The sequence below is a fragment of the Oryzomicrobium sp. genome, from assembly GCF_021287045.1.
GTDB lineage: Bacteria > Pseudomonadota > Gammaproteobacteria > Burkholderiales > Rhodocyclaceae > Oryzomicrobium.
Genome location: NZ_JAJTBG010000002.1, coordinates 1 through 54,858, shown reverse-complemented (window position 1 = coordinate 54,858; position 54,858 = coordinate 1). Strand labels below are relative to the sequence as shown.

Here is a 54,858-nt window from a genome sequence, read left to right as displayed (position 1 = left end):
GCCGGCGCTCTGGTGGCCTGGGGCGCGGGACCCCGTCCGCAACCCCAGGCCGGAGCACCGGAGGGCGCGGTGGCGTCGGTGGCGGCCCAGGACGACGGCTGGCGCGGCGTGCTGCGCGATCCGCGCATCCTGGCCTACTGCGGCGGCTACCTGGGCCACAACTGGGAACTGTTCGGCTTTCGCGCCTGGCTGGTCAGCTACCTGGGCTGGCTGCATGCCGCCGAGCCCTCGGCCCTCACCGCCATGCCCGGCGTGGCGGCGGCAGTGGCCACCTTCTGCGCCGTGCCGGCCAGCATCCTCGGCAACGAAGGGGCGCACCGCTGGGGGCGGCAGCGCTGGTTGGCCCGGGTGATGCCTCTTTCGGCCCTGGTGGCCTTGGTGGTGGCCGGCTTCGGTGGCGCGGGCCTTGGCGTGGGGAGCGGCGCCGGCATGGGCGGTACCCTGACCGTGGTGGTGCTGGTGGCCTACGCCGCCACCATGAGCCTGGATTCGGCGGCCCTGACCGCCGGGCTGATCACCGGCACCGACCCGGGGCGGCGCGGCAAGGCCCTGGCGCTCTATTCCTGCCTCGGCTTTCTCGGCGCCTTCATCGGCCCGGTGGCCTTCGGCATGGCCCTCGACGCCTTCGGCCGGGACCACCCGGCGGGCTGGGCCGGGGGCTTCGTCACCCTGGCCCTGGCGGTGCTGCTCGGCTGGGCCGCCCTGGTGCGCCGGCCCTTGGCCTGATTGGGGCCGTTGGCGGTTGCCCGCAGCGGGGACGCATTGGGTACGCGGTGCTCGGCTCGTACCAGGCCCGTACTAGGCACCCATCGGGTTAATCCCGGAGACATCCCGGGCAGGTCGGGGGAGCGCGTCGAGCGCTTGCTAGCGGCGATACATTAATAAAATTAATGTATCCGGCTGAATGAAAAGCGAAGGTCCGCGCCAGTCGCCGAGTTTGGCGGTGCGGCCAAAAAAATACATGAAGAAAATTAATGGATCGGCGGCGGCGCGTCAGCCCGCCAGCCCCGGCGGCAGGCCGTCCAGGTCGCGCAGCAGCTTGCGCAGGGGCGCCGGCAGGGCGGCCGCGGCGGTGTCGCGCCAGTCGATCCAGGTCGCCGCGGAATCTGCCGTCAGGGTGCCGCTGCGGCCGACTCGGCACAGCAGCGGGGTGATGTGCAGGCGGAAGTGGCTGAAGGTGTGGGGGAAGGGCGCCAGGGTCTGCTGCTTTTCCAGGCGGCAGCCGTAGCGGGCCAGGGTTTCCTCCAGCCGGGCGGCGTCGTCGATTTCCGGCAGGGCCAAGAGGCCGCCCCAGATGCCCGTGGGCGGGCGCCGTTCCACCAGCAGTTGCGGCCCGTCGCTGATCACCAGGCAGATGGTGTGGCGCTCGGGCAGCGTCTTGGCCGGCTTGGCCTCGGGCAACTCGTCCTGGCGCCCCTCGCGCCGGGCGACGCAGATGTCGTGCATCGGGCACAGGGCGCAGGTGGGGCGGCGACGGGCGCACAGGGAGGCGCCCAGGTCCATGACACCCTGGGTGTAGGCCTCGATCTCGCCAGGCTCATCGCAAGCCGGCAGCAGGGAATCGGCCAGCTGCCACAGGCCCTTTTCCACCTTGGGCGTGCCGGGAAAGCCGGTCACGCCGAAGCAGCGGGTCAGTACCCGCTTGACGTTGCCGTCCAGGATGGCGCCCCGGTGGCCGTAGGCGAAGGCGGCGATGGCCGCCGCCGTGGAACGGCCGATGCCGGGCAGCTCGGCGATCTGCGCCGGGTTCCGGGGAAAGGCGCCGCCGTGGTCGCGCACCACCGCCACGGCGCAAGCGTGCAGGTTGCGCGCCCGGGCGTAGTAGCCGAGGCCGGCCCACAGCTCCAGCACCCGCTCCAGGGGCGCCGCCGCCAGGTCGGCGATGGTCGGGAAGGCCTCCAGGAAGCGCCCGTAGTAGGGGATGACGGTGGCCACCTGGGTCTGCTGCAGCATGATCTCGGACAGCCAGATGCGGTAGGCGTCCCGGGTGTTCTGCCAGGGCAGATCGTGGCGGCCGTGGCGCCGCTGCCAGGCGATCAGGCGGTCGGAAAAGTCGGACATGGGTAGTAGTGCGCCGGCGGGGGAATGAATCGGGGCGGGATGGAAGGCGGGATTCTAGCGAGACTGGCCCTGCGTCGCTGGCCGGGGATTTGCCCGGGTTATGCGTTATCGCTAAACTCGCCAGCCTCCGATGCCCTTGGCATTGCTGCTGGTTCGCCCGCCATCGCTCTCCTGTCATGACTACCATCCAAACCCTGATCGACAACGTCGAGACGGTCATCGTCGGCAAGCGCCCGGTGATCGAACTGGCGGTGATTACCCTGCTGTGCCGCGGCCACCTGCTGATCGAGGACGTGCCCGGCACCGGCAAGACCATGCTCGCCCGGGCCCTGGCCAAGTCGGTGTCCCTCGACAGCAAGCGCCTGCAATGCACCCCGGACCTGCTGCCCTCCGACGTCACCGGGGTGCCGGTGTTCAACCAGAAAACCGCCGAGTTCGAGTTCCGCCCCGGGCCGGTGTTCACCAACATCCTGCTCGCCGACGAGATCAACCGGGCCACCCCCCGGGCCCAGTCGGCCCTGCTCGAATGCATGGCCGAGTTCCGCGTCAGCGTCGATGTGCATACCTACGACCTGCCGCCGATCTTCATGGTCATGGCCACCCAGAACCCGATCGAGATGGCCGGCACCTACGTCCTGCCCGAAGCCCAGCTCGACCGCTTCTTCATGCGCCTCAAGGTCGGCTACCCCTCGGTGGCCGAGGAAACCCGCATCCTGTTCGGCCAGGCCAGCGGCCATCCCATCGACACCCTGGCGGCGGTGGTGGACGCCGAGGCCATCCAGGCGGCCCGGCAGGCGGTGCAGGCGGTGCACCTGGAAGCCTCGGTGGGGGAATACATCGCCCGTCTCACCGCCGCCACCCGCCAGGACGGCGACCTGCGCCTCGGCGCCAGCCCCCGGGGTACCCTGGCCCTGGCCGCCGCGGCCCGGGGCCTGGCCCTGCTGCGTGGCCAGCCCTACGTCACCCCCGATCTGGTCAAGGCCATGGCCGCGCCGGTGCTCGAACACCGCCTGATCGTGCGTCCCCAGGCCGCCGCCCAGGGCATCACTGCCGGCGCCGTGCTTGCCGCCCTGCTCGACACCGTGCCCGCGCCGGTATGAGCCGGACGGCCACGGCGCGGGACTGGCTGCAGCGCCACCAGCGCGCCCTGGTGCTGGCGCTGGTGACGCTGATGGCCTACGTGGCGGCCATCAACCGGGGCAACACCCTGGCCTGGGGCGTGGCCGCCCTGCTGCTGTCCACCCTGATCACCGGCTTTGCCTGGCCCTACTGGCTGGTGCGCCGCCTCAGCGTCGTGCGCACCGGCCCGGAGCGGGCCAGCGAGGGGGAAACCCTGCTGTGGCGGATGCAGGTGCACAACCGGGGCTGGATGCCGCGCTTCATGGTCGAACTGACCGACCGCCTGCCCTTCGTCGGCGCCGCCGGTGGCAACCCCGCCCCCGGACCGGTGGTGCTCGGCCAACTGGCCTACCTGCCCGCCGGTGCCAGCCGCCAACTAGACTTCCAGTTGCCCTGCGAGAAGCGCGGCCGCTACCGGCTCGGCCCGGCCGGGTTGGCCGCCAGCTTTCCCCTCGGGTTGGCCGAGGCGCGCCATGAGGGCAGCGACGGCATCCAGACCCTGCTGGTCTATCCCCGGGTCTTTCCCATCGTCACCCTGCCGCTGCGCGGCTCCCCCAGCCTGATCAACCGCGGCGGACTGCCCTTGCCGGACGGCTCGGGCAGTGCCGACTTCGCCGGGTTGCGCGAATACCGGCGCGGCGATAACCCGCGCCACGTGCATTGGCCCACCAGCGCCCGCCTCAACGAGCTGATGATCCGCGAGTTCGAACCCTTGGCCTCCGCCGCCCTGTGCCTAGCCCTGGACCTGTCGCCCGGAGCCAACGTCGGCCTGGGGCGGGAGGCGAGCGGCGAGTACGCGATCCGCATCGCCGCCTCCATCGCACGCTATGCCTGTGAGCAGGCCATGCCGATCCGCCTGGAGGCTGCGGGGCGCGATGCGGCGGTTCTGAGCATTCCCGCCGGCAACGGCGAGCTGCATTATCGGGAGTTGCTCGAATTCCTGGCGGTGGCCGAACTGGCCTCGCCCTGCCCCTACGCCCGGGTGCTCGAACGGGTCGCCCAGCAGTGCCAGCCCGGCGAGACCGTGGTGGCCCTGCTCGCGCCGCCCCCGGCCGAGGCGGCGGACGTGCTGCGCGCCCTGGCGCTGGTGCGCAGCCAGGGCGCCCACCTGCTGGCGGTGCTGCTGGAGCGGCAGTCCTTCGCCGCCGGGGCCGAGCCGTTGTCCGAGGTGCTGACGGTCGGCCTGCTCGACCTGGGCGCCCAGGTGCTGACGGTGCGCCAGGGCGACGACCTGATCCAGGTGTTCAACCCATGAGCCAGCCGCAACCCCTGACCTACCTGCCCGCCTACCTGGGGCTGTTCGCTGCCCTGGTGCTGGCCTTGGCCAGCAACGCCTTTCTCGACCTCCACTACGGCACCTTCGCCTTCGAGACCGGGTTCTGGGCGATCCTGTTTGCCGTCACCCTAGGGGTGGGCTACCTGCAGCGAGGCGAAACCCAGGATTGGGGGCGGGCCTGGCAAAAGAGCGTGGCGGTGCTCACCGTGCTGCTTTTCGTCGTCGTCTTCATGCGCGTCTGGGGCATGCCCCGAGCGGCCGTCGGGCTTCTCGCCGGGCTGCAGGCGGCCAACAACTGCGTCGCCACCACCCGCCGCCAGCTGTACCTGGGCCTGCTCGGCGCCACCTCCCTGGTGGTCTTTGCCGCGGCCCATCACCGGGCCGACTGGACGCTGCTGTTCTACATCCTGCCCTTCGTCGTGGCGGTGGTGCTGACCCTGGTGGCGGAGCAGGTGAACCGCCGTGGCGAGGAATTGCAGCGCCAGTCCCTGGCCGGACGCACCCTGGGCGGGCAAGGCGTGGCCATCGTCGCCGCGTCGGCCCTGATCCTGGCGCTGGCCGGCGGGCTGTACCTGGTGACGCCCCAGGTCAGCCCTTTCGCCCTATCCTGGCGCCATGGCCTGCCCGCTCCGGTGGGAGAGCTAGGCGGCACGACGGGGATCGGCGGGCAGGGTGGTAGCGCTGATGGTGCCGGGGGCGGTGGGGGCGGCAGCGCTGGTTCGGCTGCGGCCGGGCAGGAGGAGGACACCGGCCCAAGCCGGGGCTGGCCGAGCCCGGGGGAGATGCGCGCCGCCGCCAACCGGCCCGGCATGCCCGAGTGGCAGGCCGGCGCCATGCGTGCCCTGGCTGACCTGAGCGAGTCGCTGCAACAGACCCTGCAGCCGGTGGCACGGATCGTCGCCGACTGGTGGGAGGCTCTCAAGGAATGGCTGAAGCAGCACCGCGCCCAGATCGTCGCCACCCTGATCCTGGCGGCGTTGCTGGCCATGCTGGTGGCGGCCTGGCGCCTGTGGCGCGAAACCCGGCCGTTGCTGTGGCTGCTCACCCGGTTCGACTACCTGCGTTATGTCGTGTTGGGTCGGCCGGCAACCGGGAGGCGTGGGGTGGTTCAGCTCTACCGGGCCGTCGAGCGCCTGTTCGCCGCCCGGGGCGAGCCCCGGGCACTGGGCGCGGCTCCCCGCGAGTACGGCCGCTGGCTGACCGCCCACTACCCCGATCTGCGCGCCGACCTGGAGGCGCTGATGCGGGCCTTCGAGCGGGTGCGCTACGGCGAGGCCGAGGTGCGGCCCGAGGATCTGGCAGCCATGCGCCTGACCTACCGGCGCCTGTTCCAGGGTGCCGCCCAGTACGGTTGACCGGTCGAGCGGCTGAGCGGGCCCTGGGCCGGGGTCAGGCCATTAAACCTTGACCGGCTTGACCCGGCTGGCGGCCAGCTTGGCCCGTTCCCGGGCCTGCTCGATGTCGCTGCCGGTGGCCACGGCCACGCCCATGCGGCGCTTCTTGAAGCTTTCCGGCTTGCCGAACAGGCGCAGGTCCGAGTCCGGCACTTGCAGGGCCTCGGCGACGCCTTCGAAGGCGATGCCTTTTTCTTCCATGCCGCCGTAGATCACCGCCGAGGCGCCGGGGGCGCACAGGCTGGCGTCCACCGGCAGTCCGAGGATGGCTCGGGCGTGCAGTTCGAATTCGGACAGGCGCTGGCTGGCCAGGGTGACCAGGCCGGTGTCGTGGGGGCGCGGGCTGACTTCGGAGAACCACACCTCGTCGCCGCGGATGAACAGCTCGACGCCGAAGATGCCGCGGCCGCCCAGGTTGCCGGTGACCTTCTCGGCGATCTCCCGGGAGCGGGCCTTGGCGGCGGCGCTCATCGGCTGGGGCTGCCAGGATTCGACGTAATCGCCGTCCACCTGGATGTGGCCGATGGGCTCGCAGAAGAAGGTTTCCACCTGGCCCGAGGCGCCCACGGCGCGCACGGTCAGCTGGGTGATCTCGTAGTCGAATTTGATGAAGCCCTCGACGATGATGCGCGCCTGCTTCACCCGGCCGCCGGCCTGGGCGTAGTCCCAGGCCTTGGCCACGTCGTCCGGGCCCTTCACCAGGGACTGGCCCTTGCCCGAGGAGGACATCACCGGCTTGATCACGCAGGGGTAGCCGATGCCCGGCTGGCCGTCCGTGCCGTCGATGGCGGCCTGCAATTCGGCCTGGGAGTCGGCGAAGCGGTAGGGGGAGGTGGGCAGGCCCAGTTCCTCGGCGGCCAGGCGGCGGATGCCTTCCCGGTTCATGGTCAGCTTGGCGGCTCGGGCGGTGGGGATCACCTCGGCCAGGCCCTCTGCCTCGATCTCCACCAGGGTGTCGGTGGCGATGGCCTCGATCTCGGGCACCACCAGGTGGGGCTTTTCCAGCTCGATCAGGCGGCGCAGGGCGGCGCCGTCGGTCATGGAGATGACGTGGGAGCGGTGCGCCACCTGCATGCCCGGGGCGTTTTCGTAGCGGTCCACGGCGATCACTTCGACCCCGAGACGCTGCAAGGCGATGATCACTTCCTTGCCCAGCTCGCCGGCGCCGAGCAGCATGACGCGCAGGGCGGAGGGGGACAGGGGGGTGCCGGGGCGCAGGGTCGAAGGGGCGGGCATGGCGGATCTCCGTGGCAGGGCAGAATGATGGGCGGCGCCGATGGTAGCACGGCCTTTTCCCCGTTTTTTCCGCTTCGCCGGGCCGCCCCGGGGCACCGGGTCCGGGCGTGGGCCGGTGCCGGCGGCGGACTGATGTAAAATCGCGCCTTTTGCCCGCGCCGTCATCATGACCCTCCGTTCCGCCGTCGACAGCCTGGCCGACGCTCCCCCGTTCGATTCGCGGGAACTCCGGGATACCCTGGGGCGTTTCGCCACCGGCGTCACCGTGGTGACCACCCTGGACCCCAACGGGGTGGCGATCGGCCTGACGGTCAGCTCGTTCAACTCGGTATCCCTGGAACCGCCGCTGGTCCTGTGGAGCCTGTCGGCCGATTCCCCCAGCCGGGAAGCCTTCGAATCCGCCCACTACTACGCGATCAACGTGCTGGCGGCGGACCAGGCCGGCGTGTCCAACCAGTTCGCCTCGCGCCTGGCCGACAAGTTCGACGGCGTGGACTGGCGTCCCGGCGCCGGCGGCGCACCCCTGCTCTCGGGCTGCTGCGCCTGGTTCGAGGTGAGGAACACCCAGCGCGTTCCCGGCGGCGACCACCTCATCTTCATCGGCGAAGTGGTCGGCATCGACCGGGACCCCTCCCGGGCGCCCCTGCTGTTCCACGACGGCCGCTACCGCCACCTCGGCGACGTCTCCCAATAAGACAAACAGGCGCGAAAATGCATTGACAGATCGTTTTCGCTTTTTTTATAATCTTGCGCTCACTTGGGGGTCGGTAGCTCAGTCGGTAGAGCAGCGGACTTTTAATCCGTTGGTCGAGAGTTCGAATCTCTCCCGACCCACCAATGACCGCTTGGTAGTTGCGGCAATGGCGAGTTAGACTTCGCAAGCGCAGTAAAAACTGGGTCGTTAGCTCAGCTGGTAGAGCAGCGGACTCTTAATCCGTAGGTCGAAAGTTCGAATCTTTCACGGCCCACCAGTTTTAGAAAACCCCAGCCTCCGGGCTGGGGTTTTTGCTTTTCGGCGTGGCGATTCATGCACTTTTGCCGGGATTGCCCACGTTCCATGAAAAACCCCGCCGAAGCGGGGTTTTTTTGCGATTGGCCCAGTGCGCTCAGTGGATCACCATGTGGGTGAAGGGCGGCACGTAGGCCTGGAGGGTGACCAGGATGCCGACCAGGCAGGCCAGAGCTATGGAGTGGAAGAACACGTAGCGCAGGATGTCGCCCTCGTGGTGGAACCAGCGGGTCGCCGTGGAGGCCACCACGATCGACTGGGCGTCGATCATCTTGCCCATCACGCCCCCCGAGCTGTTGGCCGCGCCCATCAGGTTGGGCGAGACGCCGATCTGGTCCGCCGCCACCTTCTGCATGCCGCCGAACAGCACGTTGGAGGCCGTGTCCGAGCCGGTCAGCGCCACCCCCAGCCAGCCCATCAGGGTGCCGAAGAAGGGATAGAGCACGCCGGTCTGGGCGAAGGCCAGGCCCAGGGTGGTGTCCAGCCCCGAGTAGCGGGTCAGGGTGCCCAGGGCCAGCATCAGCACGATGGTCAGCAGGGAGAACTTGACCAGCCACAGGGTCCGTCCGTAGCTGGCGATCAACTGGAACGGGTTGTACTTCATCACCAGCCCGCCGACCAGGGCCGCGACGAAGATGCCGGTGCCGGTGGCCGAGAGCAGGTTGAAGATGTAGACGGCCCCTTCCTTGGTCGGCTTGGTCACCACCGGCGGCATCTTCTCGATCAGCTGGTGCAGCCCGTCGATGGGGAACTTGGGCGCGTACAGGCCGTTGAGGAAGTCCTTCACCGGCGGCAGGCCCCAGATGAAGACGAACACGGTGAGGATCACCCAGGGGGTCCAGGCGCGCACCACGTCGGCGGTGGGATGCTTGACCGGCTTGCTGGCTTCCTGGCCCGGGTCGCTGTCCTCGTGGCCCCGGAGCGAGGTCTTGGTCCAGATTTGCTTGGGCTGCCAGACCTTGAGGAAGAGCACCAGGCAGGTCATCGACACCAGGGCGGCGATCACGTCCACCAGCTCGGGGCCGAAGAAGTTGGACACCAGGTACTGGGGAATGGCGAAGCTCACCCCGGTGACCAGGATCGCCGGCCAGATGCCCATCATGCCGCGCCGCCCGGCGAAGGCCCAGATCAGCCAGAACGGCACCATCAGCGAGAAGAACGGCAACTGGCGGCCGACCATGGCCGAGATGGCCATCACGTCGTAGTTGTGCACCTTGGCCAGGGTGATGATCGGCGTGCCCAGGGCGCCGTAGGCCACCGGTGCGGTGTTGGCGATCAGGGACAGGCCCGAGGCGGCCAGGGGCGAGAAGCCTAGGCCGATGAGGATCGCCGCGGTCACCGCCACCGGGGTGCCGAAGCCGGCCGCGCCCTCGAAGAAGGCGCCGAAGGCGAAGGCGATCAGCAGCAGTTGCAGGCGCCGGTCCTCGGTGATGCCGGCGATGGAGTCCTGGAGGATCTTGAACGAGCCGTTCTGCTCGGTCAGCTGGTGCAGGAAGATGATGTTGAGCACGATCCAGCCGATTGGCAGCAAACCGGTCAGACCGCCGAGCAGGGCCGCCTTGCCGGCCATCTCGGAGGGCATGCCGAAGGCGACGATGGCGATGACGATGGCGCTGACCAGGCCGGCGCCGGCGGCCACGTGGGCCTTCAGATGCAGGAAGCCGAGGCCGACCAGCATCACCACCACCGGAATAGCAGCCAGGGCCGTCGAGACGACCATGCTGCCGAAGGGATCGTAGATTTGTTGCCAGACCATGGGTACTCCTCTCCTTTGATGTCTTCCCCGGTGTTCTGATGGCGGCCCGTGGCTCGGGGATCGCGTCAATCGGCGGGTCGCAGGTGAGGGCGGATGCGGCTGCCCGTGGCCGGGCAACTTGTAAGACAACTTGCGCCGGCTGTGACGAGTATAGCGATTTGCGTAACCAAGTGTACTAATCGTAATTTCGTCGCCGTGGCGGGGCGGAACGGCCCGTAGAAACGCCGAGGCCCGCCTTTCGTCGTGGACGGAAGGCGGGCCTCGGCGCGGGTGCTGCCGGAGAGGGGCGGCGCTTAGGGTTTGGCGGCCGGAACCGGGCTGGCGATGATGGCGTCGGCCAACTGGCCCAGGGTGGCGGCCAGGGCGGCCACGGCGCCGCTGCGCTCGGTCCCGGCGGCGGGGGTGATGTAGCGGCCCCGCTGCCAGGGCGCGTTGCCGAGCTGCCAGCGGGCTTCGAGCACGGCGCTGCCGTCCGGGGCGTTGTCGAAGCGCAGCACCTCGACGCGCAGGGGCAGGGCGTCGGCCGTGACGATGCCGTTGCCCAGGCCGCTGCGGTAGACCCGGCGGTCGCCCAGGCGCTCGATCAGGGCCTGGCCCAGGGCGCGGGTGACGCCGTCGTCCAGGGGTTCGGCCCAGCGGGTGGTGTCCAGGTAGCGGATCTCGCTGTCGTCCTGACGGATCGCCATGGCCGGCCGGGACAGGTAGTCCGGCAGGCGCACCGGCAGCAGGCGCAGGGCCGGGTAGCTGGCCGGGACGGTGGGCGCGGTGGCGGTGGCCGTGGGCGGGGCGGGCAGGACGTAGAAGCGCGAGGGCGGCGTGGCGCCGCAGCCGGCCAGGAGCAGGACGGCCAGGCCGAGGGCGGGGATGGCGGTGAGCGCGGTGCGGGCGCTGCACGGAGCGCGGCGGCGGGTCATTGAGTCTCTCCAGTGGTGGCCTTGCCCCGGAGCAGGGCTTCCGGGTGGCGGTCCAGGGTGTCGGCCAGGTTCTGCACGTTGCGCGCCATGGCGCGCATGTCGCGCAGGGTGCGCTGCAACTGGTCCAGGGTGGCCGAATCGTCGCCGGTCAGGGCATTCACGTTGTGGGCGGCGGTGCTCAGGTCCTTGAGGGTGCCGCGCAGTTGGCGCACCGTTTCCGAATCCGGGCTGGTCAGAGCGTTCACGTTGTCCAGGGCGGCGGCGGCCTTGTCGGCGGCCTTTTCCAGGGATGCCAGGGTGGCGTCGCTGCGCTTGAGCAGCGACGGGGTGCCGCTACGCAGCTGGTCGCTGAGGTTCTCCAGGTTGGCCGAGGTGCGCGCCAGGCTTTCGATGGTGTGGCGCAGGTCCGGGGAGTTGAGCAGCTGGCTCAGGGATTTCATGCCCTGGGTGAATTCACCGATCACCTGGTCCAGGGGCTGGCGGCTCAGTTCGTTGGAGATGGCCTGGAGGGGCGAGGGGGCGGTCGGAATCTCCTGCATCTCCGGGTGCAGGCCCAGAACCCGGCCTTCCTTGCTCGGGTTGAAGTCGAGCTGGACCATCAGCTGGCCGGTGAGCAGGCTCTGCAAGTCGAGCTGGGCGCGCAGGCCCCGGGAGACGAGCCGGTCGAAGTCGGCGTCGATGGCGTCGTGCTCGCTCTTGTAGAAGGGGTTGATGGTCTGGTCGGCGGTGAATTCGGCGATCACCGGGATCACCAGGGAATGGGAGGTCGGGTCGGTCTCGATGCCGATCTTCTGCACCGTGCCCACCCGCACGCCGCGGAACACCACCGGGGCGCCCACTTGCAGGCCGTAGACCGAGCCGTCGAAGTACATGATGGCCTTGCGTGTCTTCTTGAAGGCGTTGCCGCTGCCGAGAACGAGGATGGCGGCCACCAGCAGGGCCAGGGCGCCGGTGACGAAGATGCCGATCAGGGTGGGGTTGGCGCGTTTGCTCATGGGGCTTCCCGGTTCATGAAGGCGCGGACCGCAGGATTGTCGGAATGGGCGAGGTCGCGGGGACTGCCCTGGGCGATCAAGGTCCGGGTCTGGTTGTCGAGGAAGAGGGCGTCGTCGGCGATGGCGAAGACGCTGGGCAGTTCGTGGGTGACGATCACCACCGTGGTGCCCAGGCTGTCGCGCAGCTCCAGGATCAGGTCGTCGAGACGGCGCGAACTGATCGGGTCGAGGCCGGCGGAGGGCTCGTCGATGAAGAGGATTTCCGGGTCCAGGGCCATGGCCCGGGCCAGGGCGGCACGCTTGACCATGCCGCCGGAGATTTCCGAGGGATAGTAGTCCTCGAAGCCTTCCAGCCCGGTCAGGGCCAGCTTGAAGCGGGCTACCGCCCGGGCGTCGGCCGGGGACAGGTCGGTGTACTCGCCCAGGGGCAGCAGCACGTTCTCGATCAGGGTCAGGGAGCTCCACAGGGCGCCCAGCTGGAACATCACCCCGAAGCGGCGCAGCAAGGCTTCCCGCTCCCGGTCCGGCGTCGCCCACAGGTCCTGGCCTTGCAGCAGCACCCGGCCCTTGGCCGGCGCTTCCAGGCCGATCAGGTGGCGCATCAGGGTGCTCTTGCCGCAGCCGCTGCCGCCCATGATGGCGCAGATGCTGCCGGCGGCGATGGTGAAGTTGAGGTCGCGCTGGATCACCCGTTCACCGTAGGCCATGGTCAGGTCGCGCACCTCGATCGGCGGCGGGGCGGCGGGAGCGATGCCCGGGGTCGGCGCAATCACGTCAGATCCCCAGTTTCTGGAAGACGATGGTGGTCAGGGAGGCGGCCACCACGATGAACAGGATGCTGGTGACCACTGCCGAGGTGGTGGCCTCGCCCACCGCCTGGGCGCTGCGCCCGCATTGCAGGCCGCGCACGCAGCCGGCCAGGGCCACCAGGGAGCCGTACAGGGTGCCTTTGAAGAGGCCCACGGCCATGTGGGTCAGGGTCAAGGCGGCGAGGGTCTGGTGGTAGTACTCGAAAGCGCCGATGTCGAAGATGGTGAGGGCCACCAGGGCGCCGCCCAGCACCCCCACCAGCCCGGCGTAGAGGGTGAGCAGGGGCATCATCACGACCAGGGCGAGGAGCCGGGGCAGCACCAGGAACTCCACCGGCGGGATGCCCCAGGTGCGGAAGGCGTCGATCTCCTGGTTGACCTGCATGGTGCCGAGCTGGGCGGCGAAGGCCGCGCCGCTGCGCCCGGCCACCACGATGCCGGTCATCAGGGCGGCGATCTCGCGCACCATGCCAATGCCCACCAGGTCGGCGATGTAGATCTGGGCGCCGAACATGGCCAGCTGCTGGGCGCCCATGTAGGCCAGGATCAGGCCCACCAGCAGGCTGATCAGGGTGACGATGGGAAAGGCCTGGGGCCCCACTTCCTGGACCACCCACCAGAAGTCGTTGCGGCGCATGCGCGCCCGGCCGCCCAGGAAGGCGCCCAGGGCCAGGATGATTTCGCCCAGGTAGCGCAGGAACTCGCGGCCGTCGGCGAGCCGGTCCAGGGTGGATTGGCCGATGCGGCGGAAGAAGTTGTCCGGCGGCGGCGTGCGTTTGTCCGGCGGGACGCTGGCGCCGGCCAGGGCCACCAGGCGGGCGGCTCCAGCGGGCAGGGCGGCCAGGTCGAGGACGATGCTAGGAGCCAGGGCGTCGGCCAGTTCGCGCAGCAGGGCGGGCAGGGTGCCGTCCCAGGGGCCCAGGGCGCTGCCGTCCACCTCCAGAGTGCCGCCGCCGGGCAGGGCGCTCCGGGCGGCCTGGACGATGGCGGCCGGGGCGGGCCGGGCCTGGTCGCGGCGCCAGGCGCCGCCAAGGGCCAGCCGGGCGCCGCCGGGGCGGGCGTCGATGGCGAAACGGGGCGGTGGCAAAGGCGGATCGGTCACGTTGCGGCGCAGCAGGAAAACCAAGCAGCGATTATGGGCGATGCCGGCGTAATGACAAGTCCGGGCGTAAAAAAACCGGCGGCCCCTTGCGGCGCCGCCGGTCATGCGGAGAGCGGGCGCGCCGGTTTAGCGGCGGCCGGCGTCCACCACCGCCAGGGCGGTCATGTTCACCAGGCGCCGCACGGTGGCGGTGGAGGTGAGCACGTGCACCGGGCGGGCGGCACCGAGCAGGATGGGGCCGATGGTCACGCCTTCGCCGCCGGTCATCTTGAGCAGGTTGTAGGAGATGTTGGCGGCGTCCAGGTTGGGCATCACCAGCACGTTGGCCTCGCCCTTGAGGGGGGATTCCGGATCGGACTGGTGGCGGATTTCCTCGGACAGGGCGGAGTCGCCGTGCATTTCGCCGTCGACTTCCAGCTCCGGGGCCTTGGCCCGCACCAGCTCCAGGGCGGCGGCCATCTTGCGCGCCGAGGCGGACTGGGAGGAGCCGTAGTTGGAGTGGGAGAGCAGGGCGACCTTGGGCGTCAGGCCAAAGCTCTTCACCGCCTCGGCGGCCATCAGGGCGATGTCGGCGATCTGGGCGGCGTCCGGGGTCTCGTTGACGTGGGTGTCGCACAGGAACAGGGAGCGGCCCGGCAGCAGCAGGTGGTTCATGGCGGCCAGGGTGTCGTGGCCCGGGGCCTTGCCGATCACCTCGTCCACCTGACGCAGATGGTGGGCGAAGCGGCCGGATACGCCGCAGATCAGGCCGTCGGCGTAGCCGAGCTTGACCAGCATGGCGCCAATGATGGTGTTGTCGGCGCGCAGCCGCATCTTGGCGATGTCGATGGTCACGCCGTGACGCTTCATCATCTGATGGTAGGCGCTCCAGCATTCCTTGTAGCGGTCGTCGTAGTTCGGGTTGACCACTTCGAAGTGCTCGCCGGCCTTGAGCTTGGAACCGATCTTTTGCAGGCGGGCCTCGATCACCTCGGGGCGGCCCACCAGGATCGGCTTGGCCAGGCGCTCTTCGAGCACCACCTGGACGGCGCGCAGCACGCGCTCGTCCTCGCCCTCGGCGTAGACGATGCGCTGAACCGGGCCCTGCTTGGCGGCCAGGAACACGGCGCGCATGCCCACGCCGGTGTGGGTGTTGAATTCCTTGAGCTTGTCCCGGTAGGCGGCCATGTCAGGGATGGGCCGGGTGGCGACGCCGGAATCCACGGCGGCCTGGGCCACGGCCGGGGCGATGATCGAGATCAGGCGCGGGTCGAAGGGCTTGGGAATCAGGTATTCCGGGCCGAAGGCGAGCTGCTGGCCGGGGTAGGCCAGGGCCACTTCGTCGCTGATCTCTTCCTGGGCCAGGGCGGCGATGGCCTTGACGCAGGCCAGCTTCATCTCTTCGGTGATGCGCTTGGCACCGACGTCCAGGGCACCGCGGAAGATGAAGGGGAAGCACAGGACGTTGTTGACCTGGTTGGCGTAGTCGGAGCGGCCGGTGGCGATGATCGCGTCCGGGCGCACTTCCTTGGCCAGCTCCGGCATGATTTCCGGGGTCGGGTTGGCCAGGGCGAAGACCAGCGGGTCCTTGGCCATCTGCTTGACCATCTCGGGCTTGAGCACGCCGGCGGCGGACAGGCCGAGGAAGATGTCGGCGCCGACGATGGCGTCGCCCAGGGTGCGGGCGGTGGTTTCCTGGGCGTAGCGGGCCTTGGTCGCCTCCATGTTGGCGTCGCGGCCGACATAGATGACGCCCTTGGAGTCGCAGACGGTGACGTTCTCGCGCTTGATGCCCAGTTCGCACCACAGGTTGAGGCAGGAGATGGCGGCGGCGCCGGCGCCGGAGCAGACCACTTTGACGCTGCCCACGTCCTTGCCGATGACCTTGAGGCCGTTGAGCATGGCCGCGGCGGAGATGATGGCAGTGCCGTGCTGGTCGTCGTGGAAGACGGGGATGGACATGCGCTCCTTGAGCTTCTCTTCGATGTAGAAGCACTCGGGGGCCTTGATGTCCTCAAGGTTGATGCCGCCCAGGGTCGGTTCCAGGGCAGCGATCATGTCGATCAGCTTGTCCGGGTCGTTCTCGGAGATTTCGATGTCGAAGACGTCGATGCCGGCGAATTTCTTGAACAGGCAGCCCTTGCCTTCCATCACCGGCTTGGCGGCCAGGGGGCCGATGTTGCCCAGACCGAGCACGGCGGTGCCGTTGGTGACCACGCCCACTAGGTTGCCGCGGGAGGTCATTTCATCGACGGCGCCAGGATTGGCGACGATTTCTTCGCAGGCGTAAGCCACGCCGGGCGAGTAGGCCAGGGCCAGGTCGCGCTGGTTGGTCAGGCCCTTGGTCGGGCGCACCGCGATCTTGCCCGGGGTCGGCAGGCGGTGGTATTCGAGGGCGGCCTCGCGCAGGTCACGCTCCATCGGTCCCTTCTTTTCCATGGTGTCTCCTCGTTGGGGAGCCTCCGGGCCCGGGCCGGGAGGGGGCGGCGGGCGGCTGCGGAGGCAAGAAGAAAAAGGGCTCGATTATCCTCCTCCCCCTTGCGGCTGCAAAGTCCGGCCCCGCGCCCCGCTTTCCGGCCGGCCGGCAGCCCGTCGCCGAAGGGCTGCCGGCCCGGTGTGGCGGGCAATTCGGCATATTTTGATTATCGTCATGCTGCGGCTACACTTCGCCGTTCAAAATTTGCCCGTCGCCCCGGCCGTTGCGGGGATCGACGCCACCGCGGAGCGCCGCTTTGCCGCCCGGCCCGCCCTCCGCTCTGCCACTCTCCCTGCCCTTGCCGCAGTCTGCCCTGCCCCTCCGCCCATGCTCGAAGTGACCAACCTGGAATGCGCCCGCGGCGACCGCCGCCTGTTCGCCGGGGTCGGCTTTCGGCTCGACGCGGGGGAATTGCTCCATGTTTCCGGCCACAACGGCGCGGGCAAGACCACTCTGCTGCGCACCCTGGTGGGCCTGACCCAGCCGGTGGACGGCGAGATCCGCTGGCAGGGTGCCCCGGTGGCCAAGCTGGGCGAGGACTACCGGGGTCAGCTCGCTTACCTGGGCCACGGCAACGGCATCAAGGAAGAACTGACTCCCCTGGAGAACCTGGCCGTCTCGGCCCGCGTCGCCGGCCTGGCCGCCGACGAGGAACGGGATTTCCAGGCCCTGGGCGAGGTGGGCCTGGCGAGCCGCGCCGACCTGCCCTGCCGAGTGCTGTCCCAGGGGCAGAAGCGCCGCGTCGCCCTGGCCCGGCTGATCCGCGACCGGCGCCCCCTGTGGGTGCTCGACGAACCCTTCGTCGCCCTCGATGTGAAGGCCGTGTCCTGGCTGGCCGGGCGCATCGGCGCCCATGTGGCCGGTGGCGGGCTGGTGGTGATGACCACTCACCAGCCGGTCAGCGTGCCCGGCGCCACGGTGCGCGAATTGTGGCTGGGGGAGCGCGGCGATGTTTGAGGTGGTGCTGGCGGTGGTGCGCCGCGACCTGAAGCTGGCCTGGCGTCGCCAGGCCGATATCGGCGCCGCCCTGTTCTTCTTCGTCATCGTCGCCAGCCTCTTTCCCCTGGGGGTCGGGCCGGAACCGGACCTGCTGCGCAAGCTGTCCCCCGGCGTGCTGTGGGTCGGTGCCCTCTTGTCCACCCTGCTCACCCTGCCGCGCCTGTTTGCCGACGATTTCCGCGACGGCAGCCTGGAGCAACTGATGCTCGCCCCCCAGCCCCTCGGCCTGGTGGTGCTCGGCAAGGTGATCGCCCACTGGCTGGTGGCCGGCCTGCCCCTGGCCCTGGTGGCTCCGGTGCTCGGCCTACAATTCGACCTGCCCGGCGACGCCCTGGCGGTGCTGACCCTGTCGATCGCCTTGGGCACCCCGGCCCTGTCCGGCATAGGCGCCATCGGCGCCGCCCTGACCCTGGGGCTGCGCGGCGGCGCGGTGCTGCTGTCTCTGCTGATCCTGCCCCTGTACGTGCCGGTGCTGATCTTTGGCGCCGGGGCGGTAGACGCCACCCTGACCGGCCTGGGGCCCCAGGCCCACCTGTCGCTGCTGGCGGCGCTCACCGTGGCCGGCCTGTGTTTCGCCCCCTTCGCCGCTGCGGCGGGGCTGCGGATCGCGGTAGACTGATATGCTTCGCCATGAATAAGTCAGTGGTTACTCACTTTTCTTGCAACGCCAATCATGCAACGGGCTGCCCATGAGCAACCTTAACCTCTTCCACTACGCCGCTCCGGCCACCTTCTATCCCCTGGCCGGCCGCCTGCGTCCCCTGTTCGTCGCCCTGGCGATCCTGTTCGGCGCCGCCGGGCTGTGGCTCGGCCTGTTCGTCGCCCCCACCGACTTCCAGCAGGGCGAGGGCTACCGCATCATTTTCGTGCACGTGCCGGCCTCGTGGATGAGCATGTTCATCTACTGCGCGATGGCCTTCTGGGGCGCCATGAACCTGGTCTTCAACACCCGCCTGTCGGGCATGATGGCCCAGGCCCTGGCCCCCACCGGCGCCCTGTTCGCCTTCCTGTCGCTGTGGACCGGTGCCCTGTGGGGCAAGCCGATGTGGGGCACCTGGTGGGTGTGGGATGCGCGCCTCACCTCGGAACTGGTCCTGTTCTTCCTCTACGTCGGCTACATGGCCCTGGTGGCCTCCATCGACGACCCGCGCCGCGCCGACAAGGCCGGGGCGGTGCTGCTGCTGGTGGGGGTGGTGAACATCCCGATCATCTATTTCTCGGTGCAGTGGTGGAGCACCCTGCACCAGGGGGCCTCGATCTCCATGACCAAGGCGCCGTCGATGGCCCACACCATGCTGTGGGGCATGCTGCTGATGGCCCTGTCGTTCTGGATGTACACCATCGCCGTGGCCTTTGCCCGGGTGCGCGCCATCATTCTCGACCGGGAACGCCATACCGACTGGGTGCGCGCCCTGGTCCGCCAGGCCTGAGCAGGAGGAACTCACGCATGCACTGGAACAGCGCCAGCGAATTTTTTGCCATGGGCGGCTACGCCCTCTACGTCTGGGGCTCCCTCGGGGTGACCGCCCTGGCCCTGGTGGTGGAGCCGATCCTGGTGGCCCGCCGCCGTCTCAACGTGGTCAACCGGCTCAAGCGCGAACTGCGCGCCGAGGAGCTGGAGACCACCGCCGCAAGGAAGTCCGCATGAAGTCCCGTCACAAACGTCTCGCCCTGATCGTTGGCGGCCTGGCCGCCCTCGGCGTCGCCGCCACCCTGGTGCTCAACGCCTTCAACAGCAACCTGGTGTTCTTCTTCTCGCCCACCGACGTGGCTGCCGGCAAGGCACCCCAGGGCAAGACCTTCCGCATTGGTGGCATGGTCGAGCAGGGCTCGGTGCAGCGTGAAGCCGACGGCGTCACCGTGCGCTTCATCGTTACCGATACCGAGAAGACCCTGCCGGTGGCCTACAAGGGCATCCTTCCCGACCTGTTCCAGGAGGGCAAGGGCGTGGTCGCCCAGGGCAAGCTCGAAGGCGAGCGCTTCGTCGCCTCCGAAGTGCTGGCCAAGCACGACGAGAACTACATGCCGCCGGAGGCCGCCAAGGCCGTCTCCGACGCCCACGCCCGGGCCGCCGCCAACAAGGCCGAGGGCGACGGGGCGGCGCCGTTACCGACTGGTACGCCCGCCGCCGCCACGGCCAAGTAAGCTCCCGTTGTTTTGCCTGCGGGGCGCCTGCCGCTCCGCCGCCTCCGCCCTGATGCCGCCGGTTCCTCCGGCGGCGGTATTTCCGGACAGCGCCTCATGATCCCCGAAATCGGCCATCTCGCCCTCATCCTCGCCGCCCTGGTGGCGCTCGTCCAAGGGGTGCTGCCCCTGATCGGCGCCCAGCGCGGCAGCCCCGCCTGGATCGCCCTGGCCCGGCCTGCGGCTCAGACCCACGCCCTGCTGTTGATCGTCTCGTTCGGCTGCCTCACCGCCGCCTTCCTGCAGAACGATTTCTCGGTGCTCTACGTGGCCCAGCACGGCAACTCGCTGCTGCCGGTGCAGTACAAGGTCGCCGCGGTGTGGGGCGGCCACGAAGGCTCCCTGCTGCTGTGGGTGCTGCTGCTCTCCCTGTGGGCCCTGGCGGTGTCGGTGTTCTCGCGCCAGCTGCCGGACGCCATGGTGGCCCGGGTGCTGGCGGTGCTCGGCCTGGTGTCCCTGGGCCTGCTGCTGTTCATCCTGTTCACCTCCAACCCCTTCGAGCGCCTGCTGCCCGGCGCCGAGGAAGGCCGCGACCTGAACCCGCTGTTGCAGGACCCGGGCCTGGTCTTCCACCCGCCCATGCTGTACATGGGCTATGTTGGCTTCTCGGTGGCCTTCGCCTTCGCCATCGCCGCCCTCATCTCCGGCAAGCTCGACGCCGCCTGGGCCCGCTGGTCGCGCCCCTGGACCGCCGCCGCCTGGATCTTCCTCACCCTGGGCATCGCATTGGGCTCCTGGTGGGCCTACTACGAACTGGGCTGGGGCGGCTGGTGGTTCTGGGACCCGGTGGAAAACGCTTCCTTCATGCCCTGGCTGGTGGGCACCGCCCTGATCCACTCCCTGGCGGTGACCGAGAAGCGCGGCAGCTTCAAGAACTGGACGGTGATCCTGGCCATCGCCGCCTTCTCCCTGTCCCTGCTCGGCACCTTCCTGGTCCGCTCCGGGGTGCTGACCTCGGTGCACGCCTTCGCCACCGACCCCAAGCGCGGCATCTTCATCCTCTTCCTGCTCGTCCTGGTGGTCGGTACCTCCCTGGCCCTGTTCGCCTGGCGTGCCCCCAAGGTCGGCCTGGGCGGCCGCTTCGCCCTGGTGTCCCGGGAATCCCTGCTGCTCACCAACAACGTGCTGCTGGCGGTGGCCTGCGCCACCGTGCTGCTCGGCACCCTCTACCCCCTGGCCATCGACGCCCTGGGCGCCGGCAAGCTGTCGGTGGGCCCCCCCTACTTCAACGCCGTGTTCGTGCCCCTGATGGTGCCGGTGGTGTTCCTCATGGGCGTCGGCCCCTTCGCCCGCTGGAAGCAGGCCAGCCTCAAGGAACTGGCCCGTCTGCTGCGCTGGGCCTTCGCTGCCGCCGTAGTGGCCGGGGTGGCCCTGCCCTTCATCTACGGCAAGTTCACCCCGCTGATCGGCCTGGGTCTGCTGCTGGCCGTGTGGGTGCTGATCACCGCGGTCATGAACATCGTCGAACGGGTGCAGGCCACCCGGGGCGGCGATTCCTTCGCCGCTACCCTGCGCCGTCAGCCCCGCTCGTTCATGGGCATGCACCTGGCCCACCTGGGGGTGGCGGCGTTCATCGTCGGCGTGACCATGGTCAAGGGCTTCGAGACCGAACGCGACGTGAAGATGGAGCCGGGCGACACGGTGTCCGTGGGCGGCTACGACTTCCGCTTCATCGGCGTGCGCGAGGAAAAGGGCCCCAACTACGTGGCCCTGGCCGGCGACGTGGAACTGTCCCGCGACGGCAAGGTGCTGCGCCACCTCAACCCGCAGAAGCGCAACTACTTCTCCTCGGCCATGCCCATGACCGAGGCCGCCATCGATACCGGCTTCACCCGGGACGTGTACGTCTCCCTGGGCGAGCCCATCGACAAGAACCAGCCCGAGGGCGCCTGGGCGGTGCGGGTGTACCACAAGCCCTTCGTGGACTGGATCTGGTGGGGCTGCCTGATGATGGCCGCCGGCGGCCTGCTCGCCGCTTCCGACCGGCGCTACCGGGTGCGCGCCAAGCGCGGCGCCGAGGCCGAGGCGGCCCTGGCGCCCCAGGCCTGATCCGTCCTTTTCCCGTCACGAACCTTCGCCACGACTCTTTTCAACGCCATGAACAAATTCCTCTGGCCCCTCGTCGGCTTCCTCGCCCTGGTCGGCTTCCTCGCCGCCGGGCTGGTCATCAAGGGCAACCGGGGCGAGGGCGGCGGGCAGGAAATCCTGCCTTCCCAGTTCCTCGACAAGCCCGCCCCGGCCTTTGTCCTGCCGCTGCTGCACGAACCGGGCAAGACCTTCACCCCGGCCGACATGAAGGGCAAGGTCTGGCTGCTCAACTTCTGGGGCAGCTGGTGCCCAGCCTGCAAGGACGAGCACCCGGTGCTGGTGGAGTTTGCCAAGCAGGGCGTGGTGCCCATCGTCGGCGTCGATTTCACCCTGGAGAAGGGCGCCGAGGACACCGAGCGGGAACGGGCCAAAATCTGGCTGGAAAAGCTCGGCAACCCCTACGCCGTGACCGTCTTCGACGGCCGCGGCAAGTCGTCCATCGACTACGGCGTCTATGGCGCCCCGGAAACCTTCCTGATCGACAAGAACGGGGTGATCCGCCTCAAGCACGTCGGCCCGGTGTCCCCCGAGGTGATCGCCACCAAGTTGATGCCGGCCATCCGGGAGCTGTCCAAGTGAGCCCGCGCAACCTGAACTTGGGTCTGAGGCCGAGTCCCGCCGCCCTGCTGCGCGCCGCCTGCCTGGCCGCCGCCCTGGTCCTGCCCTTCGCCGTCCAGGCCAAAGAGGCCGCGCCCCTGGCCGACGACCCGGTGGTCGAGCAGCGCATGATCGCCATCTCCGAGGACCTGCGCTGCCTGGTCTGCCAGAACGAATCTCTGGCCGGTTCCCACGCCGAGCTGGCCGAGGCCCTGCGCGACGAAATCCGCGAGCAGATCCGCGCCGGCAAGTCGGACAAGGAGATTTCCGACTACCTGGTGGACCGCTACGGCGACTTCGTCCTCTACCGGCCGCCCCTCAAGGCCGCCACCGTGCTGCTCTGGTTCGGCCCCCTGGCGTTGGTGCTGGTCGGCCTGGGCGCCCTGGTGCGCATCCTGCGCCGCCGCGGCCGCGAGGTGCCGCCCGCCGACCTGTCCGCCGCCGAAGCCAGCCAGGCCGACGCCCTGCTCGCCAGCCTGGATCGCCCGGTCCCGCCCGAATCCTCCAATAAGCCTGCCCCATGACCGCTTTCGCCATCGTCGCGGCGCTGCTCATCGCCGCCGTCTGCGCCCGCCTCCTGCCGCCCCTGCTCAAGCCCGCCGCCGACGCCGGGGCCGACCGCCGCGCCGCCAACCTGGCCATCTTCCGCGACCAGCTGGCCGAACTGAGCCGGGACCGGGACGCCGGCCTGCTCACCCCGGCCGATTTCGCCAGCGCCGAGGCTGAACTGAAGAAGCGCCTTCTCGACGACGTGGCCGAGGGCGAGGCCGCACCGGCCAAGCCCACTCCGGGCGCCAAGCGCACCGCCATCGCCCTGCTGGTGCTGGTGCCCCTGCTGGGCGGCCTGGGCTACGTCCTGCTCGGCACGCCCCGGGCCCTGGACCCGGCGGCCCGGGAGCAGCGCCCCCAGGTCACCGCCGCCCAGATCGAGGGCATGGTCAAGACCCTGTCGGAAAAGCTCAAGGCCAACCCGGACAACCCCGAGGGTTGGGTGATGCTGGCCCGCTCCTACAAGGTGCTGGGCCGCTACGACGACGCCGCCGGCGCCTTCGCCGAGGCGGTCAAGCGGGTCGGTGAGAACGCGGACCTGCTGGCCGACTGGGCCGAGGCCAAGGCCTACGCCCAGCAGGGCTTCGCCGGCGAGCCGGCCAAGCTGCTGGAGCGGGCCCTCAAGGCCGATCCCCAGTCGCCCAAGGTGCTGCTCCTGGCCGGCGCCGCTGCCGCCTCCCAGGGTCAGTTCGCCCGCGCCGCCGATCTGTGGAGCAAAGCCCTGCCCGCTGCCGAGCCGGGCTCGGAGGAAGAGGCCACCATCAAGTCCGCCATCGAGAAGGCCCGGGCCCAGGCGGCGGCCGCCGGGAAAACCCCGGCCAAGCCCTGACCCGATACTGACTTCACGTTTTCCCGTCTTTTCCCGACCGGCGCGCAGGCGCCGGTCTTTTTTTGCCCTCGGAGCGTTATTGGGAAAATTCTGAACAGGGTGGAGATTGGCTTGTGTACTCGATCTCCGGGCGTTATGCGGTTTTTGCTCGGAATCAAATTTCCCGACTGGGAATGTGGTTATAGTGACGGCCAGGAGAAGTGTTCTCCTGAGGAAACCGACCATGACCCAGCTCGCACGCCGCCATCTGCTGTTCGGCTGCTTCCGCCAAGCGGGGCAGGGTGCCGTGTTGCCGTTCCGCCCCCCCTGGAGCCTGGCCTGGACGGATGAGGCGGCCTTCGCCGCCGCCTGTAGCCGTTGCGACGCCTGCATCGCCGCCTGTCCCGCCGGAGTGCTGAAGCGCGGCGACGGGGGCTTTCCCGAACTGACCTTCGCCGCCACCGGCTGCACCTTGTGCCGCGAGTGCGTGAGCGCCTGCCGCGACGGGGCGTTCGCCGCCGATGCGGCCGAACCCTGGAATCTGGCGGTGGCCTTTACCGAAGCCTGCCTGCCCGGCCGGGGCGTCGAATGCCGCACCTGCGGCGAGCACTGCGAGGCCGGGGCGATCCGGTTCCGTCCCCGTTTGGGCGGCGCCCCTTTGCCGGCCCTTGATGCCGATGCCTGCACCGGCTGCGGCGCCTGCGTGCCAGTTTGCCCGGCCGGCGCCATCGAACCCCGGCGCCGCGCCGCCGGCTCCTCCCCCCTTCCCGCGGCGGAGCGCGCCTCCGCCCCTCTCTTTCCGACGGAGGCTCCATGAACCTAGCCAGCCTGGTCGTCCGCGCCCAGCCCGCCAAGATGGCGGTCCTGCGCGACGCCCTCCTCGCCATCCCCGGCGCCGAGATCCATGCCGAGACCGAGGACGGCCGCATGATCGTCACCGTCGAAGAGACGCCGGAGCAGACCGTTTCGACGGCCCTGACCCGGGTCCAGCAGCTTGAGCCGGTGATCTGCGTCACCCTGGCCTACGAGCACTCCGAACGAGCAACCGAGGAGGCGCCCGCCGCGGCCTCCGCCCCCGCCGACGCCGGCGGCGCATCCCCCGAATCCGTCCGCAAATTCCAGGAGGCCTGACCATGAGCATCAATCGCCGCGATTTCCTGAAAACCCAGGCCGTGGCCGCCGCTGCCGCCAGCGCCGGCATTGCCATGCCCGCCCTGGCCGCCAAGAAGGCGCCCGCCGACGGCGCTGCTGCCGCCACATCCACCGACGTGCGCTGGGACAAGGCCGCCTGCCGCTTCTGCGGCACCGGCTGCTCGGTGCTGGTGGGCACCCAGAACGGCCGCGTGGTGGCTACCCAGGGGGACCCGGACGCGCCGGTGAACCGGGGCCTGAACTGCATCAAGGGCTACTTTCTGTCCAAGATCATGTACGGCGAGGATCGCCTGACCAAGCCCCTGCTGCGCAAGAAGAACGGCAAGTACGACAAGAACGGCGACTTCACCCCGGTCTCCTGGGACGAGGCCTTCGACGTGATGGCGGCCAAATGGAAGGAAGCCCTGAAGACCAAGGGCCCCACCTCCATCGCCATGTTCGGCTCCGGCCAGTGGACCATCTGGGAGGGCTACGCCGCCGCCAAGCTGTACAAGGCCGGCTTCCGCTCCAACAACCTGGACCCCAACGCCCGCCACTGCATGGCCTCCGCCGTGACCGGCTTCATGCGCACCTTCGGCATGGACGAGCCGATGGGCTGCTACGACGACATCGAGGCCACCGAGACCTTCGTGCTGTGGGGCTCGAACATGGCCGAGATGCACCCGATCCTGTGGTCGCGCATCACCGACCGGCGCCTGTCCAACCCCAACGTCAAGGTGGCCGTGCTGTCCACCTTCGAGCACCGCTCCTTCGAGCTGGCCGACATCCCCATGGTCTTCAATCCGCAGACCGACCTGGCCATCCTCAACTACATCTGCAACCACATCATCCAGTCGGGCAAGGTGAACCAGGAGTTCGTCAAGGCCCACGTCAACTTCAAGAAGGGCGAGACCGATATCGGTTTCGGCCTGCGCCCCAACCACCCGCTCGAAGCCAAGGCCACCAGCAACGGCTATCCCGGCGCCGACGGCAAGCCCAAGGGCGACACCGGCAAGTCCGAGCCGATCAGCTTCGACGAGTTCAAGAAGTTCGTCTCCGAATACACCCTGGAAAAGACTGCCAAGCTCTCCGGCGTGCCCGCCGAGCGCCTCAAGGCCCTGGCCGAGCTGTACGCCGACCCCAAGCGCAAGGTGGTGTCGTTCTGGACCATGGGCTTCAACCAGCACACCCGCGGCACCTGGGTGAACAACATGATCTACAACGTCCACCTGCTGGTGGGCAAGATCAGCGAGCCGGGCAACAGCCCCTTCTCCCTCACCGGGCAGCCCTCGGCCTGTGGCACCGCCCGCGAGGTGGGCACCTTCGCCCACCGCCTGCCGGCGGACATGGTGGTGACCAACCCGGAGCACCGCAAGCACGCCGAAGAGATTTGGCAGCTGCCCGAAGGCACCATCCCGGACAAGATCGGCCTGCACGCCGTGGCCATGGCCCGGGCGCTCAAGGACGGCAAGATCGCCTGCTACTGGCAGCAGTGCAACAACAACATGCAGGCCGGCCCGAACATCAACCAGGAGCTGTACCCGGGGTGGCGCAACCCGGCGGCCTTCATCGTCGTCTCCGACCCGTACCCCACCGTCTCGGCCATGGCCGCCGACCTGATCCTGCCCACCGCCATGTGGGTGGAGAAGGAAGGCGCCTTCGGCAACGCCGAGCGCCGCACCCAGTTCTGGCGCCAGCAGGTCAAGGCGCCGGGCGAGGCCCGTTCCGACCTGTGGCAGCTGATGGAGTTCTCCAAGCGCTTCAAGATGGAAGAGGTGTGGCCCGCCGAACTGCTGGCCAAGAAGCCCGAGTACAAGGGCAAGACCCTGTTCGACGTGCTGTACAAGAACGGCGCGGTGAACAAGTTCCCGACCGCGGACATCATCAAGGTCAACGGCCACGCCATCAAGGACTACACCACCAACGACGAGTCCCAGGCTTTCGGCTTCTACGTGCAGAAGGGCCTGTTCGAGGAATACGCCCGCTTCGGCCGCGGCCACGGCCACGATCTGGCCGATTTCGACCTGTACCACAAGGCCCGTGGCCTGCGCTGGCCGGTGGTGGAGGGCCAGGAAACCAAGTGGCGCTACCGGGAAGGCTACGACCCCTACGTGAAGAAGGGCGAGGGCGTGAAGTTCTACGGCCACAAGGACGGCAAGGCGGTAGTTTTTGCCCTGCCGTACCAGGAGCCGCCCGAAATGCCCGACCAGGAATACGACCTGTGGCTGTGCACCGGCCGCGTGCTGGAGCACTGGCACACCGGCACCATGACCCGGCGCGTGCCCGAGCTGCATCGCTCGGTGCCCGAAGCCCAGATCTTCATGCACCCGGACGACGCCAAGAAGCGCGGCTTGCAGCGCGGCATGGTGGTCAAAATCTCCTCGCGGCGCGGCGAGATCCAGGCGCGCATCGAGACCCGGGGCCGCAACAAGCCGCCGGTGGGCCTGGTGTTCGTGCCGTTCTTCGACGAATCCAAGCTGATCAACAAGCTCACCCTGGACGCCACCTGCCCGATCTCGAAAGAGACCGACTTCAAGAAGTGCGCCGTCAAGGTGACCCGCGCCTAAGCGCTGCCTCACGAGCGTCCTAGCCCCGTACCGTCATGGCCGACCGCCCCGACATCCCCGCCACTCCGGACCTGCCCCGCGCCCCGCGCCGGGCGGACGGGACCGCCGCCCCGGCTGGGGCGGGCGGCCCCGCGTCCGGGGCGCGCCGCCGCTTCATCAACGGCGTGGCGGGGGCGGCGGGCGGCGCCTGCCTGATGGCCCTGGGCGTGGGCCTTTACTCGCGCCAGGCCCGGGCCCTGCCGGCCCAGGCCCTGCGCCCGCCGGGAGCCCTGGCCGAGGCCGATTTCCTGGCCGCCTGCGTGCGCTGCGGCCTGTGCGTGCGCGACTGCCCCTACGACACCCTCAAGCTTGCCCCCCTGGGCGACGCCAATGGGGTCGGTGCGTCGGGCACCCCCTATTTCACCGCCCGCCAGGTGCCCTGCGAAATGTGCGAGGACATCCCTTGCGTCAAGGCCTGCCCCACCGGGGCCCTGGATCACGGGCTGACCGACATCAACCAGGCGCGCATGGGGCTGGCGGCCCTGGTGGACCACGAGAGCTGCCTCAACTTCCTCGGGCTGCGCTGCGACGTGTGCTACCGGGTGTGCCCGGTGATCGACCAGGCCATCACCCTGGAGAAGATGCACAACCCCCGCTCCGACCGCCACGCCATGCTCCTGCCCACGGTGCATTCGGACCACTGCACCGGCTGCGGCAAGTGCGAGAAGTCCTGCGTGCTGCCGGAAGCGGCGATCAAGGTGATGCCGGTGGCCCTGGCTAAGGGCAAGCTGCCGTCCCACTACCGCAAGGGCTGGGAAGAGAAGGAAAAGGCCGGCGGCTCCCTGATCGGCGACCAGGTGCAACTGCCGGCCCGGGGCGTCGATGCCCCGCCGGTTTCACCGGCTCCGGCCGGCGACCTGCCCGCCGCGCCGTCCCATCCCGTCGTGCCGTCCGCCCCCCCGGGGCTGGGCGGGGAGCGCTGACATGGCCGCCACGATGCCTCCAGGCACTCCTTCCGCCGCGCCCGCCCGGATGGCCCGGCCCGGCCTGGAATCGGTGCGGGTGCGCGGCTGGCTGGCCGCCCACAAGTGGCTGCTGCTGCGCCGCATCGTGCAGCTTTCCATCCTGGCCCTGTTCCTGGCCGGGCCCTGGTTCGGCGTCTGGCTGGTGAAGGGCAACCTCACCTCCAGCCTGACCCTGGGGGTGCTGCCCCTCACCGACCCCTACGCCCTGCTGCAATCCCTGGCGGCGGGCCACTGGCCCTACAAGACCGCCCTGATCGGCGCCGCCATCGTGCTCGCCTTCTACCTGCTGGCGGGCGGCCGGGTGTTCTGCGGCTGGGTCTGCCCGGTGAACCTGGTGACCGACGCCGCCGCCTGGTCACGCCGCCGCCTCGGCCTCAAGACCGGCAAGACCCCGGCGGAAGCCACCCGGCGCTGGCTGCTCGGCGCCACCCTGGTGGCCTCGGCCCTGTCCGGCGGCATCGCCTGGGAATGGGTCAATCCGGTGTCCTTCTTCCACCGCAGCCTGTTCTTCGGCTGGGGCCTGGGCTGGCTGGCCCTGGCCGCCGTGTTCGCCTACGACCTGACCGCCTCCCGCGGCTGGTGCGGCCACCTGTGCCCGATGGGGGCCTTCTACTCCCTGCTCGGCAAGACCGCCCTGGTGCGGGTCACCGCACCGGCGCGCAGCCGCTGCAACGACTGCATGGACTGCTTTGCCGTCTGTCCCGAACCCCAGGTGATCCGTCCCGCCCTCAAGGGCAGCGGCTCCCCGGTCATCCTGGCTTCCGATTGCACCACCTGCGGCCGCTGCGTCGATGTCTGCGCCCAGGACGTATTCCGTCTTTCACATAGATTCGATCAAAGGAGCATGTCATGAAACTCTCCCTGCCCCTGCTGACCGCGGTGCTGGCCTCCCTGCTGGCGGCGGTTTCCCTGTCCGCCAGTGCCGCCGATCCCAAGCCGGTGGTGGAATCCCTGCGCCACGCCGACATCAAGGCCGAGGTGAACGAGGGCGACATCTACAAGTACGAGAAGGACCGGGAGCCGATCCCCCGCGAGTACGTGCAGCAGCCGCCCCTGATCCCGCACACCATCGCCAACTACAACATCACCAAGGAATTCAACAAGTGCATGGACTGCCACTCCTGGACGCGTTACAAGGAGACCGGCGCGACCAAGGTGTCCCTGACCCACTTCAAGGACCGGGACGGCAAGGAGCTTTCCAACATCAGCCCACGCCGCTACTTCTGCACCCAGTGCCATGTGCCCCAGACCAATGCCAAGCCGCTGGTGGGCAACACCTTCAAGCGCGCCCAGGGACTCAACTAAAAGGAGCTGGTCATGACCTCGGCTGACAACAAAGATAAGCAAAGCCTCTACAAGCGCCTGCTGGCGCGCGTGATGGCGATCGGGCCGCTGACCGTGGTGGGCCTGTTCGTCGCCGGCATCCTCTTCTGGGGCGGCTTCAACACCGCCATGGAATGGACCAACCGGGAGCAGTTCTGCATCTCCTGCCACGAGATGAAGGACAACGTGTACCAGGAGTACCGCAACACCATCCACTACTCCAACCGCTCCGGCGTGCGCGCCACCTGCCCGGACTGCCACGTGCCCAAGGAGTGGGTGCCCAAGATCATCCGCAAGATCCAGGCGTCCAACGAGGTGCTGCACAAGATTCTCGGCTCCATCGACACCCCGGAGAAGTTCAACGCCAAGCGCCTCGAACTGGCCGAGCACGAGTGGGCGCGGATGAAGCGCACCGACTCCCGCGAGTGCCGCAACTGCCACAACTTCGAGTACTTCGACTACGCGGAGCAGGGCCGCCGCTCGGCGCGCATGCACCAGGAAGGCCTCAACGGCGGCAAGACCTGCATCGACTGCCACAAGGGCATCGCCCACCATCTGCCTGCCGTGGAACAGAGCATCGGCGCGGAAAAGAACGGTGCCGCCCCGGAAATCTTCCACCCGCCGGTGGAAAAGCCCGAAGGCGCAGCCGCCCAGGCCCCGGCCAAGTCCGAGGAAGGCGAAAAGCAGGAGAAGTAAGCAGTTCAGGCGGCCATTGCTGCATCGCCGCCGCCTCGCCGTCGAAACACCGCCCCGCATGCCGGGGCGGTTTTTTTTGCGCCGGGACAGGGATGTCCCATGGCGCGGGGGCGCTGGAGAGCCGTTCGGCGCAGCGGGGCCGGGCCGCCCGGTAGTGGGTTATGCGGCTGCGCCCGGCGGAAGGGCCAGGCCAAGCCCCAATAGGGACGGGCATTTCCGGCCGCCCTGTCCGCAACTCCGCACCCAGCCTCGCTCTGGGAAGGCGGTGCCCGGAAAAGCCCTACTGGCGCGGGGTTTGGCTGGAAGGGCTGGCCGCGCCCGAGGCGCCGGGCAGGTAGGTGAGCAGCACCCCCAGGCCGGCCTGGACCGTGGCGTAGATGCCGTAGAGCAGGGAGGCGGTCACCGCCAGCTCGGTGCTCGCGCCGAACAGGCCCAGGCACACTGCGGCGCCGGCTTCCCGGGTGCCCCAGCCGCCGAAGCTGACCGGCAGGGCGGCCATGATGAAGATCGGTGCCGCAGCCACGGCGTAGGTCCACACCGGCAGGTCCAGCCCGGTAGCGCGGCCGGCCAGGGCCAGGGCTCCGATGGAAAGCACCTGCACCAGGGCCGACATGCCCAGCTGCCAGACGAACTGGCGACCGGCTTCGGGCAGGCCGAGTAGGCGTTCCGCCTGGGCGCGCCAGCGCGCCGGCAGGCGCGGCAGCAAGCCGTGGCGGGCGCCCCAGAAGAACAGCAGGGGCAACAGGAACAGGCCCAGGGTGGCGGCCAGGGTCAGGCCGGCGGTGGCCAGCACCGGCAGGGCCGGGCCCTGCCAGAAGGGCGGCAGGCCCAGGGCGAGCAGCACGGCGCCAGCCACCGCGCCGGACATCAGGCACAGCACCCACAGGCCGGAAAAGCGGTCGAGCACCACCGACAGGCCCGATTCCAGCACCGGGTTGCCCCCGCGCACCAGTAGGCCGGCGCGCAGCATGTCGCCGGACAGGGTGGCGCCGGGCAGCAGGGTGTTGGCGGTCATGCCCTGGAAATAGACGCGCACCATGGCGATCAGCGGCGAGCGCAGCCCCAGCCAGCGCGACAGCTCGTGCCAGCGCCAGGCGGACACCACGTTGGAGGCGATCGACACCAGCAGGCCGAGGGCGACCCAGGCCAGGTCGAGACGGCGGAAGGTGGCGGCGACCCGGGCCGGGTCCACCACCCAGACCACGGCGGCGAGCAGCAGGGGCGCCGCCGCCAGCTTGACGGCGGTCTTGGCGGAAATCACGAAAGCGCTTCGCTCAGGGCGATCGGGCTGTTCAGAGTTCGCCTTCCGGCGCCTCGCGCAGCCGGTACTGGTCCCGGCCTTCCGGCTCGTGATAGACCCGGATCAGCACTTCGCCGAGGACGCCCAGGCCGATCAGGTTGACCCCCATCAGCGACAGCATCACCCCCACCATCAAGAGCGGCCGGCCGCCGATGTCGTGGCCGGTGAGCTTGACCCCGAGCAGCCAGGCCAGGGCCGCCAGGCCCGGCACCAGCAGCCACAGGCCGACGCCGCCGAAGGCGTGCAGCGGGCGGTGCAGGTAGCGCATCATGAAGCGCATCAACAAGAGGTCGAGGATCACCCGGAAGGTTCGGTCGATGCCGTACTTGGAGACGCCCCGGGTGCGGGCGTGGTGGCGCACCGGCACCTCGGTGATGCGGGCGCCGGCCTCGGCAGCGAGGATCGGGATGAAGCGGTGCAGTTCGCCGTAGAGGCGGATGCGGCGGATGATCTCGCCGCGGTACACCTTCAGGGCGCAGCCGTAGTCGTGCAGGGTCACGCCGGTGACCTTGGAGATCAGGCGGTTGGCGATCATCGACGGCAGCTTGCGCGACACCGCCTTGTCCTGCCGGTCCTTGCGCCAGCCGGAGATCATGTCCACCGAGGAATCGCTATCAAGGCGGTCGAGCAGGGCCGGGATGTCCGCCGGATCGTTCTGCAAGTCGCCATCCAGGGTCGCCACGTACTTGCCGGTGACGGCGTCGAAGCCGGCTTGCAGGGCGGCGGTCTGGCCGTAGTTGCGCATCAGGTAGCGGGGCTTGAGCCAGGGCGTCTTGGCCGCCAGGTCGCGCAGCACCCAGGCCGAGCGGTCCCGGGAACCGTCGTCCACGCAGATCAGCTCGAAGCTGCGCCCGGTGGGCAGCAGGGCTTCGCCCACCTTGGCCACCAGGTCGGGCAGGTTTTCCTGCTCGTTGTAGATGGGGATGACGATGGAAACGTTGGGCCGGGCGTCGTGGGCCTTGTCGGCAGCGGGGGCCAGGGCGGCGGAAGGTTGCAGGTCGGTGGCGGTATCGGTCATGAGAGGGGTCACTCCGTGCCCGGCTGGGCGGTGGCGGCGCCGGCGTCGGCCGGTTGCAGCCGGTCGCGGCGGGCCAGGTGCAGGGTCAGGGCGATCAGGGCGTAAAGGAAGAGGGGCACATCCAGCAGGTAGTCCCACAGGTTGTCGGAATCGGCCAGGCGCAGGGCATAGGCGGCCATGTCCACCGCCAGCAGCGCGGCCAGCAGCGGCGCCCGGCGGCAGGCCGCCAGCCCGGCCGCGGCCAGGGCGGCGAGCAGCCACCAGGGCTGGTAGCCGAAGCGGTACAAATCCAGGGAGCCGGCGCCCAGGGCGGTGGGGTAGAGGGCGGCGCCGGCCAGGGCAACGGCGCCGAGCAGGCCCAGGCGCGCCCCCGGGGCCAGGCGCAGCGCCGGGCTGCCCCACCAGGCCAGCAGGCACAGTTGCAGGGTGGTGAACGACAGGTCGCTCCACAGCCCGCGCAGGGCGGCCGCCAGGGAGGTGCCGGCGAAGGGCACCAGGCTGAGCAGGCCCAGGGCCAGGGGTAGGGCCGCCATCAGGCGGCGGCGCGGGGTGAGGGGCGGGGCGGTGGTGGCCGCCGCTCCGCCGGCCGCCGGGGCGTCGGGCTGGTCGATGCGGACGGATGCGGGCGCGGCGGCTGCGCCATCCGGGGTAGCCGGAACGTCCGGCCCGGGGCGCGCGGTGAGGCGGCGCACCAGGGCGGCGCTGACGGCGGCGACGGCCACGGCCTGGCTCGCCAGGCCCACGGCAACGGTCAGGGTGCTCATCGACGCACCTCCTGGAGGGTGTCGGGGGTCAGGACGCGGTGGCGGATCGTCTCCCGCTTCCAGGTATAAGCCACGTGCACCCGGCCGGCCCGGTCCTGGGCCAGGGCGGGGTAGGAGAATTCGTCCTCGCCGTCGTTGCTCTCTTCCAGCACCCGGGCTTCGTACCAGTTGTCGCCCTGGTCCTCCGAGAGCCACAGGGCCAGGCGGTTGCGTCCGCCGGCGATGGGGTTGCAGGCCAGCAGCAGGCGGCCGTCGGCCAGGCGCAGCAGGGCCACGGCGGCGTTGGGGTTGGCTACCGGCAGCGGTTCGGCGGGGCGCCAGCTGGCGCCGCCGTCGGCCGAGGTGGCGGCGAGCACCCGGCCCGGGCCGGGGCCGGCGTCGCGCAGCAGGGCGAGCAGGTCGCCGTCGTCCAGGGCCGCCACGGCGGGTTGCAGGGCGCGGCGCGGCTGGGGCAGGCGCGCCTTGTCGAGCACGCGGCCGTCGTCGTCGAGGCGCAGCCATTCGCCGTGCTTGGCGATGAACTCGTGGTACACCGGCAGCCCGGCGCCACCACCCAGCTCGGGCCACAGCGGCGGGGTGCGCACCAGGGTGCTGATGTTGAGGAAGGGCGAGGTCACCAGGCGTTGCGCCGGGGTCCAGGTGCGGCCCTCGTCGTCGGACACCTGCTGGTTGATCGACGAGCCGGCCCAGCCGCCGAAGGCGACGCTGACGAACCACAGGTGGAGGCGTCCTTCCGGGTCCTGACCGAGGACCGCGTTGCCGAGCTTGCGCACGTAGCGGCCGGTGGCGGCCTGGGTGGCGGCGCGGGTGGCTACGGCCCGGGGCTCGGACCACAGGCCGCCGTGGTGGCCGGTGCCGGCGGCGTGCCAGCGGGCCAGGTAGATGGCCACGTCCGGCGCCCCTTCCTTGCTGCCGGCGAACCAACTGGCGAGCACGTCACCGTTGGCCAGGGCGAGCAGGTTGACCGCGTGGGCACTGGGGGCGACCCGGGGCAGGAAACCGTCGGTGGCCGCCAGGGCCGGCTTGCCGCGCAGCTGTGGCGCCACCGATACCGGGGCGGAGCGCACCGGCGGTTCGAAGCGGGCCGGACCCGGGCGCGGCACGGTGAGGGCGGCGCCGGCGGCGGCCAGGGCCACGGCCAGGCCGGCGGCCACGGGGCGGATATAGGGGTGGGTATGGGACGGCAAGGCGGTCGGGAGTCTCATCGGGCGGCCTCCGTCTTGGCGTCGCTGTTGGCACCGGCGGTGGCCGGGGCGGCCACTTCCAGGTAACGGATGGTCGATTCCAGCGGTTGCAGGGAGCGGCTGCGCAGGGCCTCGCGCCATTCCGCCTTGCCGGCGCCGTCCCGGGTGAAGCGCACGCCGGAGCCCCGGGAGGCCAGGGCCTGGTAGCCGCCCAGGGGGCGCAGGGTGGCGCCCAGGGCCCGGGCCTGTTCCTGGAGGCGCGCTTCGTCCTCGGCGCGGACGAAGACGAGCAGGCGCGGCGGCGCCAGATGGCGCGGCTGGAGGGTGTCGGTATGGCTCAGGGCCCGGCCGAGCAGGATCGGCAGCATGGCCGGCTGGGGGCCGTCGAACATCAGCACCGGCCGGTCGGCGGCCAGGGCGCGCACCGGCTCCGGCACGGCGTTGATCTGCAAGTGGGGGAAGAACAGGCCGAAGAAGGTCATCCACAGCAGGGCCATGGCGCCGGCCAGCCAGCGCGGCTCGGCCCGGGCGGCGGCCCACAGCACCAGGGCCAGGGGCGGCAGCAGCCAGCCCCAGCCGCCCAGGTGGAACCAGAAGGCGAAGGCGGCGAACACGCCGGCCACCAGCAGCACCAGGGCCGCCCCCAGGCGCAGCGCCCAGGCCGGGAAGCGCTCGCCCCGGTCGAGAGCGAAGCCCAGGATCAGGGCGAAGGGCACCAGGGAGCCGACCAGGTAGCGGTCGAAGGTGTGGATGAAGCAGAACGGCAGCACGGTGAGGCCGGCCCACAGCAGCAGGGTGCGGGCGGGGCCGGCCTCGCGGCGCAGGCGCCAGGCCAGGGCCAGCAGGACGAAGCTCCAGGGCATGACGATCTGCAACGCGGCGAGCAGGGTCTGGGGCGAGGGGGTGAACAGCTGGCGGGCTTCCAGCTCTTCCTGCAACTCGGCGGCGGCGGCTTCCGGGTAGCGCAGCCGCACGTAGATGAACCAGGGCAGGGCCAGGGCCAGGAACAGGCCGAGGGCGCCGGCGACGGAGAACTTGCGCCGCCACAGGTCGGCCAGGGGCCACTGGCCGGAGAGCAGCAGGCCGAGCACCCCGGCGCCGCACACCACGGCGACGATCGGCCCCTTGAGCAGGAAGCCGGCGGCGAGCAGCACCGCGGCCAGGGTCAGATCCCGGGCGCGGCGGTCGTCCTTCCAGCGCACCAGGAAGAGGAAGGACAGGGTGGACAGGGACGCGGTGGGCACGTCGAGCATGAAGCGGCGCGATTCGCTGGCCAGCCCCAGCACGGTGAACAGCAGCAGGGCGGCCCACAGGCCGGCTCCGGCAGAGCCGGCGAGGCGGCGCCCCAGGGCGGCGGTGGCGGCCACCAGCAGGGCGGCGAACAGCACGGTGATGCCCCGGGCGGCGGGCAGGGACGGACCGAAGGTCTCGAAGCTGGCGCGGCCCAGCCAGTAGAGCATGGGCGGCTTTTTCAGGCGCGGCTGGTCGTTGAGCACCGGCACCAGCCAGGCGTCCTTTTCCATCATCTCCATGGGGGTGCGCAGCCCCAGGAAGAATTCGTCCTTGCCGGTCAGGCCGGTGGGCTCCTGGATGCCCAGGCCGAACACCACCAGGGCGGCGAGGAACAGGCCGACCAGGGTCAGGGGCCAGCGCCGGGGGGCGGAACGGGAAAAGGGCATGGGCGGGTCGGGTCCGGTGCTGCGCCAGGGCAGGGCGGCATGTGGCAGGTGGCGGGCGGCACCGCGCACGGGCGCGGGGCAATGGCGCGGATTATAGCAAGGGGGCGCCCCCCGGCCTTGCCGGTCGGGTATCGGGCAGGGAGGGCCGGCGCAGCGGGGGCGGCGAGTGGTGTGCGTTCTTACGCCGGCCTTGCCCGGCGGTGTTGGTTCTGGTGGCGGCCGGCCCTAGCCGCCGTAGGCGGCCAGTCCGGGCAGGGCGGCCCGGGCGTTGGCGCCGGTCAGGGCGGCGGCCTCGTCCGGGGAGATGCCGCGCAGGTCGGCCAGCACGGCGGCGAAGGCCGCCAGGTGAGCCGGTTCGTTGCGCTGGCGCGGGGCGAAGGCGGGGGGGATGTCCGGAGCGTCGGTTTCCAGCACCAGGGCGTCGCCGGGCAGGGTGGCGCCAAGGCGGCGGATACGCTGGGAGCCCTCGTAGGTGAGGGTGCCGCCGAAGCCCAGGCGCAGCCCCAGGTCGAGAAAGGCGCCGGCCTGCTGGGCGCTGCCGTTGAAGGCGTGGGCGATGCCGCCGGGGCCGCCGCCCTTGCCGAACACCTGGCGCAGGTACTTGAGCACCGTGTCCTGGGCGCGCCGGATGTGCAGGATCACCGGCAGGCCGAAGTCCCGGGCCAGCTTGAGTTGGGCGAGAAAGAGGGCTTCCTGGCGGGCGCGCAGTTGCGGGGTTTGCAGCGCCGGGGCGAAGCCGTCCAGGCCGATCTCGCCCACCGCCACCGGCGGCCGGGGGCCGGCCAGGGCGGTTTCCAGGGTGGCGGCCAGCTGGGCCAGGTCGTCTTCCTGCGCTCGGGGCACGTAGAGGGGATGGATGCCGTAGGCCGTGGCCACCGTCAGGCCGGGCGGGGCGGCGGTGCCGGCGACAGCCGATTTTGGGTGGGCGGCGGCGAGCGCGGCCACGGCGGCGAAGTTGGCGACCTCCACGGCCGGCACCACCGCCAGCCGCACCCCGGCCGCCGCCGCCCGGGCGATCACGGCAGCCCGGTCCGGGTCGAACTCGGCGGCGTCCAGGTGGCAGTGGGTGTCGATGAGCATGGCGAAGGTCCGCGCCCCTATTGGGTTTCCGAAGGGTGGCCTTGGAGAGGCGCGTGGTTGCTGGCGCTGCGGGCGGGGCGTCTGGAGAAGCGCGCCCCGCCTAGGGGTTAGCGGCTGCCGAAGCGGGCCGGGCGCTTTTCCAGGAAGGCGGCCAGGCCCTCGGCGAAGTCCGGGGTGGCGGCGCAACTGGCGAAGCTGGCCTGCTCCCGGGCGAGCTGTTCGGGCAGGCTGGCGGTGAGGGACTGGTGCAGCAGGGCCCGGGTATTGGCCAGGGCCTGGCGCGGGCCGTCGGCCAGGCGCTTGGCCAGGGCCAGGGCCTCGTCCTGCACCGCGTCCTTGGCCACCACCCGGTTCACCAGGCCCCAGTCCAGGGCCTGGGCGGCGCCGAAGCGGTCGCCCAGCAGGGCGATCTCGGCGGCGCGCTTGGCGCCGACGATGCGCGGCAGGGACCAGGTGGCGCCGCCGTCCGGGGAGGTGCCGATGTGCCGGTAGGCCAGGGTGAAGTAGGCGTCCTCGGCGGCCACCGCCAGGTCGCAGGCCATCATCAGCGACAGGCCGAAGCCGGCGGCGGCACCGCGCACCGCGGCTACCACGGGCTTGCCGCCTTCCTTGAGCAGCAGGGTGGTGGCGTGCACCCGGGCGATGAGGTCTTCGAACAGGATGTGCAGGTCGGCCTGGTCCAGGTGCAGCTGCTGGTGGAACCACTTCAGGTCGCCGCCGGCCATGAAGTGGTCGCCGGCGCCGGCGATCACCAGGGCGCCCACCTGCGGATCGTCCAGGGCCGCCAGGACGGCCCGGCGCAGGTCGTCGATCATGGCCACGTCGAGGGCGTTCAGCGCCGCCGGGCGGTTGAGGGTGAGCAGGGCCACGCCGTCGGCGTGGCGTGAGAGGACCGTGGGTTCGGGGGCGTTGCTCATGGTGGGGCTGTCTCCGTCGTTGGAATTATGGGTGCTGTGCTGGGGATGGGATGGCGCTTGCCGTGCCGCCGTCCCGGGCGGGCCGGGGCGGCGGCAGGCGTTGGAGGCTAGGGGCGCGGCCGGCCGAGGAAGGGGAAGACCGGCGTCGGCGCCTTGCCCGACACCAGGTCGGCCAGGGCGGCGGCGGAGCCGCAGGACAGGGTCCAGCCCAGGGTGCCGTGGCCGGTGTTGAGCCATAGGTTGGGCAGGCTGCTGCGTCCGATGATCGGCACGTTGGATGGGGTGGCCGGGCGCAGGCCGGTCCAGTACTGAGGCGGGCCGTCCAGTTCGAGATGGGGGAAGAATTCCAGGGTGCGGGTGAGCAGGGCCTCGCAGCGCACCCGGTTGAGTTCCAGGCCGTAGCCGCCGAATTCGGCGGTGCCGGCTACCCGCAGGCGGTTGCCGAGGCGGGAGAAGACCAGCTTGCGCTCGTCGTCAGTGAGGCTGACGGTGGGGGCGCGGGATTCGCTGCCGGGCTTGAGCGGCAGGGTGGCGGAGTAGCCCTTGGCCGGGTAGATCGGCAGGTGCAGGCCCAGGGTGCGGGCCATCAGGGGGCTGTAGCTGCCCAGGCAGAGCACATAGGCGTCGGCGGTGAGCAGTTCTTCCGCCCCGTCCGGGTCGCGCACCACCACGCCGGCCACCTGGCCGCCGGCGCTGGGGATCTGCTCTATGGTGGTGCCGTAGCGGAATTGCACGCCCCGGGCGGCGGCCCGGGCGGCCAGGGCCTGGGTGAACTTGTGGGCGTCGCCGGATTCGTCGGAGGGAGTCCAGTCGCCGCCCACCAGGCGGTGGCGGAAATCGGCCAGGGCCGGTTCGATGGCCACGCACTCGTCGGGGCCGACCGGCCGACGGTCTAAGCCCAGGTCGCGCATCGCCGCGGATGCCTTGACTGCGCCGTCGAATTCCTTGGGATCGGTGAAGATGTGCAGGATGCCCCGTTCCAGGTGGTCGTACTGGAAGTCCGGGCCCAGCTCGGCGCGCAGGGCCTGGAGGGTCTGCCGGCTGTACAGGGCGAGGCGGACGATGTCCGTCATGTTGCGCCGGGTGCGTCCCGGGGTGCATTCGCGCAGGAAGCGCAGGCTCCAGTCGAGCAGCTGCCGGTCGGCGCGCAGGTGGAAGAGCAGGGGGGAGTCCTCGCGCCCCATCCAGGCCAGGGCCTTGAACGGCGTGTGGGGATTGGCCCAGGGTTCGGCGTGGCAGACCGAGATCTGGCCGCCGTTGGCGAACGACGTTTCCAGCCCGGCGCCGGGCTGGCGGTCGATGACGGTGACCTGGTGGCCGGCGGCGGCGAGAAACCAGGCGCTGGTGGTGCCCACCACGCCGGCGCCGAGGACGAGGACCTGCATGGAAACCTCCTGACGTGCAACGCGCATCGCGCAAGAGGGAATCTTAACGGGAAGTGGCCCGGCCGGGGCGGCCGGCATGCCGGCGGGAAGGTGGGGATTGGGTGGAGCGCCGCACCGGACGGCGCGGTTGCCGCCGGCGGGCGGGGGCGGGGCCGTCCGCCTGCCCGTTCGCCTCAGTGCTTGGCGTAGGGCGAGAAGGGCGCGCTGGTGTGGGGGTCGTCCCCTTCGTGCTCCCGGTTGATGCGGATCACTTCGGGGATATGGCGCAGACCGCGCATCACCGCCGCCAGGTGCACCCGGTGGGCGACCTGGATGGTGAACTGGATCGAGGTGTACAGCCCGCCGCTGCCCTCTTCCATGCTCACGTTCTCGATGTTGGAACCGGCCTCGGCGATCTCGGTGGCGATCTTGGCCAGCACGCCGCGCTGGTGCTGGGCCTCGACCCGGATGCGCACGTCGAACAGCTTGCCCGGCTGGGCGGCCCATTCCACGTCGATCCACTTTTGCGGTTCGAGGCGGCGCGATTTGCGGATCATCGGGCAGTCGTGGGTGTGGATTTCCAGCCCCTGGCCCTTGCGGATCGAGCCGACGATGGGGTCGCCGGGGATGGGGCGGCAACAGGTGGCGAAGGTGACCGCCATGCCCTCGGTGCCGTGGATGACGATCGGCCCGGGGCGGATGTCGTCGTTGCCGACGTCCTCCCGGGACATCAGGCGGCGCGCCACCACCGAGGCCAGGCGCTTGCCCAGGCCGATGTCGGCGTAGATTTCCTGGATCGGCTTGTTGCCCGATTCGCGCATCAGCTCGTCCCAGGCGGCGGCGGGCACGTCGGAGGGCTCCACGCCCAGGGACTTTAGCTCCTGGTTGAGCAGGCGCTCGCCCAGGGCTGCGGATTCCTCGTTTTGCTGGGTCTTGAGGAAGTGGCGGATCTTGCTGCGCGCCCGGCCGGTCTTGACGTAGGACAGCCAGGACGGGTTGGGGTTGGCGTGGGCGGCGGTGACGATTTCCACCTGGTCGCCGTTCTGCAACTCGGTGCGCAGCGGCGCCAGCTCGTAGTTGATCTTGGCGGCGACGCAGCGGTTGCCGATGTCGGTGTGCACCGCGTAGGCAAAGTCCACCGCCGTGGCACCCTTGGGCAGGGTGAGAATCTTGCCCTTGGGGGTGAACACGTACACCTCGTCCGGGAACAGGTCGATCTTGACGTGCTCGTAGAACTCGGCCGAATCGCCGGCGGTGTTCTGCAATTCCAGCAGGGACTGCAGCCACTTGTGGGTCTGGTTCTGCAACTCGGCGCTGCTGCCGTCGGCCTCTTCCTTGTACAGCCAGTGGGAGGCCACGCCTTCCTGGGCCAGGTGGTGCATTTCCTCGGTGCGGATCTGCACCTCGATGGGGGTGCCGTAGGGGCCGATCAGGGTGGTGTGCAGGGACTGGTAGCCGTTGGCCTTGGGGATGGCGATGTAGTCCTTGAACTTGCCCGGCAGGGGCTTGTACAGGCTGTGCAGGGCGCCCAGGGCCAGGTAGCAGGTGGGCACGTCGGACACCACCACACGGAAACCGTAGATGTCGAGCACCTGGGAGAAGGTCAGGCGCTTCTCGACCATCTTCTTGTAGATCGAGTACAGGCTCTTTTCCCGGCCGAACACCTGGGCGTCGATGCGGTGGTCCTTCATCTTGCCCTGGATGCCGTCGAGGATGCGGGTGAGCAGCTCGCGTCGGTTGCCCCGGGCCGCCTTGACCGCCTTCTTGAGCACGCCGAAACGCATCGGGTGCAGGTTCATGAAGGACAGGTCCTGCAACTCCCGATAGACCTTGTTCAGCCCCAGCCGGTTGGCGATCGGAGCGTAGATTTCCAGGGTCTCGTTGGCGATGCGGCGGCGCTTGTCGGGCCGCATGCTGCCCAGGGTCTGCATGTTGTGCAGACGGTCGGTGAGCTTGATCAGGATGACCCGGATGTCCCGGGCCATGGCCAGGAGCATCTTGCGGAAGTTTTCCGCCTGGGCTTCCTGGTAGGAGGAGAACTCGATCTTGTCGAGCTTGGAGAGGCCATCCACCAGGTCCGCCACTGGCTTGCCGAAGCGCTCGGTCAGCTCGGCCTTGGAGGCGCCGGTGTCCTCCAGCACGTCGTGGAGCAGGGCGGCCATGATGGCGGTGGCGTCGAGCCGCCACTCGGCCACGGCCCCGGCCACGGCCAGGGGGTGGGTGATGTAGGACTCGCCGGATACCCGCCGCTGGCTGCGGTGGGCCACCTCGGCGTAGGCGAAGGCCTCCTTGACCTTGGCCACGTCCTCCGGCTTGAGGTAATCCAGGCTGTCGATGAAGACCAGGTAGGCCGGATCGTCCAGGGGGAAGGGCGGGTAGGTCTTTTCCGCCGGCGGGGTGCTGACCGGCGCGCCCAGGGGGCGGCTGGCGGCCCCCGGGATGTCCGCCGCCGCCGCGGGAGGTGTAGCAGGCGCGGCGGGGGCGGGTGCGGAGGGGCGAGGAGGGGCGGTGGGTGTTTCCATTGATCCGCTCTCGCCCGATGCGTCAGGACGTGCGCTTAGGCCTGGCCGCGGTTGAGGACTTCGGCGCCGACCTTGCCTTCGGCGATTTCACGCAGGGCGATGACCGTGGGTTTGTCCTTGTCTTCCTCGACCATGGGGGTGGCGCCGTTGGCGATCTGGCGGGCGCGGTAGGTGGCGGCCAGGGTCATCTGGAAGCGGTTGGGGATGCGGTCAAGGCAATCGTCGACGGTGATGCGGGCCATGGAGGTTCCTGTGATCGGGTGGGAAAAAGCAACGAAAAGCGGCGAATTGCAGGAAAAATCCGGTTTTCTCAGCTTTCCAGCAGGTTGGTGAAGAGGGCGCCGTGGCGGGCGCGCTGCCGTTCGAGGCTCAGCCGCGCAGCGCGGACCACGGCTTGCAGGTCGGCAAAAGCCGATTGCAACTCATTGTTAATAATAACATAGTCGAACTCGCCCACATGGCGCATCTCGTCCCGGGCGGCGGCCAGGCGGCGGGCGATTACTTCCTCGGAATCGGTGCCCCGGCCGGCCAGCCGCCGCGCCAGTTCGGCGGTGGACGGCGGCAGGATGAAGATGCCGACGCAGGCCGGGAAGAAGCGCCGCACCTGCTGGGCGCCCTGCCAGTCGATTTCCAGCAGCACGTCGCGGCCGGCGGCGATCTCCTGTTCGATCCACACCCGGGAGGTGCCGTAGTAGTTGCCGTGCACCTCGGCCCATTCGAGGAATTCCTTGCGCTCGACCATGGCCAGGAAGGTCGGCACGTTCACGAAGTGGTAGGCTGTGCCGTTCTCCTCGCCGGGGCGTGGCGCCCGGGTGGTGTAGGAGATCGACAGGCGGATGCCCGGATCGTTCTGCAACAGCATGCGGGTGAGGGTGGTCTTGCCCGCCCCGGAGGGGGCGGCGACGACGAACAGGGTGCCGGGGGGCTGGGTACCGGTCATGGCGGGATGGGCTCCGGGGAGAAAGGGCGTCGCGAAGGTCAGTCGATGACTTCCGGATGCTTGGCGAGGAAATCCTGGCGGGTGGTGCGGCGGATCGCGTCGCCGGAAATGTAGGCGTAGCCGGCGGCCTGCCACTTGGCCAGGTCGGTCATGGCGGCGGGCACCACGGTGGCCAGGTCGTAGAAGTCGCCTGGCTTGTAGCCCCGGGCGGCGGCCGCGTTGCGGCAGATGCGGATGGTTACGCCCTGGTCGGTGAGTTCCTTGAGCTTGTCGTAGATGTCCGGGTAGGCCCCCCGGTTGAGGCGCGACAGCATGTGCAGTTCGTTGCCGTGGGCGACGATGACCAGGTGGGAATGCTTGAGGTCACCGAATTCCTTCAGCCCACGCAGGTGATTCTGCAAGTAGCCCAGGCCTTGCAGCAGGTCTTCCGGCTTCTCGTAGTTGAAGTGGTATACCGCCTTCTGGGCCCCCAGGGGGCTGCCGTCGAAGCGCGAGGGATCGTCCGGCCCCGCCTGGGCGGCGGGGGCGGCCAGGGCCAGGACGGCCGCGAAGGCGAGCAGCAGAAACTGCGCGGCGCGGCGGATGGAAACGGCGCGGGCCAGGACGGCGGTCAACGGCTGGGGCATGGCAAGACTCCTCCGGGGTTGGGGTGGGGCCGGTCGCTGCCGGCTCACTCCAGATTCTGCACCTGTTCCCGGATCTGCTCGATGAGCAGTTTCAGTTCCATGCTGGTGGAGGTGACCACCGGAGTGGCGGCCTTGGAACCCAGGGTGTTGGCTTCCCGGTTGAGTTCCTGCATCAGGAAGTCGAGGCGCTTGCCGCTGGCGCCGCCGGTCTTGAGGATGCGGTCCACCTCGTCGGCGTGGGTGCGCAGGCGCGACAGTTCCTCGGCCACGTCCACCTTGGTGGCGTAGAGGACGATCTCCTGGCGGATGCGGTCGTCGTCCACCCGGGAGGCGTCGCCCAGGGCGTCGAGCAGGCGCTGGCGCAGCTTCTCTTCCAGAGCGGCCTGGGCGGCGGGCATTTCCGGTTCCACCAGGGCGACGATCTCGCGGATGCGGGCGGTGCGCTCGCGGATCATGGCGGCCAGCTTGTCGCCCTCGCGGCGGCGACTGGCGGTGAAATCCACCAGGGCCTCGTCGATCAGGGTGCCGACGGCGGCGGCCAGGGCCTCGCCGTCCAGGCTCTCTTCGGCGAACACCCCGGGCCAGCGCAGAATTTCGCCGGTGGACAGGGGGGGCGCATCGGGGGAGTGGGACTGGACCAGGCTCTGCCAGCGCACCAGGCGGGCGATGGCCTCGCCGTTGGGTTCCTGGGCCGACACCGTGGCGGCGGGGACGAAGTACAGCCGGCATTCGAGCTTGCCGCGGCTGACCTTGGCGGCGATGCGCTCGCGCAGCAGGGGCTCGAAGCCGCGCACCTCGTCGCCGAGGCGGAAGAACAGGTCGAGGAAGCGGCTGTTGACGCTCTTCAGTTCCAGGTGCAGGGCGCCCCGGCCGATGTCACGGACCCGGGCGCTGTAGCCCGTCATGCTGGCGATCATGGGATTAACTCGAAAAAGGTGGGAAGACAGGGGAAGGATAGGGGATCGGGGCCCGCGTCGGGTGAACGGGCGATGACGGTGCCGCGGATGGTCCCGTGGACCGCCCGTCGCCTCGCGCCTTTACAGGGAAGGGTCGGGCCCGGACAATGGCCGGCATCAGGGGATTCGCTGCCGTTCCGCCGCCGATCGCCGCCAGTTGGCCGAGGTTCGCCGGTGGAAAGCGCTGGAAAAGCGCCGGATTATCGATCGCCGGGCCGCGCCGTCCGTGGGTCGGCGGGCGAAACCCTGTGCTTATACGAAAAAAACCGAATTAGACGCCGAAGTCCCCGATTTTCCCTATTTTTTTCATCATAGCCCCTTCCTGAATGGCCCAACAAGCCAACGTCGCCCTCGTTCCCGGCTTTTCCTTCGAAGGCTACCGCATCGAGCGGCAGCTGTCGGTGGGCGGCTTTTCCATCGTCTACCTGGCGACGGACGGGGAAGGGCGCCAGGTGGCGGTCAAGGAATACCTGCCCGCCAGCCTGGCCCTGCGCGGCGAGGGCGAAACCCGGCCGAGCGTGTCGTCCGAGCACCTGCCGGCCTTCCGCTACGGCATGAAGTGCTTCTTCGAGGAAGGCCGGGCCCTGGCCCGGCTGTCCCACCCCAACGTGGTGCGGGTGCTCAACTTCTTCCGCGCCAACGACACGGTCTACATGGTCATGGCCTATGAAGAGGGGCGCACCCTTCAGGACGTGATCCACAAGCACCGGGGCAAGCTCACCGAGAAATTCATCCGCGGCGTGTTCGTGCGCCTGCTCAACGGCCTGCGCGAGGTGCACAGCCACAAGCTGCTGCACCTGGACCTGAAGCCCTCCAACGTTTACCTGCGCACCGACAACACCCCGGTGCTGATCGACTTCGGCGCGGCGCGCCAGACCCTGGCCAGCGACTCGCCCATGCTCAAGCCCATGTACACCCCGGGCTTCGCCTCCCCCGAGCACTACCAGAACCGGGAGCTGCTCGGCCCCTGGAGCGACATCTACTCGGTGGGGGCCTCGATGTACGCCTGCCTGGCCGGCAACGCCCCCCAGGCGGCGGACGAGCGGATGCGCAAGGATCACCTGGTGCCGGCCATGGCCCGCTTCGAGGGCCAGTTCTCCGACCAGTTGCTGGAAACCATCGACTGGTGCCTGTGCCTCAACCATCTCTACCGGCCGCAAAGCTGCTTCGCCCTGCAAAAGGCCCTGACCGAAACCCCCGACCCGGCCCAGCTCGCCACCAAGCGAGCCTCCTGGCTCTCGCAGCTGGTGGACCGCTTCCGCAAGAACAGCACGCGATGAAATTCACCATCTACCAGGAAAGCCGCGTCGGACAGCGGCGCAACAACGAAGACCGGATCGCCTACAGCTATTCCCGGGACGCCCTGCTGACGGTGGTGGCCGACGGCATGGGCGGCCACCACCACGGCGAGGTCGCCGCCCAGCTGGCCGTCCAGTACCTGATGGACGTGTTCCAGCGCGAGGCCAAGCCCTCCATCGACGATCCCTTCCTGTTCCTGCAACGCGGCTTCAACAACGCCCACGAGGCGATCATCGACTACTCGGTGGCCCACGGCCTGTCGGATTCGCCGCGCACCACCTGCGTCGCCTGCATCGTCCAGGACAACGTGGCCTACTGGGCCCACGCCGGCGACTCGCGCCTCTACCACCTGCGCCGGGGCCGGGTGGCGTCGGTGACCAAGGACCATTCCCGGGTCCAGCTGATGCTCGACGACGGCCTGATCAACGAGGCCCAGGCCGCCATCCACCCGGACCGCAACAAGATCTACACCTGCCTGGGGGGCTTCGAGGCCCCGGAAATCACCTTCTCGCGCAAGACCCCCATGGAGGCAGGCGACCTGCTGGTGCTGTGCACCGACGGCCTGTGGAGCAGCGTTTCCGGCGACACCATGAACGCCGTGCTCGGCGACGCCAACCTGATGCAGGCCGTACCGGTGCTGATGAACATGGCCGAGCAGCGTGGCGGCCCCCACGGCGACAACCTGTCGATGATCGCCGTGCGCTGGGAGGACAGCTACTCCGACGATCCGTCCAGCTCCATCCAGACCCAGGCCATGGCCCAGGGCGAGGTGCACACCCAGATGGGCCAGCTCGGCCCCCTGGGGCGGCGCCAGGACGATGGCCGGCCCGACCTGTCCGACGACGAGATCGAGCGCGCCATCGCCGAAATCCGCTCCGCCATCGACAAGTACGCCAAGCCGTAGAATCACCCCATTTGCGGCGCGCCCGGCATCCGGCCCGGCGCGCCTGCTCCGTTTCGCGAAAGGAATCCCATGCGTCCCAGCCAGCGCCAGCCCGACCAGCTCCGCCCCGTGCGCCTCACCCGCGCCTTCACCCGCCACGCCGAAGGCTCGGTGCTGATCGAGATGGGCGACACCCGGGTGCTGTGCACCGCCAGCGTCGAAGAGAACGTGCCGCCCTTCCTGCGCGGCAAGGGCCAGGGCTGGGTCACCGCCGAATACGGCATGCTGCCCCGCTCCACCCACACCCGCACCGCCCGGGAAGCGGCCAAGGGCAAGCAGACCGGCCGCACCCAGGAAATCCAGCGCCTGATCGGCCGCTCCCTGCGCGCCGTCACCGACCTGGCCGCCCTGGGCGAGCGCCAGATCACCCTGGACTGCGACGTGCTGCAAGCCGACGGCGGCACCCGCTGCGCCGCCATCACCGGTGCCTGGGTGGCCCTCTGGGAAGCCTGCGAGAAATTGAAGCAGGCCGGCAAGATCGCCGCCAACCCGGTCAAGGACCACGTCGCCGCCGTGTCCGTGGGCATCGTCGGCGGCGCGCCGGTGCTTGATCTGGACTACCCGGAAGATTCGGCCTGCGACACCGACATGAACGTGATCATGACCGGCGGCAAGGGCTTGGTCGAAGTCCAGGGCACCGCCGAGGGCAAGCCCTTCACCCGGGCCCAGATGACCACCCTGCTCGACCTGGCCGAGGCCGGCATCGCCACCCTGGTGGCGGTGCAGCAGGAAGCCATCGCCGCCGCCGGCGCGGACAAGTAAGGGGACCGCCATGCGCCTGGTGCTCGCCTCCAACAACGCCAAGAAGATGAAGGAAATGTCGGCCCTGCTGACGCCCCTGGGCATCGAACTGGTGCCCCAAGGCGCCCTGGGAGTGCCCGAGGCCGAGGAGCCCTTCGACACCTTCGTCGAGAACGCCCTGGCCAAGGCCCGCCACGCCGCCCGGCTGACCGGCCTGCCGGCCATCGCCGACGATTCCGGCTTGTGTGTCGCCGCCCTGGGCGGCGCCCCCGGCGTCCAGTCGGCCCGCTACGCCCAGCTGCGCGCCGGCGGCGAGAAGTCGGATGCGCGCAACAACGCCCAGCTGCTCGCCGATCTGCAAGGCCAGGCCGACCGGCGCGGCCACTACGTCAGCGTGCTGGTGCTGGTGCGCCACGCCGCCGACCCCCAGCCGATCATCGCCGAGGGCGAGTGGCACGGCGAACTGCTCGACGCCCCCCGGGGCGAAGAAGGCTTCGGCTACGATCCCTACTTCTTCATCCCCGAACTGGGCCAGAGCGTCGCGGAACTGGACGCCGCGACCAAGAACCGCCTGTCCCACCGGGGCCAGGCCATGGCGCTGCTGCTGGACAAGCTGAAGCGCCATCCGCTGTAAGTCCGCAATGCAACACCGGGCCATGCCTCGGAGAGCCGCGCCAATAGGCACTCTCCAGGCAGCCCCTCTGTAGATCGAGTAGTCATGCCGCTTCCCAAGGTCATTCCCCTGAGCGCCAGCAATGGCGCGGCTTCCCGGGGAGGTGCCACTTCCGCGTCCGGCCCCGCTGCCTCCGGCCTGGTCGCCCCGCCGCCCCTGTCGCTGTACATCCACGTGCCCTGGTGCGTGCGCAAGTGTCCCTACTGCGACTTCAACTCCCACGAGCCCCGGGGCGGCGTCGGCGAGATTCCCGAGGACGCCTACGTCGATGCCCTGATCGCCGACCTGGAATCAGCTTTGCCCCTGGTGTGGGGGCGGCCGGTGGGCACCATCTTCATCGGCGGCGGAACCCCCAGCCTGCTTTCCGGCGCCGCCCTGGAGCGGCTGCTCGGCGCGGTGCGGGCGCGACTGCCCCTGACTCCGGGGGCCGAGATCACCCTGGAGGCCAATCCGGGCACCGCCGAGGCCGGCAAGTTCGCCGCCTTCGCCGCCGCCGGGGTGACGCGACTGTCCCTGGGCATCCAGAGCTTCAACCCGCGCCACCTCAAGGCGTTGGGGCGCATCCACGACGATCACGAGGCCCGGGCCGCCATCGAGCTGGCCGCCCGCCACTTCGAACGCTTCAACCTGGACCTGATGTACGGCCTGCCCGGTCAAACCCTGGACGAGGCCCGGACCGACCTGGACACGGCCCTGTCCTTCGCCCCGCCCCACCTGTCGGCCTACCACCTGACCCTGGAGCCGAACACCGCCTTCGGCCATACCCCGCCGCCGGACCTGCCCGACGACGAGGTGGCCGCCGACATGCAGGAGGCCGTGGAGGCACGCCTGGCCGCCGCCGGCTATGAGCATTACGAGACTTCGGCCTTCGCCAAAGCCGGCTACCGCTGCCAGCACAACCTCAACTACTGGACCTTCGGCGACTACCTGGGTATCGGCGCCGGCGCCCACGGCAAGCTCTCCAGCCACGAGGGCATCCGCCGCCAGATGCGCTGGAAGAGCCCTCGGGATTACCTGGCCAAGGCGCCGCTCGGCGAGGCGGTGCAGAGCGACGAGTGGGTGGTGGCGGAAGAGCTGCCCTTCGAGTTCCTGATGAACGCCCTGCGCCTCAACGACGGCTTCGATGCCCGCCTGTTCCAGGAACGCACCGGCCTGCCCCTGCTGACCATCGCCCGGCAGCTGGAGGCGGCCCAGGCCGACGGCCTGCTGGTACGCGATTTCCGCCCGGCCGGCGAGGGCCAACTGGAATGGATCGCCCCGACCCCCCGGGGCCGGCGCTTCCTCAACACCCTGCTGCAACGCTTTCTGCCCTAGCCCCAGGGCGACGGGCCGGCGCCACGGGCGGGGTGACGCTCCCGGCGGCGGGTGGTAGGGTGCGGGCATTCCAAAAGCATCGAGCCCGGGCCATGACCTTCCCCGATTCCTCCCCAGAGTTCACGCATCATCCCGCATCCGCTGTCGCCGGCCAGTCCGCTAATCCTCCGGTGGGCGGTACGGCGGGGAATGGAGGGGGAAATGGGGCTGGCAGTGCGCTAGGTTGCACCACCGACATCGCCCCCCTGCTCGACGAGGCCGTCGCCGCCGGGCTGCTCGCCCGCCAGCAGGCGGCGCCCCTGGCCGAATTCCTCGCCGCACGGTTGCGGCAGCCGGCCGGCGCCGCCGCGCCGGTGCTGGGGGAGTCCGGCGGCGCGCGCTTCAAGGCCGCCCACATCCTCTACTACCTGGGGGGCATGCTCGCCATCGGCGCCGCCAGCCTGTTCCTCACCGTCGGCTTCGCCCAGCTGGGCGGGGCGGGCATGGCCCTGATCGCGGCCCTCTACGCCGGGGCCGCCTACAAGGTGGCGACCCACTTCCTCGGCCGGGGGCTGCGCGTGCCGGCGGGCATCCTGGCCACCCTGGTGGTGGTGCTGGTGCCCCTGGCCGCCTACGGACTGCTGCTCGCCCTGGGCGTCGATTTCCTCGGCCACGACTATTCCCAGTACCACTCGCGCATCGACCCGGTATGGCTGACCCTGGAGGTGGTCACCCTGGCCGTCGGCGCCGGCCTGCTGCAACGGCTGCGCCTGCCCTTCATGGTGATGCCGGTGGCGGTGACCCTCTGGTACATGAGCATGGACCTGGCCGCCCTGCTGCTCGCCAGCCCGGAGCTGGACGGCCTCGGCTGGACCGACGGCTGGCGCTTCCGCGAGCAGTTCTCGCTGGTTTTCGGCCTGCTCACCCTGGGCCTGGCCTTGTGGGTGGATCTGCGCAGCCGCTTCGCCCGGCCCGGCGAGGACTTCGCCTTCTGGCTGCACCTGGCCGGGCTGCTGGCCTTCTGGGGCGGTCTGTCCAGCCTGGATAGCGGCAGCGAGTGGGGGCGCTTCGCCTACGCCCTGATCAACCTGGGTCTGATTGCCGTAGGCACGGTGCTGGTGCGCCGCGCCTACGCGGTGTTCGGCGGCCTGGGCCTGGCTTTCTACCTGGGCTACCTGGCCCACCGGGTATTCCGCGACAGCCTGCTCTTCCCCTTCGCCCTGACCCTGCTCGGCCTGGGCATCATCGCCCTGGGCCTGGTCTGGCAGCGCCACCAGGATGCCTGGCGCGGCCGGCTGCTGGCGGCCTTGCCCGGGCCCCTGGCCGAACTGCTGCGCCGCCGCCAGGCCGAGGGGTAAGCGCAACGGGGCCGGAGCGGCCTTGGCCCCGGCCACAGCCCGTTACAGCGGGGCAGCGGGAATGGGGGCATAGTTGCAAGCTATTCCTTACGCGGTAGCCGTTGCTGGAGCCTCCATGTCCGGATCCCCCACCACCCTGCAGATCATCGCCACGGCCCTGTTTGTCCTGGCCCTGGTGCACACCTTTTCCACCGGCTACTTTGAGCAGCTCGCCCACCGCCACCCGCGCCACGCCGGTCTGTGGCACCTGCTCGGCGAGGTGGAGATCGTCTTCGGCCTGTGGGCTCTGGTCCTGGCCGTGGCCCTGTTCGCCCTCCAGGGCACGGCGGCGATGACCGACTACCTGGATTCGCGCAACTACACCGAGCCCCTGTTCGTCTTCGCCATCATGGTGGTGGCCGGCAGCCGGCCCATCCTGGTCGCGGCCCGGGGCCTGTCCCTGGCCCTCGCCCGGTTGCTGCCCCTGCCACCGGCGGCGGCCCTATACTTCACCGCCCTGTTCCTGATCCCCCTGCTCGGTTCCCTCATCACCGAGCCGGCGGCCATGACTCTGGCTGCCCTTTTGCTGCGCGACCGCTTCTTCCGTCCCGGCGTCTCCACCCGCTTCCTCTACGCCACCGTCGGCGTCCTGTTCGTCAACGTCTCCATCGGCGGCACCCTGACCCCCTACGCGGCGCCGCCGGTGCTGATGGTGGCCGGGGCCTGGGGTTGGGACCTGGCCTACATGCTGAAGGAATTCGGCCTGCGCGCCGGCCTGGCGGTGGCGGTCAACGCCCTGGTCCTGACCCTGCTCTTCCGCGCCGAACTGGCCCGGCTGACGCCGGACGCCAAGGATGGCACGGACGGCGACGGCAGCGACGCGGTACCCTGGCCGGTGATCCTGCTGCACCTGCTGCTGCTCGCCGGGGTGGTGGTGTTCGCTCACCATCCGCCGGTGTTCCTGGGCCTGCTGCTGCTCTTCTTCGGCGTGGTGTCCGCCTATCCGGCCTACCAGGACCGGTTGATGCTCAAGGAGGCCCTGCTGGTGGCCTGCTTCCTGGCCGGCCTGGTGATCCTCGGCGGCCTGCAGCAGTGGTGGCTGCAGCCGTTGCTGCTGCGCATGGACGCCACCTCGGTGTATTTCGGCGCCACGGCCCTCACCGCCGTCACCGACAACGCCGCGCTCACCTATCTGGCCTCCCTGGTGGACGGCCTGTCGCCGGAATTCAAGTATGCCGTGGTGGCCGGCGCGGTCAGCGGCGGCGGCCTGACGGTGATCGCCAACGCCCCCAACCCGGCGGGCCTGTCGATCCTCAAGGGCAGCTTCCCGGAAAGCGCGGTCCATCCCCTGGGCCTGTTCCTCGCCGCCCTGCCGCCGACCCTGGTGGCCATGGCGGCGTTCCTGCTGGTCTAAACAATCCCCTGGCCCGGGTGGGTGGCACCGGGTAGGATGTCGAAGTTCCATGCTTTTGGCATTGGCATGCCGCCGTGCCGATGTGGGGCTTTATCCATTCAATCAACAAAAAAAGGGGAAAGTTGTGTATCTGTCTCGTCTGCTGTTGTCCATGGCAATGATCGCCACCGTCGCTCTGACGGGCTGCGCCACCTCGCGCAGTGTGGTCGATCCGAGTATTGCCGCCAGCGCCAACCCGGTGCAGGGGAAGGCCGTGCGTATCGAAAAAGTGGTTGATGCCCGGGTCTTCGAGAAGGCGCCGAGCGAACCCTCCACTCCGTCCCTGGATCCGAGCGAGCCGACGGACGACAAGATCAAGGCCCGGGCCATCGCCCGCAAGCGCAATGGCTACGGCAAAGCGTTGGGTGACGTTCTGCTGCCCGAGAACAAGACGGCGGCCAACCTTGTCAGCGATGCCGTGGCCGAGGGCTTCCGCGCTTCCGGCTATCGCGTGCTGGTGCCCGGTGACGCCGGGTTCGAGCAGGCTATCCCGGTCACGGCGGATGCCCGGCAGTTCTGGGCCTGGTTTACCCCGGGCTTCTGGTCGATCACCATGAGCCATCGTTCCGAGGTCAAGCTGGATGCGCCCCTGCCCGTCCTGCAAAGTGGCAAGGTGGTGACGGCGGAAGCCGAGGATTCGCGCCAGGCGGCTACCGAGAGTGCCTGGCAGGAGATCGTCAGCAAGGGTATGACCGAGCTGGCCAAGAGCGTGCGTGCTGCGTTGCAGCCGGCACAGTAAGCGGTCTCCGGACCCAAAAAAAGACCCCGCTGCGGCGGGGTCTTTTTTTGGGTGAAGCGCTGGTGCGCGATGCTGTTGTTCACCCCTTGCGGAACACCAGGTCCCACACCCCGTGGCCGAGCCTCAGGCCCCGGTTTTCGAACTTGGTCAGGGGCCGGTACTCGGGGCGCGGGGCGTAGCCGTCGCCACCGGCCGGGGCGGTGTTGGCCAGGGTTGGTTCGGCGGACAGCACCTCCAGCATCTGCTGGGCGTATTCCTCCCAGTCGGTGGCGCAGTGCAGGTAGCCGCCGGGGGCGAGGCGGCTGGCGATCAGGGCCACCAGCGGGCCCTGGATCAGGCGGCGCTTGTGGTGGCGCTTCTTGTGCCAGGGGTCGGGGAAGAACACGTGAACGCCGGCCAGGGCGCCCTCGGGAATCATGTTCTGCAACACCTCCACGGCGTCGTGCTGGCAGATGCGCACGTTACTCAGCTGGCGGTCGGCGACGTGCTTGAGCAGGCTGCCGACGCCGGGCTGGTGCACTTCCACCCCCAGGTAGTCGATTTCCGGGTGGGCGGCGGCGATGGCGGCGGTGGAATCGCCCATGCCGAAGCCGATTTCCAGCACCACCGGGGCGCGGCGGCCGTACAGGGCGGCCAGGTCGAGGGGGGCAGCGGCGTAGGGCACGCCCAGGCGCGGCATGTCCTGCTCGTAATGGCGTTCCTGGGCCTTGGACATGCGGCCCTGGCGCAGCACGAAGCTGCGGATCGAGCGGCGTTTGGGGAAATCGTCGTCCCGGTCGGCGGAGTCCGGGGATTGGCTGGGCAGGGCGTCGTCGTGGGCAGTGGTCATGGGCGATCGGGAAGAATCAGAGGGGCCGGTCGGCAAACAGTTGAGTCAGGTCGAAGCGGGGGCCGTCCACCTGGTCGGCCAGGCCGTCGCAGAAGGCCGGCTGGCGGGCGAAGTCCCGGGCGCGGCGGCGGATTTCGTTGTGCCAGGGCACCAGCGGGTCGCCCTCGGCACCGTCCGCCAGCTCCCCGCCCCGGGCCTTGTCGTCCGCCAGTTCGGCGGCCAGGGCGGCGGCAAGACCGGCACGGGCGTCGTCGGCGGTCTCGCCGTTGCGTTCCTGCCAGCGGGCGTAGCGTTCATCCAGGGCGTCCCGGGCCGTGTCGGGGAGCTGGGGGCGGCAGGTGTCCACCACGGCGGCCAGGGTTTCGGCGGCCTCGCTCAGGGTGAAGTTGCGGGCCCGTTCCAGGTTGGCCACCAGGTCGTAGCGGGGGCCTTCCAGGGCCTGGGGCAGGGTGGCGCAGGCCGCGCCCAGTTCCGCGTCGTCTAGCTTGAGCGCGGCGGGCAGGCGCAGGGCGGCGGCGATGTCGTCGCTGCTGGCCAGGTGGGCGTTGGGGCCGAAGTAATACCGGGCCAGGGCCGCCTCGGCTTCGTGGACCGGCGCGGCGTTGCGCTCGTTCCAGGCGGCGTAGGCGTCCCGGGCCGCTTCCCGGGCATCGTCGTTCTCGACTTCCACCTCGCACAGGCTCGCCAGTTGCGCGGTGGCCCGGGCGATGCCGAAGATGCGCTGCTGGGCCAGCACCCGGGGGCGGTCGAAGGCGTAGCCGAGGCGGGCCGGGTCCACCACCTTCAGGTGGGGTTCGGCGGCCGCGGCGGGGAGTTCTTCACTTGTCCCACCCTCGCCGCTTCCTTCATGGCCGGCCTGGGGCGCCGCTTCGGCGATAGGCGCGGGGGCGGCGGCAGGTGAGGACGGGGGCGTCGCGGGCGTTGGGCCTTCCTCGGCGCGGGTCGGGGCGGACAGGGTCAGGACGGCAAACCCTGCCAGGGCGAGCAGTACGGGGTGCAGGCGCATGGCGGGACGGGCGGAGATGAGGTGAGGGGCCTGGGCCGGGAGTAAGGCGGTAGGGCTCAGGAGCGGGAGCCGATCATTCCCTCGGTGGGGGAACTGGGATCGGCGCTGTAGAACTTGCGCGGC

General features: G+C 69.8%; 51 protein-coding genes, 2 tRNA genes and 1 pseudogene (1 of these 54 only partly in view). 31 read left to right on the top strand and 23 right to left on the bottom strand.

Annotated features, from left to right (window positions below):
- Positions 1-726: the 3' portion of an MFS transporter gene (locus tag LWW89_RS02215; RefSeq protein ID WP_293260481.1), read on the top strand. 540 nt of this gene lie to the left of the window's left edge; 726 of the gene's 1,266 nt are visible here — the last part of the coding sequence; the start codon falls outside the window, past its left edge; it ends in the stop codon at positions 724-726.
- A 267-nt stretch (positions 727-993) separates the two neighbouring features.
- Here the strand turns inward: LWW89_RS02215 and mutY are convergent, their stop codons facing one another.
- Complete coding sequence (gene mutY / locus LWW89_RS02210) at positions 994-2,061, bottom strand: A/G-specific adenine glycosylase (protein WP_293260478.1); 1,068 nt, start codon at positions 2,059-2,061, stop codon at positions 994-996.
- Positions 2,062-2,237: 176 nt separating this feature from the next.
- Here mutY and LWW89_RS02205 point away from each other — a divergent pair, with 176 nt between their 5' ends.
- The 3 genes from LWW89_RS02205 to LWW89_RS02195 are packed head-to-tail and all read left to right on the top strand — an operon-like array spanning position 2,238 to position 5,811.
- The gene (locus LWW89_RS02205; RefSeq protein WP_293260475.1) at positions 2,238-3,161 is read left to right on the top strand and encodes a MoxR family ATPase; all 924 of its coding nucleotides are present in this window, start codon (positions 2,238-2,240) and stop codon (positions 3,159-3,161) included.
- Positions 3,158-4,435, top strand: coding sequence for a DUF58 domain-containing protein (locus LWW89_RS02200; protein ID WP_293260472.1), 1,278 nt, complete (start codon positions 3,158-3,160; stop codon positions 4,433-4,435). Before LWW89_RS02205 ends, LWW89_RS02200 begins: the two co-directional genes overlap by 4 nt.
- Complete coding sequence (locus LWW89_RS02195; RefSeq protein ID WP_293260469.1) at positions 4,432-5,811, top strand: DUF4129 domain-containing protein; 1,380 nt, start codon at positions 4,432-4,434, stop codon at positions 5,809-5,811. The genes LWW89_RS02200 and LWW89_RS02195 overlap by 4 nt, the downstream gene beginning before the upstream one ends.
- A gap of 42 nt (positions 5,812-5,853) precedes the next feature.
- Here the strand turns inward: LWW89_RS02195 and purT are convergent, their stop codons facing one another.
- Positions 5,854-7,068 (bottom strand): formate-dependent phosphoribosylglycinamide formyltransferase, encoded by a 1,215-nt coding sequence (gene purT, locus LWW89_RS02190; protein WP_365780949.1) that lies wholly within the window; start codon positions 7,066-7,068, stop codon positions 5,854-5,856.
- A 184-nt stretch (positions 7,069-7,252) separates the two neighbouring features.
- On the opposite strand from purT, the gene LWW89_RS02185 reads away from it, so the two are divergent.
- The 3 genes from LWW89_RS02185 (at position 7,253) to LWW89_RS02175 (ending at position 8,057) form a co-directional block, all read left to right on the top strand.
- On the top strand, positions 7,253-7,780 hold the full coding sequence (locus LWW89_RS02185; protein ID WP_293260463.1) for a flavin reductase family protein: 528 nt from the start codon (positions 7,253-7,255) through the stop codon (positions 7,778-7,780).
- 67 nt (positions 7,781-7,847) lie between these two features.
- Positions 7,848-7,923, top strand: a tRNA-Lys gene (locus tag LWW89_RS02180).
- 58 nt (positions 7,924-7,981) lie between these two features.
- A tRNA-Lys gene (locus LWW89_RS02175) sits at positions 7,982-8,057 on the top strand.
- A 135-nt stretch (positions 8,058-8,192) separates the two neighbouring features.
- Here the strand turns inward: LWW89_RS02175 and LWW89_RS02170 are convergent.
- From LWW89_RS02170 to LWW89_RS02145, 6 genes are all read right to left on the bottom strand, one after another.
- Positions 8,193-9,851, bottom strand: coding sequence for an L-lactate permease (locus LWW89_RS02170; RefSeq protein ID WP_293260460.1), 1,659 nt, complete (start codon positions 9,849-9,851; stop codon positions 8,193-8,195).
- Between the two features lie 293 nt (positions 9,852-10,144).
- Positions 10,145-10,765, bottom strand: a complete 621-nt coding sequence (locus LWW89_RS02165) for a PqiC family protein (protein ID WP_293260457.1) — start codon at positions 10,763-10,765, stop codon at positions 10,145-10,147.
- Complete coding sequence (locus LWW89_RS02160) at positions 10,762-11,760, bottom strand: MlaD family protein (RefSeq protein WP_293260454.1); 999 nt, start codon at positions 11,758-11,760, stop codon at positions 10,762-10,764. Before LWW89_RS02160 ends, LWW89_RS02165 begins: the two co-directional genes overlap by 4 nt.
- Complete coding sequence (locus LWW89_RS02155; RefSeq protein WP_293260451.1) at positions 11,757-12,533, bottom strand: ATP-binding cassette domain-containing protein; 777 nt, start codon at positions 12,531-12,533, stop codon at positions 11,757-11,759. Before LWW89_RS02155 ends, LWW89_RS02160 begins: the two co-directional genes overlap by 4 nt.
- A 1-nt stretch (position 12,534) precedes the next feature.
- Positions 12,535-13,695, bottom strand: coding sequence for an ABC transporter permease (locus LWW89_RS02150; protein ID WP_293260448.1), 1,161 nt, complete (start codon positions 13,693-13,695; stop codon positions 12,535-12,537).
- 102 nt (positions 13,696-13,797) lie between these two features.
- Positions 13,798-16,071, bottom strand: coding sequence for an NADP-dependent malic enzyme (locus tag LWW89_RS02145; protein ID WP_293261270.1), 2,274 nt, complete (start codon positions 16,069-16,071; stop codon positions 13,798-13,800).
- 382 nt (positions 16,072-16,453) lie between these two features.
- Here LWW89_RS02145 and ccmA point away from each other — a divergent pair, with 382 nt between their 5' ends.
- The 16 genes from ccmA to LWW89_RS02065 all read left to right on the top strand — a co-directional run bounded on the left by ccmA (position 16,454) and on the right by LWW89_RS02065 (position 30,072).
- Positions 16,454-17,083, top strand: coding sequence for a cytochrome c biogenesis heme-transporting ATPase CcmA (ccmA, locus tag LWW89_RS02140; RefSeq protein WP_293260445.1), 630 nt, complete (start codon positions 16,454-16,456; stop codon positions 17,081-17,083).
- On the top strand, positions 17,076-17,744 hold the full coding sequence (ccmB, locus tag LWW89_RS02135; protein ID WP_293260442.1) for a heme exporter protein CcmB: 669 nt from the start codon (positions 17,076-17,078) through the stop codon (positions 17,742-17,744). The genes ccmA and ccmB overlap by 8 nt, the downstream gene beginning before the upstream one ends.
- A 70-nt stretch (positions 17,745-17,814) precedes the next feature.
- A complete protein-coding gene (gene ccmC, locus LWW89_RS02130; protein ID WP_293260440.1) occupies positions 17,815-18,555 on the top strand; it encodes a heme ABC transporter permease CcmC in 741 nt (246 codons plus the stop codon).
- A 17-nt stretch (positions 18,556-18,572) separates the two neighbouring features.
- Entirely contained in the window at positions 18,573-18,773 is a 201-nt protein-coding gene (gene ccmD, locus LWW89_RS02125; RefSeq protein ID WP_293260437.1) for a heme exporter protein CcmD, read from the top strand.
- Positions 18,770-19,270, top strand: a complete 501-nt coding sequence (gene ccmE / locus LWW89_RS02120) for a cytochrome c maturation protein CcmE (protein ID WP_293260434.1) — start codon at positions 18,770-18,772, stop codon at positions 19,268-19,270. Before ccmD ends, ccmE begins: the two co-directional genes overlap by 4 nt.
- A gap of 96 nt (positions 19,271-19,366) precedes the next feature.
- The gene (locus tag LWW89_RS02115; protein ID WP_293260431.1) at positions 19,367-21,358 is read left to right on the top strand and encodes a heme lyase CcmF/NrfE family subunit; all 1,992 of its coding nucleotides are present in this window, start codon (positions 19,367-19,369) and stop codon (positions 21,356-21,358) included.
- A 48-nt stretch (positions 21,359-21,406) separates the two neighbouring features.
- Positions 21,407-21,976 (top strand): DsbE family thiol:disulfide interchange protein, encoded by a 570-nt coding sequence (locus LWW89_RS02110; RefSeq protein WP_293260428.1) that lies wholly within the window; start codon positions 21,407-21,409, stop codon positions 21,974-21,976.
- Positions 21,973-22,518 (top strand): cytochrome c-type biogenesis protein, encoded by a 546-nt coding sequence (locus LWW89_RS02105; protein WP_293260425.1) that lies wholly within the window; start codon positions 21,973-21,975, stop codon positions 22,516-22,518. Before LWW89_RS02110 ends, LWW89_RS02105 begins: the two co-directional genes overlap by 4 nt.
- Complete coding sequence (gene ccmI / locus LWW89_RS02100; RefSeq protein ID WP_293260422.1) at positions 22,515-23,372, top strand: c-type cytochrome biogenesis protein CcmI; 858 nt, start codon at positions 22,515-22,517, stop codon at positions 23,370-23,372. Before LWW89_RS02105 ends, ccmI begins: the two co-directional genes overlap by 4 nt.
- Positions 23,373-23,595: 223 nt before the next feature.
- Positions 23,596-24,168, top strand: a complete 573-nt coding sequence (gene napF / locus LWW89_RS02095; RefSeq protein WP_293260419.1) for a ferredoxin-type protein NapF — start codon at positions 23,596-23,598, stop codon at positions 24,166-24,168.
- Positions 24,165-24,482 carry a chaperone NapD gene (locus LWW89_RS02090; RefSeq protein WP_293260416.1) on the top strand — a complete coding sequence of 106 codons (318 nt, stop codon included), beginning with the start codon at positions 24,165-24,167 and terminating at the stop codon, positions 24,480-24,482. The genes napF and LWW89_RS02090 overlap by 4 nt, the downstream gene beginning before the upstream one ends.
- A 2-nt stretch (positions 24,483-24,484) precedes the next feature.
- The gene (gene napA / locus LWW89_RS02085; protein WP_293260413.1) at positions 24,485-27,049 is read left to right on the top strand and encodes a nitrate reductase catalytic subunit NapA; all 2,565 of its coding nucleotides are present in this window, start codon (positions 24,485-24,487) and stop codon (positions 27,047-27,049) included.
- A gap of 35 nt (positions 27,050-27,084) precedes the next feature.
- A complete protein-coding gene (gene napG / locus LWW89_RS02080) occupies positions 27,085-28,011 on the top strand; it encodes a ferredoxin-type protein NapG (RefSeq protein ID WP_293260410.1) in 927 nt (308 codons plus the stop codon).
- 1 nt (position 28,012) lies between these two features.
- On the top strand, positions 28,013-28,906 hold the full coding sequence (napH, locus tag LWW89_RS02075) for a quinol dehydrogenase ferredoxin subunit NapH (protein ID WP_293260407.1): 894 nt from the start codon (positions 28,013-28,015) through the stop codon (positions 28,904-28,906).
- The gene (locus LWW89_RS02070; protein ID WP_293260404.1) at positions 28,903-29,358 is read left to right on the top strand and encodes a nitrate reductase cytochrome c-type subunit; all 456 of its coding nucleotides are present in this window, start codon (positions 28,903-28,905) and stop codon (positions 29,356-29,358) included. The genes napH and LWW89_RS02070 overlap by 4 nt, the downstream gene beginning before the upstream one ends.
- Before the next feature lie 72 nt (positions 29,359-29,430).
- Positions 29,431-30,072, top strand: coding sequence for a NapC/NirT family cytochrome c (locus LWW89_RS02065; protein ID WP_293261267.1), 642 nt, complete (start codon positions 29,431-29,433; stop codon positions 30,070-30,072).
- A gap of 280 nt (positions 30,073-30,352) precedes the next feature.
- Here LWW89_RS02065 and LWW89_RS02060 read toward each other — a convergent pair whose 3' ends face one another.
- The 13 genes and pseudogenes from LWW89_RS02060 to LWW89_RS02000 all read right to left on the bottom strand — a co-directional run bounded on the left by LWW89_RS02060 (position 30,353) and on the right by LWW89_RS02000 (position 44,383).
- Complete coding sequence (locus tag LWW89_RS02060) at positions 30,353-31,333, bottom strand: lysylphosphatidylglycerol synthase transmembrane domain-containing protein (RefSeq protein WP_293260401.1); 981 nt, start codon at positions 31,331-31,333, stop codon at positions 30,353-30,355.
- Positions 31,334-31,364: 31 nt separating this feature from the next.
- A complete protein-coding gene (locus LWW89_RS02055) occupies positions 31,365-32,390 on the bottom strand; it encodes a glycosyltransferase family 2 protein (protein WP_293260398.1) in 1,026 nt (341 codons plus the stop codon).
- Positions 32,391-32,398: 8 nt separating this feature from the next.
- Positions 32,399-33,154, bottom strand: coding sequence for a hypothetical protein (locus tag LWW89_RS02050; protein WP_293260395.1), 756 nt, complete (start codon positions 33,152-33,154; stop codon positions 32,399-32,401).
- Positions 33,151-34,359 carry a sialidase family protein gene (locus tag LWW89_RS02045; RefSeq protein WP_293260392.1) on the bottom strand — a complete coding sequence of 403 codons (1,209 nt, stop codon included), beginning with the start codon at positions 34,357-34,359 and terminating at the stop codon, positions 33,151-33,153. The genes LWW89_RS02050 and LWW89_RS02045 overlap by 4 nt, the downstream gene beginning before the upstream one ends.
- Positions 34,356-36,017: a glycosyltransferase family 39 protein gene (locus LWW89_RS02040; protein ID WP_293260390.1), complete on the bottom strand. Its 1,662-nt coding sequence runs from the start codon at positions 36,015-36,017 to the stop codon at positions 34,356-34,358. Before LWW89_RS02040 ends, LWW89_RS02045 begins: the two co-directional genes overlap by 4 nt.
- A gap of 225 nt (positions 36,018-36,242) precedes the next feature.
- Positions 36,243-37,097, bottom strand: a complete 855-nt coding sequence (locus LWW89_RS02035; RefSeq protein ID WP_293260387.1) for a TatD family hydrolase — start codon at positions 37,095-37,097, stop codon at positions 36,243-36,245.
- Positions 37,098-37,204: 107 nt separating this feature from the next.
- Positions 37,205-38,014 carry an enoyl-CoA hydratase-related protein gene (locus tag LWW89_RS02030; protein ID WP_293260384.1) on the bottom strand — a complete coding sequence of 270 codons (810 nt, stop codon included), beginning with the start codon at positions 38,012-38,014 and terminating at the stop codon, positions 37,205-37,207.
- Between the two features lie 107 nt (positions 38,015-38,121).
- Complete coding sequence (locus tag LWW89_RS02025; RefSeq protein ID WP_293260380.1) at positions 38,122-39,399, bottom strand: D-amino acid dehydrogenase; 1,278 nt, start codon at positions 39,397-39,399, stop codon at positions 38,122-38,124.
- A gap of 173 nt (positions 39,400-39,572) precedes the next feature.
- Positions 39,573-41,900 (bottom strand): bifunctional (p)ppGpp synthetase/guanosine-3',5'-bis(diphosphate) 3'-pyrophosphohydrolase, encoded by a 2,328-nt coding sequence (locus LWW89_RS02020; RefSeq protein ID WP_293260377.1) that lies wholly within the window; start codon positions 41,898-41,900, stop codon positions 39,573-39,575.
- 53 nt (positions 41,901-41,953) lie between these two features.
- Positions 41,954-42,142 (bottom strand): annotated as a pseudogene (gene rpoZ / locus LWW89_RS02015) (DNA-directed RNA polymerase subunit omega); the annotation flags it as partial.
- Between the two features lie 68 nt (positions 42,143-42,210).
- The gene (gene gmk / locus LWW89_RS02010; protein WP_293260371.1) at positions 42,211-42,840 is read right to left on the bottom strand and encodes a guanylate kinase; all 630 of its coding nucleotides are present in this window, start codon (positions 42,838-42,840) and stop codon (positions 42,211-42,213) included.
- 38 nt (positions 42,841-42,878) lie between these two features.
- Positions 42,879-43,466 carry a DsrE family protein gene (locus LWW89_RS02005; RefSeq protein ID WP_293260368.1) on the bottom strand — a complete coding sequence of 196 codons (588 nt, stop codon included), beginning with the start codon at positions 43,464-43,466 and terminating at the stop codon, positions 42,879-42,881.
- A gap of 44 nt (positions 43,467-43,510) precedes the next feature.
- Complete coding sequence (locus tag LWW89_RS02000) at positions 43,511-44,383, bottom strand: YicC/YloC family endoribonuclease (protein WP_293260365.1); 873 nt, start codon at positions 44,381-44,383, stop codon at positions 43,511-43,513.
- A gap of 365 nt (positions 44,384-44,748) precedes the next feature.
- Here LWW89_RS02000 and LWW89_RS01995 point away from each other — a divergent pair, with 365 nt between their 5' ends.
- The 8 genes from LWW89_RS01995 to LWW89_RS01960 all read left to right on the top strand — a co-directional run bounded on the left by LWW89_RS01995 (position 44,749) and on the right by LWW89_RS01960 (position 52,900).
- Positions 44,749-45,702 (top strand): serine/threonine-protein kinase, encoded by a 954-nt coding sequence (locus LWW89_RS01995; protein WP_293260362.1) that lies wholly within the window; start codon positions 44,749-44,751, stop codon positions 45,700-45,702.
- Entirely contained in the window at positions 45,699-46,625 is a 927-nt protein-coding gene (locus LWW89_RS01990; protein ID WP_293260359.1) for a protein phosphatase 2C domain-containing protein, read from the top strand. The genes LWW89_RS01995 and LWW89_RS01990 overlap by 4 nt, the downstream gene beginning before the upstream one ends.
- Positions 46,626-46,694: 69 nt before the next feature.
- Positions 46,695-47,426: a ribonuclease PH gene (gene rph, locus LWW89_RS01985; RefSeq protein WP_293260356.1), complete on the top strand. Its 732-nt coding sequence runs from the start codon at positions 46,695-46,697 to the stop codon at positions 47,424-47,426.
- Between the two features lie 10 nt (positions 47,427-47,436).
- Positions 47,437-48,039 carry an RdgB/HAM1 family non-canonical purine NTP pyrophosphatase gene (gene rdgB / locus LWW89_RS01980; protein WP_293260353.1) on the top strand — a complete coding sequence of 201 codons (603 nt, stop codon included), beginning with the start codon at positions 47,437-47,439 and terminating at the stop codon, positions 48,037-48,039.
- Positions 48,040-48,123: 84 nt separating this feature from the next.
- On the top strand, positions 48,124-49,392 hold the full coding sequence (gene hemW, locus LWW89_RS01975; protein WP_293260350.1) for a radical SAM family heme chaperone HemW: 1,269 nt from the start codon (positions 48,124-48,126) through the stop codon (positions 49,390-49,392).
- Positions 49,393-49,484: 92 nt separating this feature from the next.
- Positions 49,485-50,729, top strand: coding sequence for a hypothetical protein (locus LWW89_RS01970; protein WP_293260347.1), 1,245 nt, complete (start codon positions 49,485-49,487; stop codon positions 50,727-50,729).
- Positions 50,730-50,844: 115 nt separating this feature from the next.
- On the top strand, positions 50,845-52,122 hold the full coding sequence (locus LWW89_RS01965; RefSeq protein WP_293260345.1) for a putative Na+/H+ antiporter: 1,278 nt from the start codon (positions 50,845-50,847) through the stop codon (positions 52,120-52,122).
- 151 nt (positions 52,123-52,273) lie between these two features.
- Positions 52,274-52,900 carry a hypothetical protein gene (locus LWW89_RS01960; protein WP_293260343.1) on the top strand — a complete coding sequence of 209 codons (627 nt, stop codon included), beginning with the start codon at positions 52,274-52,276 and terminating at the stop codon, positions 52,898-52,900.
- A 79-nt stretch (positions 52,901-52,979) separates the two neighbouring features.
- Here the strand turns inward: LWW89_RS01960 and trmB are convergent, their stop codons facing one another.
- Positions 52,980-53,729 carry a tRNA (guanosine(46)-N7)-methyltransferase TrmB gene (gene trmB, locus LWW89_RS01955; RefSeq protein ID WP_293260341.1) on the bottom strand — a complete coding sequence of 250 codons (750 nt, stop codon included), beginning with the start codon at positions 53,727-53,729 and terminating at the stop codon, positions 52,980-52,982.
- Between the two features lie 16 nt (positions 53,730-53,745).
- On the bottom strand, positions 53,746-54,735 hold the full coding sequence (locus LWW89_RS01950; RefSeq protein WP_293260339.1) for a hypothetical protein: 990 nt from the start codon (positions 54,733-54,735) through the stop codon (positions 53,746-53,748).
- Positions 54,736-54,858 lie beyond the last annotated feature (123 nt).

Bases quoted from the DNA above. Each gene is read 5' to 3' on its own strand.
- napG (WP_293260410.1), top strand. From the start codon at position 27,085: ATGGCCGACCGCCCCGACATCCCCGCCACTCCGGACCTGCCCCGCGCC.
- LWW89_RS02040 (WP_293260390.1), bottom strand. From the start codon at position 36,017: ATGCCCTTTTCCCGTTCCGCCCCCCGGCGCTGGCCCCTGACCCTGGTC.
- LWW89_RS01970 (WP_293260347.1), top strand. From the start codon at position 49,485: ATGACCTTCCCCGATTCCTCCCCAGAGTTCACGCATCATCCCGCATCC.
- LWW89_RS02000 (WP_293260365.1), bottom strand. From the start codon at position 44,383: ATGATCGCCAGCATGACGGGCTACAGCGCCCGGGTCCGTGACATCGGC.
- LWW89_RS02165 (WP_293260457.1), bottom strand. From the start codon at position 10,765: ATGACCCGCCGCCGCGCTCCGTGCAGCGCCCGCACCGCGCTCACCGCC.
- mutY (WP_293260478.1), bottom strand. From the start codon at position 2,061: ATGTCCGACTTTTCCGACCGCCTGATCGCCTGGCAGCGGCGCCACGGC.
- LWW89_RS02045 (WP_293260392.1), bottom strand. From the start codon at position 34,359: ATGAGACTCCCGACCGCCTTGCCGTCCCATACCCACCCCTATATCCGC.
- LWW89_RS02185 (WP_293260463.1), top strand. From the start codon at position 7,253: ATGACCCTCCGTTCCGCCGTCGACAGCCTGGCCGACGCTCCCCCGTTC.
- LWW89_RS02065 (WP_293261267.1), top strand. From the start codon at position 29,431: ATGGCGATCGGGCCGCTGACCGTGGTGGGCCTGTTCGTCGCCGGCATC.
- rph (WP_293260356.1), top strand. From the start codon at position 46,695: ATGCGTCCCAGCCAGCGCCAGCCCGACCAGCTCCGCCCCGTGCGCCTC.
- rdgB (WP_293260353.1), top strand. From the start codon at position 47,437: ATGCGCCTGGTGCTCGCCTCCAACAACGCCAAGAAGATGAAGGAAATG.
- LWW89_RS02005 (WP_293260368.1), bottom strand. From the start codon at position 43,466: ATGCCCCAGCCGTTGACCGCCGTCCTGGCCCGCGCCGTTTCCATCCGC.
- ccmI (WP_293260422.1), top strand. From the start codon at position 22,515: ATGACCGCTTTCGCCATCGTCGCGGCGCTGCTCATCGCCGCCGTCTGC.
- ccmB (WP_293260442.1), top strand. From the start codon at position 17,076: ATGTTTGAGGTGGTGCTGGCGGTGGTGCGCCGCGACCTGAAGCTGGCC.
- LWW89_RS02020 (WP_293260377.1), bottom strand. From the start codon at position 41,900: ATGGAAACACCCACCGCCCCTCCTCGCCCCTCCGCACCCGCCCCCGCC.
- trmB (WP_293260341.1), bottom strand. From the start codon at position 53,729: ATGACCACTGCCCACGACGACGCCCTGCCCAGCCAATCCCCGGACTCC.
- LWW89_RS01990 (WP_293260359.1), top strand. From the start codon at position 45,699: ATGAAATTCACCATCTACCAGGAAAGCCGCGTCGGACAGCGGCGCAAC.
- napA (WP_293260413.1), top strand. From the start codon at position 24,485: ATGAGCATCAATCGCCGCGATTTCCTGAAAACCCAGGCCGTGGCCGCC.
- LWW89_RS02070 (WP_293260404.1), top strand. From the start codon at position 28,903: ATGAAACTCTCCCTGCCCCTGCTGACCGCGGTGCTGGCCTCCCTGCTG.
- LWW89_RS02055 (WP_293260398.1), bottom strand. From the start codon at position 32,390: ATGACCGATACCGCCACCGACCTGCAACCTTCCGCCGCCCTGGCCCCC.
- gmk (WP_293260371.1), bottom strand. From the start codon at position 42,840: ATGACCGGTACCCAGCCCCCCGGCACCCTGTTCGTCGTCGCCGCCCCC.
- LWW89_RS02110 (WP_293260428.1), top strand. From the start codon at position 21,407: ATGAACAAATTCCTCTGGCCCCTCGTCGGCTTCCTCGCCCTGGTCGGC.
- ccmE (WP_293260434.1), top strand. From the start codon at position 18,770: ATGAAGTCCCGTCACAAACGTCTCGCCCTGATCGTTGGCGGCCTGGCC.
- ccmD (WP_293260437.1), top strand. From the start codon at position 18,573: ATGCACTGGAACAGCGCCAGCGAATTTTTTGCCATGGGCGGCTACGCC.
- LWW89_RS02115 (WP_293260431.1), top strand. From the start codon at position 19,367: ATGATCCCCGAAATCGGCCATCTCGCCCTCATCCTCGCCGCCCTGGTG.
- LWW89_RS01960 (WP_293260343.1), top strand. From the start codon at position 52,274: ATGGCAATGATCGCCACCGTCGCTCTGACGGGCTGCGCCACCTCGCGC.
- napF (WP_293260419.1), top strand. From the start codon at position 23,596: ATGACCCAGCTCGCACGCCGCCATCTGCTGTTCGGCTGCTTCCGCCAA.
- LWW89_RS02160 (WP_293260454.1), bottom strand. From the start codon at position 11,760: ATGAGCAAACGCGCCAACCCCACCCTGATCGGCATCTTCGTCACCGGC.
- LWW89_RS02030 (WP_293260384.1), bottom strand. From the start codon at position 38,014: ATGAGCAACGCCCCCGAACCCACGGTCCTCTCACGCCACGCCGACGGC.
- hemW (WP_293260350.1), top strand. From the start codon at position 48,124: ATGCCGCTTCCCAAGGTCATTCCCCTGAGCGCCAGCAATGGCGCGGCT.
- LWW89_RS02090 (WP_293260416.1), top strand. From the start codon at position 24,165: ATGAACCTAGCCAGCCTGGTCGTCCGCGCCCAGCCCGCCAAGATGGCG.
- ccmC (WP_293260440.1), top strand. From the start codon at position 17,815: ATGAGCAACCTTAACCTCTTCCACTACGCCGCTCCGGCCACCTTCTAT.
- LWW89_RS02205 (WP_293260475.1), top strand. From the start codon at position 2,238: ATGACTACCATCCAAACCCTGATCGACAACGTCGAGACGGTCATCGTC.
- LWW89_RS01965 (WP_293260345.1), top strand. From the start codon at position 50,845: ATGTCCGGATCCCCCACCACCCTGCAGATCATCGCCACGGCCCTGTTT.
- LWW89_RS02035 (WP_293260387.1), bottom strand. From the start codon at position 37,097: ATGCTCATCGACACCCACTGCCACCTGGACGCCGCCGAGTTCGACCCG.
- napH (WP_293260407.1), top strand. From the start codon at position 28,013: ATGGCCGCCACGATGCCTCCAGGCACTCCTTCCGCCGCGCCCGCCCGG.
- LWW89_RS02050 (WP_293260395.1), bottom strand. From the start codon at position 33,154: ATGAGCACCCTGACCGTTGCCGTGGGCCTGGCGAGCCAGGCCGTGGCC.
- LWW89_RS02200 (WP_293260472.1), top strand. From the start codon at position 3,158: ATGAGCCGGACGGCCACGGCGCGGGACTGGCTGCAGCGCCACCAGCGC.
- ccmA (WP_293260445.1), top strand. From the start codon at position 16,454: ATGCTCGAAGTGACCAACCTGGAATGCGCCCGCGGCGACCGCCGCCTG.
- LWW89_RS02195 (WP_293260469.1), top strand. From the start codon at position 4,432: ATGAGCCAGCCGCAACCCCTGACCTACCTGCCCGCCTACCTGGGGCTG.
- LWW89_RS02145 (WP_293261270.1), bottom strand. From the start codon at position 16,071: ATGGAGCGTGACCTGCGCGAGGCCGCCCTCGAATACCACCGCCTGCCG.
- LWW89_RS01995 (WP_293260362.1), top strand. From the start codon at position 44,749: ATGGCCCAACAAGCCAACGTCGCCCTCGTTCCCGGCTTTTCCTTCGAA.
- LWW89_RS02170 (WP_293260460.1), bottom strand. From the start codon at position 9,851: ATGGTCTGGCAACAAATCTACGATCCCTTCGGCAGCATGGTCGTCTCG.
- LWW89_RS02025 (WP_293260380.1), bottom strand. From the start codon at position 39,399: ATGCAGGTCCTCGTCCTCGGCGCCGGCGTGGTGGGCACCACCAGCGCC.
- LWW89_RS01950 (WP_293260339.1), bottom strand. From the start codon at position 54,735: ATGCGCCTGCACCCCGTACTGCTCGCCCTGGCAGGGTTTGCCGTCCTG.